General features: G+C 36.1%; 57 protein-coding genes and 1 other annotated feature (1 of these 58 cut by a window edge). Of the genes, 7 read left to right on the forward strand and 50 right to left on the reverse strand.

Translation table 11 applies throughout. The annotated features are described in order from the left end of the window. From ileS2 to panE, 26 genes are all read right to left on the reverse strand, one after another. On the reverse strand, positions 1-1,010 hold the 5' end (the start) of the coding sequence (gene ileS2, locus ABH957_RS00580; protein WP_016096212.1) for an isoleucine--tRNA ligase. The gene continues 1,756 nt to the left of window position 1, outside the view; only the first 1,010 of its 2,766 coding nucleotides appear in the window; its start codon is at positions 1,008-1,010; the stop codon falls past the left edge of the window. Positions 1,011-1,082: 72 nt separating this feature from the next. Then, positions 1,083-1,307 (reverse strand) — a binding site (T-box leader). Between the two features lie 51 nt (positions 1,308-1,358). After that, positions 1,359-1,865 carry a septum site-determining protein DivIVA gene (gene divIVA, locus ABH957_RS00585; RefSeq protein ID WP_001131609.1) on the reverse strand — a complete coding sequence of 169 codons (507 nt, stop codon included), beginning with the start codon at positions 1,863-1,865 and terminating at the stop codon, positions 1,359-1,361. Between the two features lie 89 nt (positions 1,866-1,954). Further along, positions 1,955-2,722, reverse strand: coding sequence for a YlmH family RNA-binding protein (locus ABH957_RS00590; protein WP_002033759.1), 768 nt, complete (start codon positions 2,720-2,722; stop codon positions 1,955-1,957). Positions 2,723-2,737: 15 nt separating this feature from the next. Beyond that, positions 2,738-3,001 carry a YggT family protein gene (locus ABH957_RS00595; RefSeq protein ID WP_002014720.1) on the reverse strand — a complete coding sequence of 88 codons (264 nt, stop codon included), beginning with the start codon at positions 2,999-3,001 and terminating at the stop codon, positions 2,738-2,740. A 6-nt stretch (positions 3,002-3,007) separates the two neighbouring features. Next, positions 3,008-3,478, reverse strand: coding sequence for a cell division protein SepF (locus ABH957_RS00600; RefSeq protein WP_002014721.1), 471 nt, complete (start codon positions 3,476-3,478; stop codon positions 3,008-3,010). A 19-nt stretch (positions 3,479-3,497) separates the two neighbouring features. Continuing rightward, on the reverse strand, positions 3,498-4,172 hold the full coding sequence (locus ABH957_RS00605) for a YggS family pyridoxal phosphate-dependent enzyme (protein WP_002033757.1): 675 nt from the start codon (positions 4,170-4,172) through the stop codon (positions 3,498-3,500). 5 nt (positions 4,173-4,177) lie between these two features. Beyond that, positions 4,178-4,987, reverse strand: coding sequence for a peptidoglycan editing factor PgeF (gene pgeF / locus ABH957_RS00610; protein ID WP_033707129.1), 810 nt, complete (start codon positions 4,985-4,987; stop codon positions 4,178-4,180). A gap of 117 nt (positions 4,988-5,104) precedes the next feature. Continuing rightward, positions 5,105-5,383: a YlmC/YmxH family sporulation protein gene (locus ABH957_RS00615; RefSeq protein ID WP_002066875.1), complete on the reverse strand. Its 279-nt coding sequence runs from the start codon at positions 5,381-5,383 to the stop codon at positions 5,105-5,107. Between the two features lie 286 nt (positions 5,384-5,669). Next, the gene (gene sigG / locus ABH957_RS00620; protein ID WP_002014725.1) at positions 5,670-6,449 is read right to left on the reverse strand and encodes an RNA polymerase sporulation sigma factor SigG; all 780 of its coding nucleotides are present in this window, start codon (positions 6,447-6,449) and stop codon (positions 5,670-5,672) included. Positions 6,450-6,605: 156 nt separating this feature from the next. Further along, a complete protein-coding gene (gene sigE, locus ABH957_RS00625; protein ID WP_002128857.1) occupies positions 6,606-7,325 on the reverse strand; it encodes an RNA polymerase sporulation sigma factor SigE in 720 nt (239 codons plus the stop codon). A gap of 19 nt (positions 7,326-7,344) precedes the next feature. Further along, positions 7,345-8,259 (reverse strand): sigma-E processing peptidase SpoIIGA, encoded by a 915-nt coding sequence (gene spoIIGA, locus ABH957_RS00630; RefSeq protein WP_033707128.1) that lies wholly within the window; start codon positions 8,257-8,259, stop codon positions 7,345-7,347. 457 nt (positions 8,260-8,716) lie between these two features. After that, positions 8,717-9,871, reverse strand: coding sequence for a cell division protein FtsZ (gene ftsZ, locus ABH957_RS00635; RefSeq protein WP_002066873.1), 1,155 nt, complete (start codon positions 9,869-9,871; stop codon positions 8,717-8,719). A gap of 39 nt (positions 9,872-9,910) precedes the next feature. Then, positions 9,911-11,212, reverse strand: a complete 1,302-nt coding sequence (gene ftsA / locus ABH957_RS00640) for a cell division protein FtsA (RefSeq protein WP_002014731.1) — start codon at positions 11,210-11,212, stop codon at positions 9,911-9,913. A 401-nt stretch (positions 11,213-11,613) separates the two neighbouring features. Beyond that, positions 11,614-12,384 (reverse strand): cell division protein DivIB, encoded by a 771-nt coding sequence (gene divIB / locus ABH957_RS00645; protein WP_404491037.1) that lies wholly within the window; start codon positions 12,382-12,384, stop codon positions 11,614-11,616. Positions 12,385-12,482: 98 nt separating this feature from the next. Next, on the reverse strand, positions 12,483-13,388 hold the full coding sequence (gene murB, locus ABH957_RS00650; protein WP_404444982.1) for a UDP-N-acetylmuramate dehydrogenase: 906 nt from the start codon (positions 13,386-13,388) through the stop codon (positions 12,483-12,485). A 61-nt stretch (positions 13,389-13,449) separates the two neighbouring features. Beyond that, entirely contained in the window at positions 13,450-14,544 is a 1,095-nt protein-coding gene (murG, locus tag ABH957_RS00655) for an undecaprenyldiphospho-muramoylpentapeptide beta-N-acetylglucosaminyltransferase (protein ID WP_404491038.1), read from the reverse strand. 102 nt (positions 14,545-14,646) lie between these two features. Further along, positions 14,647-15,738: a stage V sporulation protein E gene (spoVE, locus tag ABH957_RS00660; RefSeq protein ID WP_002066872.1), complete on the reverse strand. Its 1,092-nt coding sequence runs from the start codon at positions 15,736-15,738 to the stop codon at positions 14,647-14,649. 89 nt (positions 15,739-15,827) lie between these two features. Next, positions 15,828-17,180, reverse strand: coding sequence for a UDP-N-acetylmuramoyl-L-alanine--D-glutamate ligase (murD, locus tag ABH957_RS00665; RefSeq protein ID WP_404510593.1), 1,353 nt, complete (start codon positions 17,178-17,180; stop codon positions 15,828-15,830). After that, positions 17,181-18,155 carry a phospho-N-acetylmuramoyl-pentapeptide-transferase gene (gene mraY / locus ABH957_RS00670; protein WP_002014738.1) on the reverse strand — a complete coding sequence of 325 codons (975 nt, stop codon included), beginning with the start codon at positions 18,153-18,155 and terminating at the stop codon, positions 17,181-17,183. It lies immediately after the preceding gene. 22 nt (positions 18,156-18,177) lie between these two features. Next, entirely contained in the window at positions 18,178-19,653 is a 1,476-nt protein-coding gene (locus ABH957_RS00675; RefSeq protein ID WP_404444975.1) for a UDP-N-acetylmuramoyl-L-alanyl-D-glutamate--2,6-diaminopimelate ligase, read from the reverse strand. Between the two features lie 210 nt (positions 19,654-19,863). Further along, the gene (locus ABH957_RS00680) at positions 19,864-21,780 is read right to left on the reverse strand and encodes a stage V sporulation protein D (protein WP_002014741.1); all 1,917 of its coding nucleotides are present in this window, start codon (positions 21,778-21,780) and stop codon (positions 19,864-19,866) included. A gap of 81 nt (positions 21,781-21,861) precedes the next feature. After that, positions 21,862-24,012: a penicillin-binding protein gene (locus ABH957_RS00685; RefSeq protein WP_483862308.1), complete on the reverse strand. Its 2,151-nt coding sequence runs from the start codon at positions 24,010-24,012 to the stop codon at positions 21,862-21,864. Positions 24,013-24,034: 22 nt separating this feature from the next. Continuing rightward, a complete protein-coding gene (gene ftsL, locus ABH957_RS00690) occupies positions 24,035-24,397 on the reverse strand; it encodes a cell division protein FtsL (RefSeq protein ID WP_002014745.1) in 363 nt (120 codons plus the stop codon). Between the two features lie 15 nt (positions 24,398-24,412). After that, a complete protein-coding gene (rsmH, locus tag ABH957_RS00695; protein WP_002014746.1) occupies positions 24,413-25,345 on the reverse strand; it encodes a 16S rRNA (cytosine(1402)-N(4))-methyltransferase RsmH in 933 nt (310 codons plus the stop codon). 366 nt (positions 25,346-25,711) lie between these two features. Continuing rightward, a complete protein-coding gene (gene bshC, locus ABH957_RS00700; RefSeq protein ID WP_002128861.1) occupies positions 25,712-27,328 on the reverse strand; it encodes a bacillithiol biosynthesis cysteine-adding enzyme BshC in 1,617 nt (538 codons plus the stop codon). Positions 27,329-27,407: 79 nt separating this feature from the next. Next, the gene (gene panE, locus ABH957_RS00705; RefSeq protein ID WP_002128863.1) at positions 27,408-28,295 is read right to left on the reverse strand and encodes a 2-dehydropantoate 2-reductase; all 888 of its coding nucleotides are present in this window, start codon (positions 28,293-28,295) and stop codon (positions 27,408-27,410) included. A 295-nt stretch (positions 28,296-28,590) separates the two neighbouring features. Between panE and ABH957_RS00710 the strand changes: the two genes are divergently transcribed. After that, positions 28,591-29,064 carry an N-acetyltransferase gene (locus tag ABH957_RS00710; RefSeq protein ID WP_002014751.1) on the forward strand — a complete coding sequence of 158 codons (474 nt, stop codon included), beginning with the start codon at positions 28,591-28,593 and terminating at the stop codon, positions 29,062-29,064. A gap of 33 nt (positions 29,065-29,097) precedes the next feature. Here ABH957_RS00710 and ABH957_RS00715 read toward each other — a convergent pair whose 3' ends face one another. From ABH957_RS00715 to ABH957_RS00725, 3 genes are all read right to left on the reverse strand, one after another. Next, complete coding sequence (locus ABH957_RS00715) at positions 29,098-29,604, reverse strand: RsfA family transcriptional regulator (RefSeq protein ID WP_002066865.1); 507 nt, start codon at positions 29,602-29,604, stop codon at positions 29,098-29,100. A 131-nt stretch (positions 29,605-29,735) separates the two neighbouring features. After that, a complete protein-coding gene (gene rpmF / locus ABH957_RS00720) occupies positions 29,736-29,909 on the reverse strand; it encodes a 50S ribosomal protein L32 (protein WP_001984764.1) in 174 nt (57 codons plus the stop codon). 61 nt (positions 29,910-29,970) lie between these two features. Beyond that, positions 29,971-30,471, reverse strand: a complete 501-nt coding sequence (locus ABH957_RS00725) for a YceD family protein (RefSeq protein WP_002014753.1) — start codon at positions 30,469-30,471, stop codon at positions 29,971-29,973. Between the two features lie 153 nt (positions 30,472-30,624). Between ABH957_RS00725 and ABH957_RS00730 the strand changes: the two genes are divergently transcribed. Then, positions 30,625-31,866, forward strand: a complete 1,242-nt coding sequence (locus tag ABH957_RS00730) for a nucleotidyltransferase (protein ID WP_204354038.1) — start codon at positions 30,625-30,627, stop codon at positions 31,864-31,866. 26 nt (positions 31,867-31,892) lie between these two features. Here ABH957_RS00730 and ABH957_RS00735 read toward each other — a convergent pair whose 3' ends face one another. Together ABH957_RS00735 and ABH957_RS00740 are read right to left on the reverse strand one after the other, a co-directional pair. Next, positions 31,893-32,918 (reverse strand): SepM family pheromone-processing serine protease, encoded by a 1,026-nt coding sequence (locus tag ABH957_RS00735; RefSeq protein ID WP_113937191.1) that lies wholly within the window; start codon positions 32,916-32,918, stop codon positions 31,893-31,895. Continuing rightward, positions 32,911-33,702 carry a patatin-like phospholipase family protein gene (locus tag ABH957_RS00740; protein ID WP_193662334.1) on the reverse strand — a complete coding sequence of 264 codons (792 nt, stop codon included), beginning with the start codon at positions 33,700-33,702 and terminating at the stop codon, positions 32,911-32,913. Before ABH957_RS00740 ends, ABH957_RS00735 begins: the two co-directional genes overlap by 8 nt. A 112-nt stretch (positions 33,703-33,814) precedes the next feature. Here ABH957_RS00740 and ylbJ point away from each other — a divergent pair, with 112 nt between their 5' ends. Continuing rightward, entirely contained in the window at positions 33,815-35,044 is a 1,230-nt protein-coding gene (ylbJ, locus tag ABH957_RS00745; RefSeq protein WP_002033736.1) for a sporulation integral membrane protein YlbJ, read from the forward strand. Here the strand turns inward: ylbJ and coaD are convergent. Together coaD and rsmD are read right to left on the reverse strand one after the other, a co-directional pair. Continuing rightward, positions 35,036-35,527, reverse strand: a complete 492-nt coding sequence (coaD, locus tag ABH957_RS00750; protein WP_002128865.1) for a pantetheine-phosphate adenylyltransferase — start codon at positions 35,525-35,527, stop codon at positions 35,036-35,038. The two genes, ylbJ and coaD, sit on opposite strands and share 9 nt — an antisense overlap. Beyond that, complete coding sequence (gene rsmD / locus ABH957_RS00755; protein ID WP_001266992.1) at positions 35,524-36,090, reverse strand: 16S rRNA (guanine(966)-N(2))-methyltransferase RsmD; 567 nt, start codon at positions 36,088-36,090, stop codon at positions 35,524-35,526. The genes coaD and rsmD overlap by 4 nt, the downstream gene beginning before the upstream one ends. A 529-nt stretch (positions 36,091-36,619) precedes the next feature. Here rsmD and ABH957_RS00760 point away from each other — a divergent pair. After that, positions 36,620-37,009: a DUF7147 family protein gene (locus ABH957_RS00760; RefSeq protein ID WP_002014762.1), complete on the forward strand. Its 390-nt coding sequence runs from the start codon at positions 36,620-36,622 to the stop codon at positions 37,007-37,009. A gap of 55 nt (positions 37,010-37,064) precedes the next feature. On the opposite strand, the gene ABH957_RS00765 is transcribed toward ABH957_RS00760, so the two are convergent. The 6 genes from ABH957_RS00765 to ABH957_RS00790 form a co-directional block, all read right to left on the reverse strand. Further along, positions 37,065-37,331 (reverse strand): YlbG family protein, encoded by a 267-nt coding sequence (locus ABH957_RS00765; protein ID WP_002088292.1) that lies wholly within the window; start codon positions 37,329-37,331, stop codon positions 37,065-37,067. Positions 37,332-37,458: 127 nt separating this feature from the next. Beyond that, positions 37,459-37,911 carry a YlbF/YmcA family competence regulator gene (locus ABH957_RS00770; RefSeq protein WP_002066910.1) on the reverse strand — a complete coding sequence of 151 codons (453 nt, stop codon included), beginning with the start codon at positions 37,909-37,911 and terminating at the stop codon, positions 37,459-37,461. 116 nt (positions 37,912-38,027) lie between these two features. Continuing rightward, the gene (locus ABH957_RS00775; RefSeq protein WP_002066909.1) at positions 38,028-38,600 is read right to left on the reverse strand and encodes a histidine phosphatase family protein; all 573 of its coding nucleotides are present in this window, start codon (positions 38,598-38,600) and stop codon (positions 38,028-38,030) included. 78 nt (positions 38,601-38,678) lie between these two features. After that, positions 38,679-38,924, reverse strand: coding sequence for a YlbE-like family protein (locus ABH957_RS00780; protein ID WP_002014770.1), 246 nt, complete (start codon positions 38,922-38,924; stop codon positions 38,679-38,681). An 11-nt stretch (positions 38,925-38,935) separates the two neighbouring features. After that, on the reverse strand, positions 38,936-39,373 hold the full coding sequence (gene ylbD, locus ABH957_RS00785; protein WP_002138106.1) for a YlbD family protein: 438 nt from the start codon (positions 39,371-39,373) through the stop codon (positions 38,936-38,938). A 234-nt stretch (positions 39,374-39,607) separates the two neighbouring features. Then, on the reverse strand, positions 39,608-40,642 hold the full coding sequence (locus tag ABH957_RS00790; RefSeq protein ID WP_033707146.1) for a CAP domain-containing protein: 1,035 nt from the start codon (positions 40,640-40,642) through the stop codon (positions 39,608-39,610). Between the two features lie 207 nt (positions 40,643-40,849). Between ABH957_RS00790 and ABH957_RS00795 the strand changes: the two genes are divergently transcribed. Further along, the gene (locus ABH957_RS00795) at positions 40,850-41,215 is read left to right on the forward strand and encodes a YugN family protein (RefSeq protein ID WP_002066906.1); all 366 of its coding nucleotides are present in this window, start codon (positions 40,850-40,852) and stop codon (positions 41,213-41,215) included. A 46-nt stretch (positions 41,216-41,261) separates the two neighbouring features. Here the strand turns inward: ABH957_RS00795 and ABH957_RS00800 are convergent, their stop codons facing one another. The 7 genes from ABH957_RS00800 to cyoE all read right to left on the reverse strand — a co-directional run bounded on the left by ABH957_RS00800 (position 41,262) and on the right by cyoE (position 48,555). Next, positions 41,262-42,260, reverse strand: coding sequence for a formamidase (locus ABH957_RS00800; protein ID WP_000535796.1), 999 nt, complete (start codon positions 42,258-42,260; stop codon positions 41,262-41,264). A gap of 386 nt (positions 42,261-42,646) precedes the next feature. Further along, positions 42,647-43,552: a cytochrome c oxidase assembly factor CtaG gene (ctaG, locus tag ABH957_RS00805; protein ID WP_002146015.1), complete on the reverse strand. Its 906-nt coding sequence runs from the start codon at positions 43,550-43,552 to the stop codon at positions 42,647-42,649. A gap of 81 nt (positions 43,553-43,633) precedes the next feature. Next, on the reverse strand, positions 43,634-43,966 hold the full coding sequence (ctaF, locus tag ABH957_RS00810) for a cytochrome c oxidase subunit IVB (RefSeq protein ID WP_002014776.1): 333 nt from the start codon (positions 43,964-43,966) through the stop codon (positions 43,634-43,636). Between the two features lie 3 nt (positions 43,967-43,969). After that, positions 43,970-44,593, reverse strand: a complete 624-nt coding sequence (gene ctaE, locus ABH957_RS00815) for a cytochrome c oxidase subunit III (protein WP_002121963.1) — start codon at positions 44,591-44,593, stop codon at positions 43,970-43,972. Further along, the gene (ctaD, locus tag ABH957_RS00820) at positions 44,593-46,428 is read right to left on the reverse strand and encodes a cytochrome c oxidase subunit I (RefSeq protein ID WP_181777920.1); all 1,836 of its coding nucleotides are present in this window, start codon (positions 46,426-46,428) and stop codon (positions 44,593-44,595) included. Before ctaD ends, ctaE begins: the two co-directional genes overlap by 1 nt. A 60-nt stretch (positions 46,429-46,488) precedes the next feature. Continuing rightward, positions 46,489-47,538: a cytochrome c oxidase subunit II gene (gene coxB / locus ABH957_RS00825; protein WP_002088304.1), complete on the reverse strand. Its 1,050-nt coding sequence runs from the start codon at positions 47,536-47,538 to the stop codon at positions 46,489-46,491. A 93-nt stretch (positions 47,539-47,631) separates the two neighbouring features. After that, entirely contained in the window at positions 47,632-48,555 is a 924-nt protein-coding gene (cyoE, locus tag ABH957_RS00830) for a heme o synthase (RefSeq protein ID WP_002066903.1), read from the reverse strand. A 497-nt stretch (positions 48,556-49,052) separates the two neighbouring features. On the opposite strand from cyoE, the gene ctaA reads away from it, so the two are divergent. After that, complete coding sequence (ctaA, locus tag ABH957_RS00835; protein WP_002014781.1) at positions 49,053-49,988, forward strand: heme A synthase; 936 nt, start codon at positions 49,053-49,055, stop codon at positions 49,986-49,988. Positions 49,989-50,074: 86 nt separating this feature from the next. Here ctaA and pyc read toward each other — a convergent pair whose 3' ends face one another. The 3 genes from pyc to ABH957_RS00850 all read right to left on the reverse strand — a co-directional run bounded on the left by pyc (position 50,075) and on the right by ABH957_RS00850 (position 55,446). After that, the gene (gene pyc, locus ABH957_RS00840) at positions 50,075-53,521 is read right to left on the reverse strand and encodes a pyruvate carboxylase (RefSeq protein ID WP_113937188.1); all 3,447 of its coding nucleotides are present in this window, start codon (positions 53,519-53,521) and stop codon (positions 50,075-50,077) included. 333 nt (positions 53,522-53,854) lie between these two features. Further along, on the reverse strand, positions 53,855-55,033 hold the full coding sequence (locus tag ABH957_RS00845; protein ID WP_113937187.1) for an FtsW/RodA/SpoVE family cell cycle protein: 1,179 nt from the start codon (positions 55,031-55,033) through the stop codon (positions 53,855-53,857). Between the two features lie 125 nt (positions 55,034-55,158). Beyond that, complete coding sequence (locus ABH957_RS00850) at positions 55,159-55,446, reverse strand: Fpa/YlaN family protein (protein WP_002088314.1); 288 nt, start codon at positions 55,444-55,446, stop codon at positions 55,159-55,161. A 150-nt stretch (positions 55,447-55,596) separates the two neighbouring features. On the opposite strand from ABH957_RS00850, the gene ABH957_RS00855 reads away from it, so the two are divergent. After that, the gene (locus ABH957_RS00855; protein WP_002088315.1) at positions 55,597-56,094 is read left to right on the forward strand and encodes a molybdopterin-binding protein; all 498 of its coding nucleotides are present in this window, start codon (positions 55,597-55,599) and stop codon (positions 56,092-56,094) included. Positions 56,095-56,143: 49 nt separating this feature from the next. Here the strand turns inward: ABH957_RS00855 and ABH957_RS00860 are convergent, their stop codons facing one another. Continuing rightward, on the reverse strand, positions 56,144-57,472 hold the full coding sequence (locus ABH957_RS00860; RefSeq protein ID WP_002088317.1) for a PhoH family protein: 1,329 nt from the start codon (positions 57,470-57,472) through the stop codon (positions 56,144-56,146). Between the last annotated feature and the right edge of the window lie 199 nt (positions 57,473-57,671).

Raw genomic sequence — 57,671 nt, forward strand, 5'->3', positions numbered from 1 at the left:
TTACCAACAACGAAGTCATCTTCCCCGTGCCCTGGTGCTGTATGAACACAACCTGTACCTGCATCTGTTGTTACGTGCTCTCCTAGCATAACTAATGAGTCACGATCGTAGAATGGATGTTTTGCAACTGTATACTCAAGTTCGCTACCTTTTACCGTTTTCACAACTTCAGCATTTTCCCACTCTAACGTTTTTGCAACTGTCTCAAATAGTTCAGAAGCGATGATATATTTCTCATCATTTACTTTCACAATAGCATATTCAAGTTCTGGGTGAACAGAAATACCTAAGTTTGCAGGTAACGTCCAAGGCGTTGTTGTCCAAATAATGTATTTCTCATCACCTTCTAATACGTTCTTTCCATCTTTTACAGGGAATGCTACGTAAATAGATGCTGATTTTTTATCTTGGTATTCAATTTCAGCTTCTGCTAAAGCTGATTCACTCGTTGGAGACCAGTAAACTGGTTTCTGTCCTTTATAGATATAACCTTTTTTCGCCATGTCACCAAACACTTTAATTTGTTGTGCTTCATAAGCTGGCTCTAAAGTAATATATGGATTATCCCAATCTGCACGTACACCTAAACGCTTAAATTGTTCACGTTGACGTTCTACTTGCTCATATGCATACTCTGCGCATAACTTACGGAACTCAGCAACTGTCATTTCTTTACGTTTTACACCTTTATTCGTTAAAGCTTGTTCAATCGGTAAACCGTGTGTATCCCAACCTGGTACATATGGTGCACAGTATCCAGTCATTGATTTATAACGAACAATAAAGTCTTTTAACACTTTATTTAATGCATGTCCCATATGAATGTCACCATTCGCATATGGAGGTCCATCATGCAGTACAAATAAAGGACGACCTTTCGTATGTTCTTGTACCTTTTCATAAATATTCATTTCAGCCCACTGTTCTTGCATTGCAGGCTCACGTTTTGGTAAATTCCCACGCATTGGGAACTCTGTTTTTGGCATTAGTAATGTATTTTTGTACTCCATGCTCAATTCCTCCTTAAATATATAAACGACAGACCTTAAAAAAGGGAATAAAAAAGAGACCTCTCATCCCCAAAAAGGGACGAGAAAGTCTCCCGCGGTACCACCCTAGTAGACCATATACAAATGCATAAGGTCCTCTTTATATTCTTAACGCGAATATACGCCTACGCTTACTAAATTTGTTCAGCGCGGAACTCCAGGGTGATATTCCCATCATCTCCTTATCCTGAGCTTACACCATCCTCAGTTCGCTATATAAGGTATGAAAAAGGTACTTATCCCTATCTTCGTTTTTCTTAATAAATATGTTGTTTAAAATTATATGTAATAATGAGAAAAACGTCAAGCTTACACTGTTTCTTCTTTTTTCAACAGTTCGTCCACTTCGTCTTCTAATTCAATTAGTTTATCCCAATCATCGTTGTTTAACATTTCAAGTTGTGTTTCTAATAACATACGGAAACGAGTTCGGAATACTTTCGCTTGTTTCTTCAACTCTTCAATATCAAAAGCAACTTTTCTTGATTTCACTAACGCTTCATTAATGATACGATCTGCATTTTTTTCTGCTTCACGTACAATTAATTTTGCTTCTTTTTGTGCATTACGCTTCACTTCTTCAGCAGCTTCTTGTGCGACAATGATAGATTTGTTCAGCGTATCTTCAATATTAGAAAAATGATCTAACTTTCCTTCTAATTGTGCAACCTTTTCTTCTAAAGCTTTTTTCTCACGAATGACTAATTCATAATCTTTGATGATTTGATCAAGAAACTCATTTACTTGATCTTCATCGTAGCCACGAAACCCGCGACCAAATTCTTTGTTATGAATATCTAATGGTGTTAACGGCACAACGCCACCTCCAAGTAGTTATCTAAATTTCCTCTTTCAATTATATCTTTTCTTCGACAAAATAAGAGAATTTCCTTCTAAAAAACCAATCATTTTAGTATACCATACAAAACTCTCCATTTGTCGCGCTTCGTTTTACCTTCTACAGAAAATAATTTACTTCGTCCATACCCTCTAACCGAGAAAACATCCCCAGGAAAACATTCATACGAAGTTTGCTCTACTGTTTTCCAATTGACTTTTACTAAGCCACCTTTTATAAGAGGCTGTACCTTCTGCCTAGATATATGTAGCATTTCAGCTAATAAAACATCTAGACGAAGTGACGAAACAGTCCCAGATTTTTCTCCCCATTTTTCACCTACACGCAAAATTTTCTCTACTTGTATAGGAGAGAGTGTGACTTTCATTTTCCCTATTGATTGTAAGTTCATTTCAATATACGATACAACTTCTTTGGCAACTGCAATTTGGGCACGGTCTTCTTGAAGCAAAATATCACCACATTTTTCCCTTGTTAAACCAAGCGACATGAATGCACCTAATATTTGCCTATGTTCTAGCGTAAAAAACTTGGAAGGATAGTCAATTTCTAATACTTCTACTTGAAATTCCTCTTCATTTAATTCTAGATAATCTGGATAAATTAGTGCTCTTTTCCGTTCGGCTTCAGGCATCGCACCATCAAACCGTACAGCTACATCTCCTTGCCCTATTACCATAGAAACAATTTGTTGCTGTCTTGGATCAAGAAAATCTGTTAACTTGACTTGATGGTACTCAGCAGCCTGTTTCCACTCTAATACTTTATCCACAAAGACCTCTTCATCAGGTCTAAAATGCTCATAGATGCTCATGTATTTAACCTCACACTATAAAAAATAGTTGAATAAACTCACTAAACCACCTCTAGCAAGTTTCAAGGCAACAATAGCAACAAGTGGAGAAATATCAATCATACCAAATGGTGGAATAAACCTCCTAAACGGCTCTAAATACGGTTCGCAAATACGCGCAAGAAAATCTCCAAAAGCTGATTCCTTTGCGCCAGGAAACCATGATAGGAGAATGTAAATAATTAGTGCCCACGAGTAAATCTCGATAGCAGTAAGTAACACTGTTAAAACTGTTGTCATGGCGTATTACCACCTCTTTATATTTGTCTCTTCTTCTTCACCGAATAACTCTGAAATCGCACCAACGATATCAACATTTTCAGGTGTACACATAAATGTTTTCGGGCCTATTTTTTGAATATCCCCGCCTATAGCGTATACAGTACCACTTAAAAAGTCAACGATACGTACAGCTTGATCTGTAGACATTCTTTGCAAATTAATTACAACAGCTCGTCTACCTTTTAAGTGATCCGAAATGCCTTGCGCTTCCGAATATGTACGTGGTTCTAGTAAAACAACTTTTGAAGATTGCTTCGCTGTTTCAATACTCACTACATTTTGCTTCGGTTGCACTTTCGCAAACGGAACATCTTGTTGTTCTGGGGGATCTTGTTGCTTTTTCATGTCTGTTTGCTCCTTTTCATAACTATATTGAGCTGCTTCTTTTTCTTCCGGTGTGTCAAAAAAGAAGTATTTTACTTTTGACCAACTCATAATAACTTTCTCCTTCCTCCTACGCTTTTCCTACTAAAACCGTTCCCAAACGAATATATGTAGCGCCTTCCTCAATTGCAATCGTGTAATCATTTGACATTCCCATTGATAATTCTTTACATGGTGCATGTAATAATTCTAGCTCCTGCACCTCTGTCTGTAGCATGCGCAATTCCTTAAAGCAGCGACGAATCTCTTCCTCTTCTCCTGTAAACGGAGCCATTGTCATTAATCCTACCACTTCAATCTTATCCAATTCTTGCAAACTTTGAATAAAAGAAATTGTTTCTTCTATCGCCAATCCTTGCTTTGATTCTTCAGATGATGTTTTCACTTGAATAAAGCATTTAACTTTCTTATCAGCACGTTTTTGAATTTCTTTTGCAAGCGAAAGACGATCTAATGAATGTAAATAATCAATCTCATTAATGATTTCTTTTACTTTTCTCGTTTGCAATGATCCAATAAAATGCCAATTCACTTTTGAACCGAAATGCTCGTATTTTTGTAAGAAACCTTCATTTCTATTTTCACCTAAATCAATAATTCCTGTTTCAATTACTTCGCTTGTTTTTTCAATCCCTACAGTTTTTGTAACTGCAACGAGCTTAATATCTTTCATCGAACGTCCAGCTCGTACACAAGATTCTTTAATTACTTCGTTTACATCTGCTAAATTTCCTTGCACTGTCACTTACTTCACTCCTCCTTAAAACCTATGAAACTCAACATTCTCCCCGTCTTACCTTGATCACGACGATGAGAGAAAAATAATTGTTCTTCACAGCTTGTACAAAGAGATGACATTACAATATGTTCTTCTTTTATGCCTGCTTGTACACATAATATACGATTAACTTCTTTTAAATTAATTGCATACTGACCATCAGAAATTAATTTATAGGGAACAGATCCGTTTACTACTTGCTTTGCTGCTGTTAATACACGATCATCAACAACATAACAACATGATCCGATTGCAGGACCAATTGCGACATGAATTTCATCACTTGAAACACCTTCTGCATTCCACTTTTGAATCATTTCTTTCGCAATCTCTGTTACAGTCCCTTTCCACCCAGCATGCGCAAGTCCTATCATATCATGTGATGGTGCATAAAAATAGAGCGGAACACAATCAGCGTAACAAGATGTTAAGAGAACATCTTTGTTAGTCGTATAAATGCCATCCGTTTTCGGAATACCGTCTTCATATGAATAAACGCCTTTCCCTTTTTCTTGCAGTCCTACTTTCTCAACATGATGGTCATGAACTTGTTCAGAGCAAATCCATTTTTCTAATGGTTTTTGTAACTTATTCGCTAAAATGCGTCTGTTTTCATGAACATTCTCCACGATATCATTCACATGTAATCCTAAATTCATCGCATGAAAGGAGCCTGTACTTACTCCACCATCTTTTGTCGTAAATCCAACAGTAATGTTTCCAAGTTCTTTCCACGCTTGTAAATACAGTATACCGTCCGCATATTTAAATGGTTCTCTCATAAAGCGACTCCTTTTAATTAAAATAACAGAAAAAAGCATGGTACTTCCTGTCTATTTTACCATACTTTTATTTTTTCATAATGACAACTGAAAAAAAAGAGGAATTTGTAATATTCTTTATGAAATTGTCGGTGTTTGTATTGATTCTGTTACAGAATTAATATTATCTACTCTGACAAGTATGACATCTTCCCCAATTTTCATAATTCGCTCCCAAGGAATCACAAATTCTACTTCCTTTCCAAAGAGTCCAAGCATACGTGTCTGCTTGGAAATAATAACTGCCCTAATCTTTCCTGTGTCTATATCAAAATCAATATCTCCAATATTTCCAAGTCTTTTTCCATCTGAAATATTTACAACATCCTTCATTTGAAAATCCGAAATTCGTATCATGTTCCATCCTCTCCCTTATATCATAAATCGTAAGTACGCTCTCAAATAAAGTGAAACCTTAATCAGTGGGATTTTCCCCATCCCTACTGATTATTAGTCCATGCTAATCGGATTTTTACGGGTAGCTCCGGCTCTTCTTACTTCAGCCGAATTTTGAAGTGGATAAACAGTATATAACCGCTACTAATAGAACATCCATTTTATTTTCATTATATGAACCTCCCCACTCTACTATGAGCGCAAAATATTATCTATAAAAAAGGCCTCACCATAGCTGGTGAGGACCTTATCCTTGAATCGTCTTATTCATTTGCTTAATAGCAGACTTCTCCAAACGTGATACTTGTGCTTGAGAAATCCCAATTTCTTCGGCAACTTCCATCTGTGTCTTTCCTTGGAAGAACCGTTTTCGAATAATCATTTTCTCACGATCATTTAAACGCTTCATCCCTTCTTTCAACGCTAGTTCTTCAACCCACTGCTCGTCCTTTTGTTTTTCATCCTTTAATTGATCCATAACAAAGATAGGATCTCCTCCATCATTATAAATCGGTTCAAATAATGAAACTGGGTCTTGAATAGCATCTAACGCAAAAACAATTTCTTCATGTGTCACTTCAAGAACTTTCGCAATATCCATTGCTGTTGGTTCTTTTGAATTTTCAGCAATCAATTTTTCTCTTACTTGCAACGCTTTATACGCAATATCTCGTAATGAGCGAGATACACGAATTGGATTGTTATCACGCAAATATCTGCGTATTTCTCCAATAATCATCGGCACAGCATACGTTGAAAACTTTACATTTTGGCCTAAATCAAAGTTATCAATGGATTTCATAAGTCCAATGCAACCAACTTGAAATAAATCATCAACATATTCTCCTCTGTTATTAAATCTTTGGATGACGCTCAGTACAAGACGTAAGTTTCCATTCACTAATTTCTCTCTGGCGCTTATCTCTCCACTTTGCATTTCACGAAATAATTTACGCATCTCTTCATTTTTTAGTACTGGAAGTTTAGCTGTATCAACACCGCAAATTTCTACTTTGTTTCTCGTCAAAGTGTTCCCTCCTATCGGGAGTTGCTGTACAGTGTAAAGTATTTCCTTTGAAGGAGATTTTATGCATATGGTTTTTCCATCATTTTTCACAAATATCATATTTCCTAATGCACAAAAAAGAATAAGACCAGTCTAGATACCGACTGGTCTTATTCTTCACACCATTTTATTAAATTCTTTTCGTAATCTTTTTATAATTCTTTTTTCCAAACGAGAAATATAAGACTGTGAAATCCCAAGCATATCAGCCACATCTTTTTGTGTCTTCTCTTCGCCACCAGCGAGTCCAAACCGAAGCTCCATAATTTGTTTTTCACGATCATTTAATTGATGCAATGCTTTCATTAAAAGATGACGATCTACAGTAGCTTCTAAATCTTTTGTAATAATGTCATCATCTGTACCTAAAACATCTGATAATAACAGTTCATTTCCGTCCCAATCAATGTTAAGCGGTTCATCAAAAGAAACTTCCGAACGATTTTTATTATTTCGACGCAAATGCATTAAAATTTCATTTTCTATACAACGAGATGCATATGTTGCTAATTTAATTTTCTTTTCTGGATTAAATGTATTCACTGCCTTAATAAGACCAATTGTTCCTATACTAATCAAATCCTCAATATTGATCCCTGTATTTTCAAATTTTCTTGCTATATATACAACAAGCCTTAGGTTACGTTCAATAAGCATCGACCTCGCAGCTTGATCTCCATTTGGTAATTTATTCAAAAGAACTGCCTCTTCTTCTTTCGTTAACGGCGGTGGCAACGCTTCACTTCCACCAATATAATAAATTTCATCGGTCTTAATTCCTAATTTCAGCAATACTTTATACCAAAGGTATACCAAATAAAATTTAAATTTCACCATATTATCCCGCCTCTCATAATTAAGCAATTACCATCTTTTGCGAAATCAACATTTTCGGATGTACAATGCATTGATACTCTCCATTGGTAGATAATTGTTGTGTATTTAATCCAATCAGTACTTTGTTTACAACAACCAAACCTTCATGATGAACTTGCACACAATCTGGCTTAATTGCCCATAAAAATTGATTCTCTACTCCTACTGCTCGGAAAGGAATTAAACGTAGTTTCGTCGCCCACCCAGAATCATTTTCTGGTATTTGAGGAATTTCTGTTTTGGAATAAATTTGTTCTGTTAACCAAGCTGGCAAACAATGTTCTAATGATGAAATATGCATAATCATAACGGGTGTTTTCGTTAACGGGTCATAAAGTTGGTTCCCACTATCAATTAGACCTGCTAGTTCTAGTTCCTCTCCAGCTAATTGAATTTTCACTTTCACGATTTGATCATAGTGTATCTTTGTGACCTCTACGCTTTCTATACGCTTTTTAGAAAAATAATAAATTACTGGAAAACCAAAAATAACAAACAACCAACTAATTGGATCACCGTAAGAAACTGATTTAGATTGAACTAACCCATTTACCATTTCGTTCGTTTGCAAAAAGTAATGCGTTCCAATTAATCCTCCACCAACCATAAAGGTTACAAAATAGAAAGTAAAAACAGTTTGTGTATAATTTCTAAATGTCGAAAACCCAAATGCTGTATACACAATAAGTAACGAGTACAATAGTTTCATAATTGGATGTGTCATCATAGAAGCAAAAGGCGTAAAGGCGAAAATAACAATAGTTGAACCTATAAATGCCCCTAACACAAGCCTCCATCTTTTGATTCTCTTTTTTAACACGGTGGCTGTTAATAAAAGTAAAAGAAAATCAATGCAGGCGTTTAACAACCAAACAATGTCGGCGTAAACAACCAAACAATTCACCTCTTTTTTTGAGTTGAGACTAGTATAATGCATATCCAATAGGAAAGTGTGTCAATTGGTGGAGGGGTTTTTTTGTTATTTTGTGATTTCTAGACATAATCTGTCGGTAAAAAATAAAAATGTATTTTTCATAGAATAATATAAATTTCTTACTTGTATACATAATAATTGAATTATATATATACAAAGTTTATCTTGCTATTTGCGGGCAGTAAGACCCTGCCTCAAAATTCAACTATAAAAAAGTACAGAAGTTAAGTGAGAGTCGGGCTAACAATCATTTTCGGATGAACACCCCCGATTAATTAAAGTTTCAATTTATTTATCACAGCTTATGGCTTAAAAATAGGACTGGGCTCTCCATATGCAAAATAATAAAAAAAGATCTGCTTAGCAGATCTTTTCCATTTAGACAACAAAAAAAAGGAGCATGAAAGCTCCTTTTCTTTTATCGTCTACGACGGTTACGTAAGAATGCTGGAATATCGATGTCATCTGAATCTGTATGACGATCATGCATAACCGGCTCTTCACGTTTCATTTCACGCTTAACTTCACGTTGTTTTGAAGGTTGAGCTACTGGTTGTTGTTGCTGTTGCGTGTGATTCGCAGTCGGACGGATAATTGGTTTTGGTGGTTGTGTCGAAGCACTATCATCAAAACCAGTTGCAATTACAGTGACAACGATATCATCTTTTAATCCTTCATTAATAACAGAACCGAAGATCATATTTACTTCTGGATCCGAAGCTGAAGCTACAATGTCTGCTGCTTCTTGTACTTCATATAAACTTAAGTTTGCGCCGCCCGTAATGTTCATAATAACACCTTGAGCTCCATCAATAGATGTTTCTAGTAATGGACTAGAAATCGCTTTTTTCGCAGCTTCAGCAGCACGATTTTCACCATTACCAGAACCGATACCCATTAAAGCAGAACCTCTATTAGACATAATTGTTTTTACGTCTGCAAAGTCTAAGTTAATTAGACCTGGTGTAGCAATTAAATCAGAAATACCTTGAACACCTTGACGTAATACGTTATCTGCTTCACGGAACGCTTCTAACATTGGCGTATTTTTATCAACAATCTCTAATAAGCGATCATTTGGAATTACGATAAGTGTATCTACATTTTCTTTAAATGACGCAATACCAGATGCAGCTTGAGTTGCACGTTTACGCCCTTCAAATGTAAATGGACGTGTTACAACACCAACTGTTAACGCGCCTAGTTCTTTTGCAACTTGAGCAACAACTGGAGCTGCACCAGTTCCAGTTCCGCCGCCCATACCAGCAGTTACGAAGACCATATCCGCGCCACGAAGCGCTTCTTGAATCTGTTCTTTACTTTCTTCTGCAGCTTTTTTCCCTACTTCAGGGTTTGCGCCTGCACCAAGTCCACGCGTTAATTTTCCACCAATTTGCATTTTCGTTTCAGCTTTTGATAGATTTAATGCTTGTGCATCAGTATTCACAGCGATAAAGTCTACACCTTGTACACCGTGTTCAATCATACGGTTTACAGCATTGTTTCCGCCACCGCCGACACCGATAACTTTTATATTCGCTAATTGATCTTGAGTAGTATCAAACTCTAACATGTCGAAATCCCCCTAGAACCTCATTTTTCGTGTCCAATTTTAATCCCATAAATAACGGAATGCACGTTTTACTTTTGACATCATGCGGTCATCATTTTGATTAGTATTGTTTTGATTACGAGTTTTTTGTTTCGCAGGTTGCTGTTGTACCGGCATTGGTGCTGGTACTGGTTCAAAATGTTCTTGCTTTTCCTGCACATTTTTCCCACGTAATTTAGCTTTTTGATAAGAATGTTTAATTAATCCAACTCCACTTGTATATTGAGGCTCACGAACACCAATATAATCAGGAGTTGCTATACGAACATTTTCATGTAAAATATCGTATGCAAGATCAAGAACACCTGGCATAGAAGCTATCCCACCAGTTAGTACATATCCAGAAGCAGCTTGCTTTACTCCTAACTTATGCACTTCATCTTGAACAAACATTAAAATTTCCTCTACACGAGCCTCTATTATATCCGATAATTCCAACTGAGAATATTGTTCTGTTTGATCGCTTCCCATAATAGGAACCGTAAACATCTCTTCTTCAGATGCTGTATCATAAAAAGCATGTCCATATTTCAGCTTAATTTGATCTGCATTTTCTGTTGAAGTTTTCAGCCCAATCGCTATATCCTTCGTTATATGATCTCCACCTAATGGCAATACGCTCGTTGCTTGCAACTCTCCATCTTTAAAAATAGATAAGGTTGTAGATCCTCCACCCATATCAACAAGTGCTACCCCTCTATTTCTTTCATCCGAAGATAACGCAACTGTCGCTGCCGCTAAAGGTTGCAGACAAATATCAACAATTTCAAGACCTGCTTTTTCTACACAACGAAGTAGGTTATGTAGTAAAGTTCTCGAGCCTGTAATAAGTGTACCTTCCATTTCTAATCTTACACCGATCATCCCGCGTGGATCGTTAATCTCGTCAAGACCGTCTACAATGAACTGTCGAGGTACCACATCAATAAATTCACGTTCAGGAGCAATTGACACAACTTGCGCTGCATCTAGAACGCGTAAGACATCTTCATTCCCGATTTCACGATCTTCATTTGAAACAGCGACTACTCCGTGACACGGGAGCAACTGTACCTGGTTTGCATTGACACCTACTACAACTTGCTCAATGTGGATACCCACCATGCGCTCAGCTTGTTCAATTGCTTTTTTAATTGATCGAACAGTTTCATCTATATCAACTATCGATCCCTTTTTCAAACCATTTGATTTTACGTTTCCAACACCAATAATGTTTAAGCTATCATTAACCATTTCACCAATGATGACTTTAACATTGGATGTACCGATGTCAAGACTAACATATATTTCATTGCTGTTCATTCTTTGGCACCTCCTTCTTTATTTATACCATACAACTCAATATATGGAACAACAATCGCAACTTTACTATTTATAAGAAAAATATTCAACGTCTTTATACGTTTCCCTTTTTTAACCCTATATTTTTCTTATTTTTATTTAACATTCATTTAAGAATATCGCAGTAACCTGTAAATAACTGCTCTATCTTGAAATAATTATATTTCAAGTGTAAAGATTACCGCCAAGTATAAGTCTACACTAAGATGTACTTGTAGAAAAGTGAAACTTGTACCAATCCTAGTATGAATCTAAGAAAATTTACATTTTTTTCATCAAATTAAGCATTCTTGCAAATTAGCATCCATATAAAAGAACGTTTGTTTCATTTCATACGTAATAACGCAGTAAAAACTATCATTCTATTCTTTCTTTTCTTCAGCACCTAGTTCCTTCGTATATGCACCCACTTCTAAGTCAATTAAAACCTTCTTACCAGGTTCAATTGTTTTTAAAATAAGTGGATAAGCTTCCATTCGCTTTGCGAAATTTTGAATAGTGGTGCTCACTTCATATCCTTCATTCATATATAAAGTAAGATGATCTTCATTTGCGTTCGTTGGTGTATAACGAATTTCAGAAATAGACCTTAAAATAGTTGGCGTTAATTTTTCTAGTTCTGCAATTAATTCCTTCATTTTTTCCTCTTTAAATGGTTCAAAAATTGGTGCTGCAACTGGAAGCTTTCCGTTCGGAAGTACATCGAGTGTTTTCCCATTTTCTAATAACGGTTGTAATTTTCCATCTTTGTTTATATAGCCAATTGTTAAATATTCTTCGATATGAACAGCAATTTTGTTTGGGAAACGTTTTTTTACATTTACCTCTTTAATTTCTTTTCGTTTCGTTAAGTTTTCTTCTGCTTTATGTGCTGTTACTCGGAAATAACTCGTATCATATGTCACACCTGATTCCTTCATAACTTGTTCATCTGTCATATAATGATTTCCAAAGACACTTATCTTTTTTATATTACTAAGCGGAGACCGAAAATAAATTAAAAAGAGTACTAATAAAAATAAAATCGATATGTATAAAATTAACCGATGATTAACAGGTTTCTTATTTTTTTTATTTTGATTCTTTAATTTTGGTACACGATCTTGTAGTTTAATCACTTTACTATTTTTCATGTACGATCCCCCTATGTAACATAAAGAACGGCATGTTCCTCATGCCGTTCTTATCTTCTTATTATAACATAAATGATAATGAGCGGAACGAACAACCGTTATCTTCCAATTATTTCTACTTCTGTATGCATATCAACACCAAATTTATCTTTAATTGTACGCTTTACCAATTCGATTAAGTCTAATACATCTTGCGCTGATGCCACACCAGTATTAACAATAAAATTCCCATGCATTTCAGAAATTTGAGCTCCACCTATTGTATAACCACGAAGCCCTGATTTTTCTATTAAATCTCCTGCAAAATAGGGGACTGGATTTCGAAATATACTTCCTGCACAAGGGTGATTCCAAGGCTGCGTTTCACGGCGATACTCTTTATTCTTTTGCATGCTTCTTACAATTCCCTCGCGTTCGCCTACCTCCAATTGGAATTCAGCTTCCAAAACAATACCAGGGCGTTTCATTTGCAATACAGATGTGCGATAAGAAAAGCCCATTTCGGTATTCGTCAACCAATTAATTGTTCCATTGTCAAACAAAATACGAGCTTTCGTTAATACACTCGATATGTCGGACTTATGAGCGCCTGCATTCATATACACTGCACCGCCAACACTTCCTGGAATACCACTTGCAAATTCCAGGCCCGCTAATCCCTGTCGACTAAGTAAAGTTGACAATTTAATAAGGGGATATCCAGCACCGACTCTTACTCTATGTTTTTCGACTTCTAAATGGTCTAATCCTTCTCCTAAACGAATAACCACACCTTCTATACCTTGATCAGATACGAGAAGATTTGAACCACGACCAATTGCAGTCCACCCTGTCTTGTACTTCTTTACTAACTCTAGAGTCTTCTCAATACCAGCAACATGCTTTGGTACAATTAAAATATCAGCTGGTCCGCCTATTTTCATAGTCGTGTAACGCGCTAACGGTTCATTAACTAACACGCGACCAACATTTGCTTCTAAAAGCTCTTTTACTAATTGTTCCATAGACAATCTCCCCCATATCAAGTCTCCTTATTACAGTAATATGCAGGGCGTTCACCTAATGTTATTTTTTAATAAGCTTGTTCATTACTTCATATAGCTTATTTGCTGCATCTGGAATACCAAGTTGCTTAGTAGCCAGTTTCATATTTTGTAATGTTTGTGTATCCAATAAAATCTCATCAATGTCACGAATAAGCGTTTCAGATGTTAAATCTTGTTCAAGTAGCATTTTAGCTGCTCCTTTATCAACAACTGATCGTGCATTTTTTTCTTGATGGTTATTTGTTACGTACGGACTTGGAATTAATACACTCGGTTTTCCTAACGCTGTTAATTCTGCAAGCGTTGTAGCCCCTGCCCTTGAAACAACAAGATCTACACCCGTCAGTACCTCTGGCATATTATGAATAAAAGGTTTAATAATAACATTATTCGGATTCCCTTTTTGTTTCACGGCTTCCATAACTTTATCATAATGTACTTCGCCTGTTACATATAATACTTCATAACTTTTATTCCCAAATTGTTCAATCGCTTCTACAAAAGCATCGTTAATCGGTCTAGCCCCGCGGCTCCCACCAAAAATAAGCACGGATTTTTTAGAAAGGGATAGTCCTACCGAACGTTTTCCTTTCATTCCATTTTGGTCCATTACTTCTGATGCACGTGGATTACCTGTCATAACCACTTTTGACTGTGGAAAATGTTCTGCAGCTGCTTCAAAACAAACTGCAACTTTATCGACATAACGACTTAAAAATTTATTCGTTACACCAGGTACACTATTTTGTTCATGGACAATAGTCGGAATACCTAATTTAGCCGCAGCATATACAACTGGCCCACATACGTATCCACCCGTACCAATCACAATATCAGGGTTAAAACGACGAATATATCGTTTACTATCTTGAACACCTTTTAGGAAACGCATCACTGTTTTTACATTATCAAGAGATATTTTTCGTTTAAATCCACTTATAACAATAGATTGGAACGGAATACCCGCTTTCGGTACGATGGTACTCTCTAATCCATTCTCTGTACCAATGTATAAAAATCTTGCTTCAGGATTTAGTTTTTTTATTTCTCTAATTAAAGCAAGAGCTGGATAAATATGTCCTCCAGTACCCCCACCACTTACTAATACTCGCACTACTGATTCCTCCACTTCCCTGTTCTTATTCAATCGTATTTATTTCTATATACATATTGCATTTTCACACACACACGAAAAACCCTGTCTTTTAAACAGGGTTTAATAGCGAGAATGGCGACTTATATTCAATAATACACCTACTGCCATTAACATTAAGGTCAAACTTGATCCACCATAACTTAAAAATGGCAAAGTAATACCCGTAACAGGCATCAGTCCTGTTACAACACCAACATTAATCATTACTTGAATCGCAATCATCGCCACAATACCTACTGCTAAAAACGTACCATATAAATCTGGCGCTCCTAATGCTATACGAATCCCGCGCCATAATAATAGACTAAATAATAATAACACAAATGAACCACCAATAAAACCTAATTCCTCGGATAAGATCGCAAATATAAAGTCTGTTTGTGGTTCAGGTAAATAAAGAAATTTTTGTCTACTTTGTCCAAGCCCAAGCCCAAATAAACCACCAGGTCCAATTGCGAGTAACGATTGGATAATTTGAAATCCACTTCCGAGCGGATCCGACCACGGATCTAAATATGATGTAATGCGTTTCATTCGATATGGTGCTGATGCGATTAACCCTACAAATCCCGCTGCACCAAGCAAACCAAACATTGCAAAGTGAAAGACCCTTGCTCCCGAAATGAATATCATAATAATACATGTCCCAACCATTACCGTTCCCGTACCAAGATCTGGCTGTAACATAATTATCCCAAAAGCAAGAAATACAAAACTAAGAGCCGGTAGTAAACCTCGTTTAAAAGATGTAATTAATTTTTGTCGTTCCGCTAAAAATTTTGCTAAGAAAATAATCATCGCGAATTTCATAAACTCTGACGGTTGGATAGAAAATGCCCCGATTCCAATCCAACTTCGCGCCCCTCCACGAACGAGACCTACTCCAGGAATAAGAACGAGAATAAGAAGAACGAAACAAACTAGTAAAATTACTTTTGAATACGTACGCCACACCCAATAATCAATTTTCATGAGAGAAAACATAGCTACTACCCCAAGACTTGCAAATAACAATTGTCTTTTTGCAAAAAAGAATGAATCCCCCATTTTATAAGAGGCCCAAACCGCACTCGCACTATAAACCATAATCATTCCAATTGTTAACAATGCAAGTGTAACGATGATGAGAATAAAATCAGGCGTTTTCTTCATTACCCATGAACACCACCTCTTTGGGCAGAACCTTTGCCCTATGTAACAAAACATCAGTAGGTGTTAGCCTACTGATGTTTTGATTTACTTTATATAAGTTTATGCACAGCTTGTATAAAAATGTCTCCTCTTTCTTCAAATGTTTTAAATTGATCCCAGCTTGCACATGCTGGTGAAAGAAGAATAACATCACCATCGGTAGAATGAGCATACGCCTTCACTACTGCATCATCTAAAGTATCGACACTTTCAATTACATCTAATCCTGCTTTTTCTGCCGCTCTTACTAATTTTGGTGCAGTTTGTCCAAATGTCACAATCGCTTTGACATGTTTAAAGTATGGAATTAAATCATCAAATTCATTACCACGATCAAGTCCACCAGCCAATAATACAATCGGTTGTGTAAATGCAGATAATGCTTTTTCTGTCGCTAGCATATTCGTCGCTTTTGAATCATTATAAAATTTACGATTATTAATCGTTGCTACATATTCTAAGCGATGTTTTACACCTGTAAAACTTTTTAACACAGCAGTAATTGCTTCATTAGAAACACCTAATAATTTAGCAATACTCATTGCTGCTAAAATATTTTCTAAATTGTGCTTACCAGGTAAAACAATATCACTTACTTTAACTACTTTTTCGCCTTTAAAATAAAGAGCGTTATCTTTTATATACGCACCATCTTCAATTTCTTTCGTCGTCGAAAATAATACTTTCTTTCCTTTACTATATGCCGATAACGCCATGACATCTGCATCATCTGCGTTAATTATACTATAATCTGTTTCAGTTTGGTTTTTGAAAATATTCGCTTTCGCCAAACCATACTCTTTCTTCGTCCCGTGATAATCTAAATGCGCTTCAAATAAATTTAAAAAGGCTGCAATTTTTGGTTGGAACGATTCCACTCCCATCAATTGAAACGATGAAAGTTCCGTAACGACAACTTCATTTTCCTTCGCCAATTGTGCAACTTCACAAGCTACAGTACCTATATTCCCCGCAATAACTGGGTACTTTTGTCCTTCTTTTAACATTTCAAACGTTAACATTGTCGTTGTTGTTTTACCGTTAGATCCCGTAATCCCAACAAACGGTGCTGCTGAAATGGAATATGCTAATTCAACCTCAGTTACAATTGGAATTTGTTTTTCTTTCGCCGCCACTAAGAGTGGATTAGAATATGGAATTCCTGGATTTTTTACGACAAGTGAAATGTTTCTCTCCAGCAATTCTAATGGATGCCCACCACATACAACATCCATTCCTTCCGCTTGTAACTCAGCTGCAAGCACATTACCCGCTAATGGTTTCCCGTCATTTACAATGACGTTTGCCCCTAATTTTTTTAATAAAGTAGCTGCTGCATAACCACTTTTAGCAATACCTAATACAAGAACATTTTTATTTTGATATTCAGTTACAGTTTTCAATTACATCCACACCCCGATATAAATTCCTAGCACAGCTAATAAAAATCCTACAGACCAAAACGTTACAACAACGCGCCACTCTGACCAACCACATAATTCATAATGATGATGTAATGGACTCATTTTAAAGACACGCTTTCCTGTTGTTTTGAACGAAATAACTTGGATAATAACAGATAAAGTTTCCGCTACGAATACACCGCCAATAATAACGAGTAACAATTCTTGTTTTAACAAAATCGCTACAGCTGCGATAGCACCACCTAAAGCTAGAGAACCTGTATCCCCCATAAATACTTTCGCTGGATTCGCATTGAATACTAAAAATCCAAGTACAGCTCCTACAACTGCCATACAGAAAATCGCTACCCCAAATTGTTCTTGAGCTACAGCAATAATACTAAATGCTCCGAATGCAATAGCAGCTGTTCCTGATAATAAACCATCTAAACCATCTGTTAAATTAACCGCATTTGATCCACCAATAAGCATAAATAATACGAGAACAAAATACGCCCAGCCTAATTCAAATTTAACATCAGTTCCCGGAATCATGATATAAGTGTGAAATGCTTGCCCTTTTCCAATTAAAAAGAACGCAATAGCAATTACAAGCTGACCAATCAATTTTTGTTTTGATGTTAAACCAAGATTTCTTTTCTTTACTACTTTTATGTAGTCATCTAAAAATCCGATTAATCCGTACCCAAATGTAACTAATAATAACAATGATACTTCTGCACCTAAATTGTTAAATTTAATCGCCATAATAAGCGTAGTCACCATCATAGATACATATATGACAATACCACCCATCGTTGGTGTCCCTGATTTCTTTTGGTGTGACTTCGGTCCTTCGTCACGAATACTCTGTCCGAACTTTAATTTTCTTAAAAATGGAATAAATAATGGCGAAAGGGCAACAGAAATTAAGAATGCTACCCCAGCCGTTACTAATAAACCTTGTTCAAGCACATGTAGTCCTCCTCTCATGCTGTTACACTTCGTTGTTTAAACGCTCCGTGATTGCTTCTTTAGCAACTTCACGATCGTCAAAATGATGAACTTCTTTACCAATAATTTGATACGTTTCATGCCCTTTACCAGCAATAATAATAATATCTTCTGCTTTTACTTTCGAGATAGCGGAACGTATCGCTTCTTTTCGATCGACAATTACTTCATAATTATTCCTATTTACATCATTTACCATATCATCTAAAATAGCCTTCGGATCTTCACTTCTTGGATTATCTGATGTATAAATTGCGTGAGTTGCATATTCGGTTGCGACACTTGCCATTATTGGTCTTTTCGTTCTATCTCTATCACCACCGCAACCAACGATACAATATACATCGCCTTTTGCAAATTGTTTTGCTGTTTTTAGTACGTTCTCTAAGCTATCAGGTGTATGCGCATAGTCAACAATAACTGTGTAATTTTGTCCACCATCAACAACTTCAAAACGTCCAGGAACGCCAGCAAGCTCTTTAATTACATCAATAATTGTTTGTAAGCTCACTCCTGAAACAAGACCTGCTGCTGTAGCAGCTAACACGTTGTATACATTAAACTTACCAATTAATTTCATCGTAACATTTACAGTTTCATACGGTGTTACAAGTGTAAATGTTGTACCGCCACTCGTCATTACGATATCTCGTGCCATAATGTCGCTTGCAACATCTATACCGTATGTTACAACAGTAGCTGCTGTACTTCTCATATACTCTTCTGCTACTGGATCATCACTGTTTAATATAGCGTATTTTTCACGATTATGATGATAACTATTGCCAAGCTGTGCGAAAAGCAACCCTTTCGCATGTTTATATTCTTCCATCGTTTTATGATAGTCTAAATGATCTTGTGTTAAATTCGTAAATACTGCAACATCATAATCGCACCCGTGTACACGGCCAAGATCTAAAGCATGAGACGAAACTTCCATTACTGTGCTATCCACACCTTGTTCAACCATTTTTGAAAATGTCTGTTGAAGTGTTAGTGCATCTGGTGTTGTATTTTTCACCTCAAATGTTTCATCACCGATTTTCATATTAATCGTTCCAATTAGCCCTGTTTTATGACCATGTGCGCGCATAATTTCATCCATAATATGCGATGTTGTTGTCTTTCCATTTGTACCTGTAATACCGATTAAATGTAACTTGTGTGTTGGTTGGCCATAAAAATAATCAGCTAAAACCGCTAGCGAACGAAAAGTATTTTTCACAAGTACAACTGGAACGTCAACATCAATTGGTCTTTCCGCAACAATAGCAGCCGCTCCTTGTGCGGCTGCTTGCTTAGCAAAGTCATGGCTATCAACCGTATATCCTTTCATACATATAAATAAGCTTCCCTCTTTCACTTTACGTGAATCCGCTTCAATAGATGTTATTTCTGGATTTTCTGTTGGAACAACTGGAAAATCATGCAAACATGATACAAGTGTATGCAACTTCATTTCACTAAACCCTCTCTACATTGTTTATTTATCTCTTATTTTAGCAAGTAACACGTTACCTCCTAGTTATATAAAAATAGGAGGTAAGTGCTACTATAGTCTAATCAATAGATTTATTTATTAATGAGACACTTATCGTCTCAAATAAAGCAATTTTTCTATAAAGAACTCACTTCCACCAATTGTACCATAAAACACAATCAGTTACCTTTAATTCCCGAAGTAAATTCTAACTTTTGAACCCTCTTTTACTTTAGCTCCTGCTTCTGGTGATTGTTTAATTACTTTCCCACCATCACCACTTATATCAAGCTTCAAGTCTACAAGTTGCGTTTGTAAATCTTTCTTTTTCATACCAATTAAATTCGGAACTTCCACAGTTGGTGTATCGCCCCATTTATATTCTTTCTCAACTTGCTCTTTTCTCGGTTCCACTCCCATTACAGGAAGTGCGTCACGAAGAATATTCCCAACAATAGGTGCTGCTACAACTCCACCAAATTGAGTGACTCCTTTTGGATTATCCACTGCTACATAAACAACAATTTGCGGATCGTCAGCTGGAGCAAAACCGATAAATGATACAATATAGTTATTATCTAAATATTTTCCATCTTTCACCTTTTGAGCAGTTCCAGTTTTTCCACCTACACGATATCCATCAATATAAGCCCCTTTACCCGAACCTTTCGCTACAACATTCTCTAATGCGTAACGAACTTTCTCAGAAGTTTCCTTGGAAATAACTTCCCTTTTCGCAACAGGTGTCTTTTTGCTGACAACTTGATTATTCTTCGGATCAATAAATTCCTTCGCTATATATGGCTGATACAAAGTTCCACCATTTACAGCGGCCGCTACAGCTGCTACTTGTTGAATCGGTGTAACAGAAACACCTTGCCCAAATGAAGTCGTCGCTTGCTCGACTGGACCAACTTTATCTAAATTAAATAAAATCCCGCTACCTTCACCTTGTAAATCAATTCCGGTCTTCTGTCCAAACCCGAAATTGCGAATATATTTAAACAATCGATCTTTACCAAGACGATCACCGAGTTCAATAAATCCTGGGTTACAAGAGTTTTGAACTACTTCTAAAAACGTTTGGCTACCATGGCCTCCAGCTTTCCAACACCGCAATCTAGCTCCACCAACTTCAGCTGCCCCATCATCATAAAATGTATCTTTCTCTAAGTCTACTAAATTTTCATTCAAGGCTGCAGCTAATGTAATAATCTTAAATGTTGACCCCGGCTCATACGTACTCCATACAGGTAAGTTTCTGTTATATACTTCCGGAGAAACACTTTGGAAATCTGCTGGATCAAAACTTGGTCGACTTGACATACCTAAAATTTCACCATTTTTCGGATTCATTGCAATTGCTATCATACCGTCAGGATTATACGTTGATTCCGCAATATTCATTTCTCTTTCCATAATCCTCGTAATGCGTGAATCAATTGTTAATCCTAAATTCAAACCGGCTTCTGGTTTTTTGAAATCATCTCCAACGTTAGGCATTCTCTGTCCTTTCGCGTCTGCAAAAAATCGCACATGACCTTTATCACCATTTAGCTCTTTATCATAATATTTCTCTAGTCCCATAAGCCCTTGATTATCACTGCCCGCAAATCCTAATACGTGTGATAAAAAATTACCGAATGGATAGTACCGGATAGAATCCTCTGCAATGTACACACCCTTTAAACTTAATCCGCGTACTTCTTTCGCTTTGTCATGCGATATTTTCCTTCCGCCTTTATCAAGCCTTACAATCGATTCTTTTTTTGTAATCCGCTTATAAACATCATCTTTTTCCACACCTAATACTGCAGCTAACTTCTCTGCAGTCTCTGCTGGTTTTTCAATTTGCCTCGGCACAACAAAGACGGTCGGTGCACTTTTATTCGTAGCAAGCTCCACACCATTTCGATCTAAAATTTTCCCTCGCTCTGGTTCAAAAGTAATATTACGACTCCATGAATCCTTCGCACGATCCGTTAACATATTTCCAAGAAAAAATTGCACATATCCAAGACGAATATCGATAATGGTGAAAATGAGTATACCCGATATAAGTATAAAAATAAGTCGTTTTCTAACTGTTACATTTGATACACGCATATTGGAACAAGCCTCCCTTACGCCTAGCTTGTTCCAATATATGCTTGTACTTATTTAATTAGAACTTCTTCCCTATTACCATTATGGCTTTTCTGCTTCTTGTTGCGGTTCAAGTGGTGGTACGAGTGTTACACCTAATTCTGTACCAGGTTGCAACAATGTCCCTTCCGCCACACTTTGTTCCGTTACATATCCTGTACCAGAAGGTTTTAAGTTAAGCTTTAATGTTTTTGCTAAATTCATAACATCACGCAGTGCCCATCCCTGTATATTTGGCATTATAGGCTTATCTCCTACTAAGAAGACTCGATCACCCTTTAATGTTTGTTCAGTTGCTTTTGGCACTTGCTGCTGCACTTTACCTTCACCTAATACGATTGGACGAAGTTTTGCTTTATCAATTGTTTTTTTCGCTTCTTCCATCGTTTTTCCGGTTACATCTGGAACGACAGTTTGTTGTTCTTTCACATATTTTTTCGGGTCTTTTACTTCATTCGGCTTAATCTTTAAGTACTCTAAGCTATTTTTCGTTACATATTTAAAGATATCAGCTAAAGGTTTAGCCCCGTTTTCATCATCTTTTAATTTTGGTTGTTTAACGGCCACATACACAACAAGTTGCGGATCGTCCATCGGTGCCATACCTAAGAATGAGAATATATAATTCTCTCTTCCCGTCATATAGCCACCTTTCCCGTCAGGAATTTGTGCTGTACCTGTTTTCCCCCCGACTGAATACCCATCAACTTTATATGCAGTTCCTGTTCCTTTCGGTGATGTAACAACACGTTCTAGTAATTGCCTTACTTGTGCGGCTGTCTCTTTGGTAACAGGTTTTCCTACTTCTTCTGGTTTATGCTCTAGCTGTACTTTACCTGTTATTGGATCCACAATTTTATCAATTGTATAAGGTTTCATCATTTTACCATCATTTGCAATTGCTGTTGCAGCTTGTACAAGTTGAATTGGTGTAACTGTAGAACCTTGTCCAAATGCCGTTGTTACTTGTTGTATTTGTTGATCAAATAAAATTGTATTTGACCCTTCACCAGATAAATCAATGTTTGTTTTTTCATCTAATCCAAAACCGTGAATATATTTTCGAAAACGCTCTGGACCAAGTTTTTGATCCCCTAAAATTGCGAACGCTACGTTTGAAGATCGCTCTACCCCTTCATCAAAAGTAATAGAACCCCATCCGGCGCCGCCGTTATGATCTTTTATTTTGCGATTACCAACTTGATATGTACCAGACTGATAAAAGTCTTGCCCATTGTATACACCTTCATTAATGGCCGCCGCTAATGTGAAAATCTTCATTGTTGATCCCGGTTCAAACGCATTTGCAATGGCGTCGTTGAAGAAATATTTAATTTGACGATCATTAGGGTCATAACTAGGTTTACTAGACATCGCTAATATTTTCCCTGTCTTCGGATCCGCAACAATCCCTATTAAATTTTCTGGTTCATAATGTTTACTCGCTTCTTTCATTGCGTCTTCTAAATAACTTTGAATACGTTGGTCAAGCGTTAAATACACATTATCTCCATTTTTAGGTGCCTTTACATTCACTTTCCCACCGTCAAGAGATACTCCTTTACGGTCACCTGTATAAGCTACCTCACCATTAGAAGCACCTAAATATTTATCCAAACTCTTTTCTAAGCCAAATTGACCGACTGAGATTCCATTTTCATCAGGTTTCGCATGACCTATGACATAAGATGCAAAATCACCGTTTGGATAAACTCTCGCATTTTCGGTAATAAAAGATATTCCCGGCAATTTCAATGCTTCTATTTGTTCTTTCTTTTCTTTCGTCAAGTCTTTACCCAATGTTCCAAATTCCACTTGACTTTTGCCTTCTTTATTTAAAGTAGCTAAAATTTTATCTTCATCTTTTCCGAGTACTCCTGCGATTTTCTTTGCAGTATCCTCTTTATCCTTAACGGCGTTAGCTCCTTTTAACTCGGCTACAAGTTTATAAGAATTTGCGTCTTGCGCTAGTACATGACCATTTTGATCATAAATTGTTCCTCGATTCGCTTCGAGAACTCCTTTTTTACTATGTTTCTGCTCAGCAAGTTTTTTCAAATCATGATTGTCCACTGTTCCTGTTACTTGTATGTAAAAAAATCGGGCTAATAACAGCAAAAAGAGCAGGAGGAAAAATATCATAAAATAACCTGCTCCCTTATTGGTATGAAATTTGGTCATATTTCTCTTCATCTTTTCTTCACACCTATTTGCCTTACTTTAGGCCTTTCACGTTATTCGCATTAATTTCTAGCCCGTGTTTTTTTGCAACTTCAGCGATACGTTCATAACGACTTAACTTCTCTACTTCAGCCTGCAATTCTTGATTTTCCTTTTGTTTTTTTACAATTTGTTCTTCTATCGTCGCTGCTTCTACATTAACTTGATATAGGCCCGCTTTATTCCCAATAAAAGCTACACAGGCATATAATAAAAATCCAATAAACGTTACGTACAATAGCTTTTCAATTCTTGTAATTTTCGTTTTAACTTTTGGCTTAACCATCTGCTGTGGCGGCGCTTGAATTTGTACCTCTTCTTGCGCCTGTTGTTTATACTTTACAGCTAAATTAGTCATACCTCTCTCTCCTTTTTATCGTTTTTCAGCGATTCTCAACTTCGCAGAACGCGCTCGATTATTTTCTTCTAATTCAATGTCAGAAGGTAAAATCGGTTTCCTTGTAATAAGCTTTAATTTCGGCTTAAATTCATCCGGAATAATCGGTAGTCCCTGTGGTAATTGCGGCGTTGTGCTATTTCGCTTAAACGTCGTTTTACAAATACGATCTTCTAAAGAATGGAATGTTATAACACTAACTCTTCCACCAGGCTTGACCATATCAATTGCAGATTCCAACGCTTCTTCAAATACTTTTAATTCATCATTTACAGCAATACGAATCGCTTGAAATACTCGCTTCGCAGGATGTCCACCTGTTCTACGTGCCGGAGCTGGAATACCTTCTTTAATTAATTCCACTAATTCTCCTGTCGTTTCAATAGCCTTATTCTCGCGATAAGCTTCAATTTTCCTTGTTATTTGCTTTGAAAATTTTTCTTCTCCGTATTGGAAGAAAATTCTTACGAGTTGTTCATATGACCAGCTGTTCACAACATCATATGCTGTTAATGGGGCATCTTGATCCATCCGCATATCTAACGGTGCATCATGATGATAACTAAAGCCACGCTCTGGTGTATCTAATTGTGGGGATGAAACACCTAAATCGAATAAAATCCCGTCTACTTCTGTAATACCTAATTCATGTAGTTTTTCAGATAAATAACGGAAGTTGCTCTTCACTGTTACAAATTGTTCACCATAAGAAGAAAATTTTTCCTTCGCATTTTGAATCGCTATTTCATCTTGATCAAATGCTATTAACTTTCCACCATCTGTTAGCTGAGATAGTAAATAAGAACTATGTCCTCCTCCACCCAGTGTACAATCTACATATGTACCACTCGGTTTTATATCTAAGCCATCTACTGTTTCTTTCAAAAGTACTGTTACGTGTTTGAACATTGCTGCACCTACTCTTTTTCCAATTAATTATGTTAAATACATTTCTCACTCTACAAACACAATTTACTACTAGAGGATGAAATGCTACTAAAGAACGACTCATTTAACTTCCAACAAGGTAGTACGCTATACAAATCGCTATTTTATTTTATTATATACTAAATTTTATCATTTTTTGCGGGAATTTAAACAAAAACCTGTCGAAAAAGATAATAATCCGTTTACATTTTGTGCTATTTTGTCATATATATATACCTGATACATAGCGATTCATTACATTAACATAAGATGGATAATTCAGAAATATTTCACTTCACAGTTAATTCAACAGAATAAAAATAAAATCCTGCTCAAAAGAGCAAGATTCTATAGTTTTATTACATGATGTTTTCCATCCCACGAAAAAGATTGTTCCATTACCCGGTCAACAAAATCAAGGCCGAACTGATTTAAATAATAACAAACATTCCACACACGTTCTTGCGGTGCTCCTAATGGACGAAGCGCAAATTGTAAACGGCGGAATTTATTCAGTTGAACCTCATGTTTCTTCTCAACATTTCTTTTCAACATTTTTTCTAACAGTTCAATTTGCTCATTAATTTTCAGTTCATTTTTCCCAGCAAACTCATTTAACCCTGGATCTATTTTTTTCACGAATTGTTGTAATGATGTATGAATATCCATTATTTCTTTTTTCGCTTCTATAAATCGCTCGTCTATCGGTTCCTCTATTTGATTAGAAAGCCAATTGTCACGCAGATTATCTATATTATTTAGAAATGGATCAATTTCTTGCAAATCTAAATCATATAAATCTGTCGCTATATCTCGCTCCATATAAGTAATTGTAAGGCGCGGAACAACAGGTGGCATTTGGAAACCTGCCGTATGAAACACTTGTTGCAATTCACTCCAATAAGCTAACTCCCCTGGACCGCCAATAAACGCTAACGTAGGAAACACATATTCTTGCATAAGAGGGCGCGTTACAACATTATTACTAAAACGTTCTGGACTTCTTTCCATCTCTTCCATCAATTCTTCATACGAAAATGAATGCACTCCATCTTTTCCAATAAACTTCCCTTGATTCTCTTCAAGCAATACTCGCTCATTATCAATTTCCATAAATATATGCACTGCATTTGTCTTCGTTTCAATAATCGGTTTAAATCCTAATTCCTTAAGTACTTCCTGTTGATTACGAAGCCCTACTTGAATTTCTTTATATTTACTTATAATTTGTTGTAAAAACGGCACTTCTAATTTTCTTAATGCAGGATGATGTGAATCTACAAGAATTAAACCAGAATTTGCGAACATTTTCGTAATAAGGTGCGCAAAGAAATCTACATATGTATGCGATTTACCTAAAGCATCATCAACAAATTGTAATACATCCTTTGTAAAATTCGTTTCCGGATATGTTTTAAAAATCTCTTCGACCCATTTTCTACAGTCTTCAATAGAAAACTCAGACTCAGAAGCACTCGCCTTTTTCGGATAACGATCATGAAAAATGGTCTTTTTTATTTTTTTATTTTTCGTTACAAATGTATGATTAATTTCATCCATATCATGGTCTTCACCAGCAATCCAAAAGACAGGAACAACCCGAACCCCTAAGCTCTCTTCTTTTTCTTTTGCAAGCTGTAAAATTGAAATGATCTTATGAACTGTATAAAGCGGACCAGTTAATAACCCAGCTTGTTGTCCAGCTATAACTACATATGTATTTTCATCTTCAAGCGCTTTTATATTTTGAATTGTAAATTCTCCCGCTTGCAATTGTGTATTATATTCTAATAAATGCGTTACTAAATCTTGACGGAAAAACTCTCTCTCACGTAAATCATGTAAACGCTGTTTAAAAGCATCCTCTGTTAACAGATAATCAAAACATGACTGTATCTCTTTTTTACCGTTCATATAGTCCGCTACAACACCTTGTAGTGGAACAGAGATTTCTTTTATCTCCATATAATTCTTCCTTTCGTATCCTGTTCTCTCACCAACCCACATTGTATTCAATGTTTCACGTAAAAGCAAAGAAAAACACTTATAATTCCATTCCTTTTATTGCATTGAACAAAAATCGAAGTGTCGGAACAGATTGTTGTTGTTCCTTAGCTTCTTCTAATACATATCCAACAATCGCGTTAACTTCCGTTTGTCTATTCGCTCTTACGTCCGCTAACATAGATGAAGTATTATGGGATGTTTTTTCACATACTTGGCATACCATTTTCCATAGCATTTCCTTATCTTCTTCTTTAACAAGAAATGCAACTTCCTGAAATACTTGCTCCATCATTTGATAAAAAAGCGGGTTTGAAATTAACTCCCCGTTCTCAACCCGCAATAATGCCGTCAACGGATTAATACATACATTGACTACTAATTTATTACGCATAATCCCCTTCCAATCATCTTCTATCTGAATCGGAAAATAATCAAAAGGAAAACAATTAAATACCTTTTTAAAACAACTAGATTGACCACGCACTACACCAAACTTTGTAACACCTATTCCAGTATGACGAACTGTATGTCCATCCTCTTTTTTTGCACCATGCTCCACAATCCCGACTGCTATACGTTCATTTCCTATTTTTTGCATAACGTGAAGATGTGACATTCCATTTTGCAAAAAGATTAATGAAGATTCTCCCTGCACAAAAGGTAATATATCAGTTACATGATATTGCTTTACAGCAATAAATGTATAATCTAACTGTTTATCCAGCATACTTTCTATCGGTAAAATAGATGGAAATACCGTTTCACGTTCTCCATTCCTAATACAAGTTACACCCGTTAAGTTTAATTCTTCTGCTTGCTTATCGTTTCTTGTAAACAACGTAACATCTTGATTACTTTTTTGTAAATAAAATGTATATAGGAGACCAATAGCTCCCGGTCCAACAATTCCAATTTTCATCTTCACACAAAGAACTCATATTAACAAGTGATATAAGTTCCCTTGCCTTTCCCCCTTTATATCTTATTAAATTACAATTACATAGTTGAGGATTCAATTATCTTTTAACAAATGCAACCTCTTCTTTCACTACGTATATACTACCTATATACATAGTTCTATTCTTAGTTTAGCAAATCCTCAAAAAAATAATGAAAGAAATATTCTATCTTCTTCATAAAAATTTAAAAATGAGTTATAATATTATTATAAATATTTTAACTTTTCTGCATTCAACAAGATAAGAAAAGGACGTGATGTAATGGGATTCCCAAAAGTTGAACGCTTGCTCATCAATTATAAAACATTAGATGAATTTAAAAAATTTAAAGGGTGCGGAGCTCAAGAACTATCCATGTTGGAAGAATTACAAGCAAACATTATTGAAAATGATAGTGAGTCTCCATTTTACGGTATCTATTATGGAGGATCGCTAATCGCACGTATGAGTCTATATATGAAAAGGAACGGCGGGGAACCATTTGAAATTACAGGTACTTACCTAGAACTTTATAAACTTGAAGTATTGCCGACTTTTCAAAAACAAGGATTCGGACAAATGCTTGTTAATTATGCGAAACAACTACAATTCCCAATTAAAACGATAGCACGTATCCAATCATCTGGTTTTTGGGATAAATTAAGTTTCCAGCCAGTATCAGTAACTGATGGTGATTTTTATATTTGGCATCCAGAAACAAATTCGAATGCGATTACAAACGAAGAATCTGCATAAGAAACAAAAAAAACAGCTGTTACGCAGCTGTTTTTATTTCTTTAATTTTTCTAATTCTCCATTCGAGCGAGCGCCATTTCTTTCCGCTACCATTACACTTCTTTTTTGATCGATATAATCAAGTAATGTTCTATATTCTTCCTCATATACTGATAATCGCTCCAGAAGACGTTCTTTCTCTGTTTGTAACGATTCAATTTGTTGTTGCAACACCATTAAAGAGCTTTCATCTTTATAATTTCGCAAGAATTCAATAACATCATTCAATGTAATTGATGTAGGCTCTAATACCTTTGTCTCTTTCACTTCATAATTTTCTACTTTACGAAGTTGCTTTGCTTCTTCAATACGTTCTTTGTATTGCTTTCTAACATAAGAATTCCACCTAAATCCACATGCTGCTGGTGTGCGAGACAAATGTCTCCCCACTTCTTTAAAGGCAGAAAGTTGCGTTCCACCTTCTTGAATATGCCGGAGTACTACTTCTGCCAGAAGCAAATCTTCATCATCAGTCCAAGCATCTTGTCTTGTTGTCGCCATCTCTCTAGTCCTCCCTATGCATTTTTTATTAAGCATATGCAGTTACTAGAAAAGATAGAATACAACAAATAAAGAATAAGACAAAAAAAAAATAAACGTAGAAGATATCTTCTACGTTTATTTTCCCGCAATTACTTGCTGATTACTTCTTTACCTTTGTAAGTACCGCATGCTTTACATACACGGTGAGCTAATTTCGCTTCACCACAGCTTGGGCACTCTACCATACCAGGTACTGATAATTTGAAATGCGTACGACGCTTTCTTTTTACTGTTTTAGAAGTTCTTCTAAAAGGTACAGCCATTCTTCCCACCTCCTTAAAAGAAATAGTTATTTTCATATGAAGGCCTAAACCAGTCTTCCGATTATTTGTCAAAAAACTTTGCAAGTCCTGCTAATCGTGGATCAACAGTCTTTTCTTTGTTTTCTTCCGAAATCACTTGCCAGTCTTGACCTTGCATCGGTGCTCCACCAGAAACATCATCACTGAAAATTTGCATTGGAATCTCCAAAAGTATATTTTCCTTGATTACGGGCAGTAAGTCAAGTACTTCTCCTTCTAAACAATGAATTTCAGCTTCTGTTTCAAATTCTTCTTCCGAAGTTTGGAACACCTCAGTTGTTTTAATGTCAAATGGTAATGTCACATCTACTAAAGAGCGAGAACATGGTAAAACCATGCTTCCAGTTATATGTAGATGAAACGTAAACTTACCGGAGCCAAAATCAACTCTTCCTGTTACATGAGCAGGATTAATTTCACGAATATCTTTCTCGACCTCTTTTAGCTCACTTACATCTACCATTTCATTTAATGTCAATCCTTTATTTCTCAATTTATTCAATTGATGGATGGACCATTTCATATCATATCACCTCAAGGCAACAAACAAAATTATAGCTAGCCATTTTATATTTGTCAATGTTTTTTCTTTACACTATAATGAAGTCATCATAGGAAATAATATATAGACTATCACGTTTTCCAAAAAGATGCTACATCGAAAGGAGAGATTACCATAAAATCCAGTGGTATTGTTGTTGAATATAACCCTTTTCATAACGGTCATGCTTATCATGTGCAACAAACAAAAAAGTTAACACAGTCTGATATTATTATCGCCGTTATGAGTGGTCCTTTTTTGCAGCGTGGTGAGCCCGCACTCATCTCCAAATGGTATCGTACTAAAATGGCCTTAACAAACGGCGTAGACCTTGTTGTAGAGCTTCCATATGCATTCGCAACACAAAAGGCCGAAACTTTCGCAAATGGCGCAATTTCGATTTTAAACGCCCTTGGTGTTTCTGAAATTTGTTTCGGTAGTGAAGATGGACAAGCTGAAAATTTCTACAATACCATCGCTATACAAAAAAATGAAGAAGAGACTTTTAATCGTCTTGTGAAGCAATTTATGAATGCAGGTAATAGTTATGCAAAAGCTACATCTGAAGCCTTTCTACACATCTTACCATCCGAAAAAAACGTAGATATGTCACAACCAAATAACATTTTAGGCTTACAGTACATTAAAGCAATTCTCTTACAAAACAGTTCGATGCAAGCACAAACTATAAAAAGATTCGCCTCTCATTATCATGATGAAACATTTCACGATCAACATATTGCAAGTGCAACAAGTATTCGCAAACAGCTATTTAATGAAAACAGTTCCTCTACAACTATTGAGCCTTTTATCCCGAAAATGACTGCTTCTCTTTTAGAAAACTACAAGCAAAACTACGGGACGTTACATAACTGGGAAAAATACTTTTCATTTTTTAAATACAAACTTATGACGATGTCTTCAGAGGACTTACAGCATATATATGAAATGGAAGAAGGTTTAGAGCATCGTATTTTATCAAAAATACAAAACAGTTCATCTTTCTATTCATTCATGGAAGCATTAAAAACAAAACGTTATACATGGACTAGATTGCAAAGAGCTTGTACACATATTTTAACAAATACAACGAAGGAAGAAATACACAAAGCAAATATAGAGCAACATGCGCCGTATATCCGTCTTCTCGGAATGTCACAAAAAGGACAAACTTATCTTTCTAGAAATAAGAAAAAAATAGAACTCCCAATCCTTACTCATACAAAAACATTCGAACATCCAACTTTAGACATAGAACGAAAATCAAATGCTGTATATTTCTCCATAATGCAAGAACCTTTGCGGACACAACTGCTAAAACAAGACGCAACGCATCACCCAATTCGTTATGATGAAATAATGAAAAAATTCCTATAAGAAAAACCTCTCTTCTTCAGAGAGGTTTACTTTGTTTTACCCATTTTTTCTAAATACGTTAATGCATCATCCAGTGTGTCCACCGGTACAATTTTCATCTTTGTTTTAATATCTTTCGCAGCTTCAAGAGCATCTTTATAATTCGATTTCTCTACACCTTTTTCATTTGGCGCAAAAAACACTTCAGCTCCCGCATCACTAGCAGCTACTACTTTTTGCTGAATACCACCAATTGGACCAATTTCTCCTTTATCATTGATTGTACCTGTTCCAGCTATTTCATGTCCGTTTGTTAAATCTTCTTCAACGAGCTGATTATAAATTTCTAGTGTAAACATTAACCCTGCTGACGGGCCTCCTATTTCATGGGAATCAATTTTCACTTTCGGATCTACTACTAACTCTCTTTCCGTAACGATAGAGACCCCTATACCGACGCGTCCATTCCCATTAGGGATCGTCTTTACATTTAAATTTTCTTTAAACTGTTTTCCGCCCCGCTTGTATTCAATATTTACTGTGTCCCCTTCTTTTTTCCCTGTCATATACTCAATAAATTGTTCCGTCTTGTCGAATGTTTTTCCATCGACAGCTATAATAACATCTCCAAGCTTAAGCTTTCCTTCTGACGGCATACCCTTTGCTACACCAGCAACTAGTACACCTTTATTTTCAAAAGAAACAGAGCGATTTGCACGTTTATAAGCATTATAGATCGCTGCATTTTGCGAATCTTTCATTGCATAATTTTGGCGAAATTGATATTCTTCATCACTCTCGCCTTTTTGCAATATTTCTTCCGCCTTTGAAACGTGTGTATATTTATTAAATTGCGCGGCTATTAAGTTCACCACATTGGCAGGTCCCATTGAGACAGTGACAAGCATGAAATCACCAGACTCTTTCGTTCCACCATCTACTTGAACGTATGGCGCTAATTTCGCCGCCATACCTGGTTTTGTCACATAATACGGCAAACGCACATAAACAAGTAGCATCGCCAATATAACCCCTATTAAAATTGCATATATAAACCGAAAACGCTTAAACATTATGTTTCTCCTTCCACTGCTCAATTAGTAAATAAATGTTTGAAATGTGTTTTTCTGCTTCCACTTCTCCGACCCGAATGATATCTTCAATATGTGTAAAAGCACGCGAACTAAATTGTTCTACTGCTGGCCGCATCATTAAATCTGATGCTATTTGCCGATTCATCACGAGTTCATGTTGCATAATTTCAATACTTTGCATAATCACATCATAAATCGATGTAACCTCTCCATTCACCTTAATTGGAGATACATCAACAGCAATAACAATATCAGCCCCTAAATCTTTTACAACCGATACGGGAATACGGTCAATTACCCCTCCATCCACTAATAAGCGCCCATCTATTTTCTCTGGAACAAACACCCCCGGCACAGATATACTAGCTCGAACCGCCTCCGCAATCGGACCGCTTGTAAAAACAACTTTTTCCCCCTTCAAAATGTCAGTAGCCACAACAGCCGTCGGGATATCTAACTCTTCTAAATTTTTATTATATGTAAACATTTTAATCATATCTTTGATACGTTTTCCAGCAATAAATCCCATTTTAGGAACTGTAAAATCCAAATAATATTTCCTTTTAAAAACAGCGGCCAATCTATACAGTCTTTCAACGTTACAACTCGCTGCATAAAATGTACCAATTAATGCCCCTATACTACTACCTGCTATCATGTGAATAGGGATGCCAGCTTCCCTCAACACTTTTATTACCCCTATGTGAGCAAAACCTTTTGCACCTCCGGATCCAAGCGCTAAACCGATTTTTGGTTCCTTCATTTTTCTCACCCTTTAATTTTTTTCATTCCTTTTTCATACTTATGGTCTAAATTCACCACATATCCACGTATACTGAAATGAACGTTTTTGGGACAAAGGGGGATTTTCTTACATGTACGAAAAATGGAAAACTGCTTTTCTTACCATATCAATGTTGTTTTTAACCTTTTCTCTTGTACTTCACCCCCAAGATGCTTTGCAAGCTTCAATTCGCGGGTTAAATATATGGTGGGAAGTTGTATTCCCTTCACTACTACCGTTTTTCATCATTGCGGAACTTCTAATCAGTATTGGTATTGTAAAATTTATCGGTGTTATATTAGAACCACTAATGCGTCCACTGTTTCGTGTTCCAGGGGTAGGCGGATTTGTTTGGGCAATGGGAATGGCTTCAGGATTCCCCGCTGGCGCCAAATTAAGCGCTAGACTACGCAAGAGCAATCAACTAACACAAATTGAAGCGGAACGACTCGTATCTTTCACAAATTCTTCTAATCCACTTTTTATTTTCGGAGCGGTTTCTATTGGTTTTTTCAATAATCCGAAATTAGGACTCGTATTAGCAGCAGCACATTATATAAGTAACTTTATCGTCGGATTACTTATGCGCTTTTATGGTAATAACGATACTTACATAAAAGACAAACATACGAATCAAAAGCGTGCCTTTCAAAACCCTTTTTCCATCCTCCACCAAACACGTATGCAAGAAAAAAGACCAATCGGAAAACTACTCGGTGACGCTATCGTTTCTTCTATTCAAACATTGCTCATGATTGGTGGGTTTATTATTTTATTCTCTGTTTTAAATAAAATGATTACTGTTTTCAAAATTACAGAAGCGCTTTCTTTTATTATGCAACATATTTTATCATTCTTCCAACTTACATCCCAATTTAGTATTCCGATATTATCCGGTATTTTTGAAATGACGCTTGGAAGCCAAATGATTAGTCAAATTAATGAATCAACACTTCTTCAACAAGCGATGGTAACAAGCTTCATTTTAGCATTTAGCGGTCTTTCTATTCAGGCACAAGTAGCAAGCATATTAGCGGAGACAGATATCCGCTTTAAACCATATTTTTTAGCTCGAATTATCCAAAGTATTCTCGCTCCTATTTTCACTTTTATATTTTGGGGACCATTTTATGAAAAAGTTCATTCTTTCTCGCCTACGCAAGAAGATCTTCCCGTATTTTTATTGAATCATTCTTATACACTAACTGATATTTGGACATCATTTATACACTACGGACCAATCTTCACCTTATTTTGTTTATATTTGTATGTCATCTTATTGTTTTTACGCATTCATAAAGAAAAACCCCGTTCACTTTAACGGGGTTTTAAACTTTTCTTTTAAAGCACGCTCTACAATCGGAGGAACAAGGTCTACTACACTCCCACCATATCTCGCAACTTCTTTCACAATACTTGAACTTAAAAATGAATATTGATTATTTGTCATAATGAAGAAAGTTTCGATATTTTCGTCTAATTTTCGATTCATTGAAGTAATTTGCATCTCATATTCAAAATCAGAAACTGCTCGCAAACCACGTAATATTGCATTTGCATTACGCATTTTTGCATATTCCACCAATAATCCACTATGTGAATCAACTTTTACATTCGGAATATCCTTTGTCGCCTCTCGAATTAACTCTAGGCGTTCTTCTACCGAAAAGAATGGTTTTTTTGATGAATTGTTTAAAACAACTACATATACTTCATCAAATACTTTTGCTCCCCTTTTAATAATATCCAAATGTCCAAGGGTAATTGGATCAAAACTCCCTGAAGAAATAGCTATACTTGTCATTCTGTCCCCTCACCTTCATACTTATAAATCGAAATTGCTGTAATCCCGTAGTTTTCTGCCCGTACTTTTACAAGCTCTCCTATAGAATCAGGTAAAACCACGTCATCCCCATGCTCTGCCATAATGATGCCATCTTTATTTAACAATCCATGTTGATCCATTACACTAACTAAAGACACAATTTTTTGAGCTTTATATGGAGGGTCTATTAGTATAAGATCGAATGATATTTCACGCTTTATAAGCGCCTTTACCGCACGCTCTGCATCATTTCGGTACACTTCAGCTTGTTCTTGTAGTCTACAGCTTTCTAAATTTTGATGAATGACTTTTATCGCTTTACTATCTCGGTCAACAAAAATCGCTTTATCAATCCCTCTACTTATGGCCTCAATTCCAAGACCACCGCTACCACCAAATAAATCAAGAGCGATACCACCATCATAATAAGGACCTATCATATTAAAAATAGATTCTTTCACTTTATCTGTCGTTGGACGCGTTGTATTACCAGGTACCGCTTTAAGTGGGTGCCCTTTACATTTTCCTGAAACTACTCTCATCTGTTGTCACTACCTTTATTTCAATCTATAGAGCGATTACAGCAAATTCATTTCAATTCGGTAACCGCTACCGATTCATACTATTTCATACATTTTTTCATTAATCTGTTATTTAACTAATTGAAAACCTCAGTTAAAATAATCGCTCGCTATTTCTTTCATATCCATTTCACTATTTGCAAGCAACAACCCTCTATGTACATCAGTTCCACTTTACCTTTTTTATCCTATCATAAAATAAAAAAAAGAAAAATAAAAAGCCTAACATAAATTTTAATTTCATTATGTATATCTTCATTTTAGATTGGACATAAATAAATATAACAACATCATTTTCGATGTTGTTGCCAACCGCGGAGAAGACTTACGTTTCCCCATAAGTTCTTCCTCCGGTTTCTCCTCTCCCTTTGCCTTCTTACTAGTAGTACATACTAGTATTAGAAGGGCCCTGCTTTGCAGGGTTTTTTTATTTGTCTACTTTTCATTTAAAAAGTCAGGTGGTACAGTAAAAGAAAGAGGAGGAAAAAATATGATTCAACGCTTTATAGAACTCGGAGAAGGCTACTCTGACTTATATGAATTACTTGAAATTGCCAAAACAAACCAAGAACGTGTAACACATATGTTACAATTCGAAACTGTAAAAAACGAAAAAAAAGTGTGTTCACTTGTTGTAATACTAAAACCGACAACTACTGGTGATTTCCAACCATTATACATATGTCGTGAAGGCATTCCTGTACTTGAAAATAAAAAAAGTAAACGTGTCGTTTTATTTGAAGAAATGGCGGAACAAATAGGGAAAAAAGTTACTCCCTTTACTGTAAAACCATCAACAACTTTCCCTGAAAAAGAACTATTTTTTAATCATCTAATTGGTATTTTACGAATGAACAATTTCATTCCTCCAATGAAATAACACGTTATTTCAAGTAAAAAAATCCCCTGCTAAATTTAGCAGGGGATTTTTTTACTTAGCTATAATCGTATTCTTTTGCCCGATCAGGACGCGAATTTTCGAATTCCGTTTTTAAAAATGGGCGATACGACTGTTCTACTTTTTTTACAAAAGGAAGTTTATTCAATTTTTGCATCATATGCTCAATTTGTTCCATATCACAATATACAACGGCATATTTCAAACGTTTTGATATGTAATGAATGTTACCATATTTCCTTAAAATCTTGGCATGTTTCAATGAATGTAAATAAACAATCATACTTTGTCGTTGCCCGAACATAATCTTCTCCATCTTCTCCTTTTAAAAACTTATATTCTTATATTTTATGAAAACCAATCAAAAATTTATGACATTAAAGGACAAACTCTGTATACGTTTTCTTCTATATTCTAAAAAACAGGGTAAATTACCCTGTTTTTTTACAACCACAACCGCCTCCGGTACCACACCCACCGCCACAGCCACCCGCATCAAAAAACGGATTTCCTGTTGGAACTTTAACGGAAGAAGACACCTCAGAACCAATTGCTACACTAACTTCATCTAATAACTTTTGTAAAGCAGTTTCTGCTCTTTTAAAGGTTGCAACCTTATCATGCATATCTACAGAACGCTTTAATTCCCTCATTTTCGTCGAAACGAAAGTATAATCAGGATGATATTTACCAAAACGTTGCACTTCTTCGTATCGCTCTTTCATCGTTGTAAATTGCTGAATTAGCGTCTGGACTTCTATATCTTCTTGTAAATCCTTATAATACTTACGGTAATCTTCTGCTATATCTGAACAGATGATCGCTTTTGCAAGCTGCTCTGCCTTATCTAAAATCAATACGCTTTCCAGCGTCGCTACAATCATGAGAGACACCTCCGAGTATTCATCATAACACATTTGGAACAGAACTACTAATTGAAGTGTCTCACCTAAAAGAAAGATATAATTCTAACTACTTTTCATACAATCCCCTTGCACTCTTATACAATAATATGCTCCGCAATATTATATTTAAGAACATCCCATTTCCCGCTATTCTCTTTCACGTAGCTAATACATGCGTTTTTTAACGGCGTTTTAAATGTAATTTCATCTGGTGCAATTGCGTGTAAAATAGCTTTTATTGCATGTGAATGCGCAACAATGATAATACGTTTATCTCCATGTGCTGCTGCAACCTCTTGTAAAGCCGTAAAACAGCGCTCTACAATTTCTTCATCCTGCTCCATTCCTTCTATATTACCTTCTGCAATTAACTCTCTAACGGCCGCAACTGGTTTCCCAGAAGCTTCCCCAAAATTACGTTCCATAAATCGCTCATCTAATAAAATAGATGGTAATCCAATAGCCCCAGCAATTTCCTTAGCTGTTTCTTGCGCTCTAATTAACGGACTACTTATAATTATATCCCACGATTCCGCTTGCAGGGTAGCTGCACTTTGACTCGCTTGCTTCTTCCCAACTTCGTTAAGTGGAATATCTTCGCGCCCTTGAATAATCTCTTGAAAGTTCCAATCAGTTTGTCCATGTCGTACTAAACAAATTTCCGTCATGCTGCAACTCCTTTTTTAAATAATCCGATTCTATTGTAACAAAAGTTTTGCATAACGGACATAGTTTTTCCCTTCCAATTACGTCGTATTTTGCTGCTTCATATACTGGAACATATCAATCATAATTGAAGCAACGGCCAATTGATTTTGAAATTTTTCCACTTTATCTGGTATCGTTTTTTTGAAATGCTGCATGGCAGCTAACTCAAAAGCTTCTTTTTCTTCTGGGTTACGCGTCAATTTCCGATACCAGTATGGCTGTTCACGAATATAGCGAGCTAAATCCTCATCAGCTTTTATAAACTCCATAAGCTCTGCTCTCATCCTCTTTCCCCCTAATCCTTTTGAAAGAAAAAAGGATTATTTTCAGAAGTACTTTGTTCTTGCTGCGCACGGTTTCCTTGAAATTGTTGGATAACTTGTTGCACGCTACCAATCGCACTCGTTACATTTGCTAAATGATGTTGCATTTGTTCTACGTCTAGCTTTTTAAAGAAAGAAAGCATTTGCCCCATCACATCAGCAGTTTTTTCCTCTTCTGTTCGATTTTCTTTTTCTTCTTTATTTTCTTTTACCGAAGAAAAAGCAGGTGCTCCATCAGGTCTATACGCTATCCATATTTGATCTTCTTCACCAAGTAAGTACCATTCTTCATAAAATTGCTGCCAAGTTTTTTGACCACTTCTAACCTCATGAACCATTTTAGGGTGATGGTTTACAAACTCTTTAAACTGTTGAACCGATGGATGTAACGGCCCTTTTGTTGTTGGCATAATCCTCACCTCTTCATGTATATCTACTATATTGTAAGAAAAAAAAGGCACATGGTTCGCCTATTTTTAGACGATTCATGCACCTTTTTATCTTCCTATTTGTGGACAGTAAGACTCCCACCTTAAACTTCTACGAATACGCAGAAGTTAGGCGGGAGTCTTACTGCCCGTTAAAGCCCGATTGGTGAAGACTAATAATCAGTGAAGGATGCCCCCACTGATTAGAGTTTCATTTTATTTTCGGATAAAGTTTTGAGTATAAAATTTATCATATACCCCAACACCTAATCCAGTAAATTGTTCATTTAATAAATTCTTTCTATGACCCTCACTATTTAACCACCCCTGTACCGCCGCAATTCCATCACTATGTTGCGCCGCTATATTCTCACCAGCAAGTTGAAAAGCCACTTGCCCACTTTGCAAGCGATCTCCTAACGTACCAAAAGTAGGTGAATCGTGTGAAAAATAATTATTATCCTTCATATCTTTACTATGGCCTAATGCAACATCTGCAGTTTGTTGGTCAAATGTTAACAACGGTAATTGATGACGACTTCGAATAATATTTGTTAAATCGAGAATTTGTTGCATATTTCCATTTTCTACTTGCTTCATTTTTTCTGGTGTCAGCGGCTGTTCCGCTATTAATTCACCTGAATAAACAAGTTGATATGGTCTTTGTCGTAATAACGTTTCATCATCCATATAACGAAGACCAACAAGCTCATGTGTAAAGTGATCAAAGTATAATTGTGCCCATCCATCTTCTACAGGTACTAGCGGTTGTTCCATTACTTCCGTATCAGATAACTCAAATTGATAACTATTCTTTCCTCTTTTTAATGAAATCTCATGTGAAAGTGGATTCTTTTTATATACCTCTTCATACTTTTCATTTATATGATAGGGAGCCACCTTAACTTGCTCACCAGCAACATACGCCGTTACAACTTTACGTTCAGCAACTCCAAATTGAACATACTGAGCTAAATCTTGATTATACACCCACCATTCATATCCATAAGCAGAAGGCTCTATTCGAGATGGTTCGCCCCACTTCGCTAATAAATTCTCAGAGTCCCCACCAATCATATTTAAAACAGTGTCTGTGGATTCTTCATTTACTTGCTTCTTCTTTTTCACAATTTTATTTTCTTGCTTAGAGTGAGATGGAGTTAATATATATTGTGACACGAGTAACTTCCCGTATAAATCAACAGCTAAAATTAAAAATGTAATCATTACGATACGCAATAATTTCTTCAAACGATATACCTCCTGAACAAATCATAAAATCGAGATATACACAAATCCTTTTTTTTCCTTTTTTGTGTGTACCGTACTCTTTTCACTATATCATATTTTCACGAAAAAAGTCTGGATTATCCCTTTTCTCGCAATACGAATTGCACTTTCTTATTATTCGTACTATTATAAAAATAGTGTACTAACATTAAAATAAGGAGGTATTCTATGCAATTTACAAATACAAACTTTAATGATGCAGTCGTTGATCTAACTCTTTTAACTGAGATTATGGAAAACAATCATTTTGTACTTGCTGGACAATGGGATTACGAACGCGTTACATATGATTATAAATTTGAAATATTAAAGGATATTTATTATTTACGTGTACAAGGATTTGCTGTTGAAGGTGACATCGGCGGCAGACACGCTCAAGTAAAACTATTGCCACCCTTATTAGGAAAACATTATTATCCTCATGGCGTTGAATATGGAGATGATGAGATTTTCCCAACGAATGTACTTCAAAAAAGCGAACAACTCCTACAAAATATTGAAAAAGAGTTGAAAGAATTTCAAATTATTGAGTAAATAGAACAAGCGCATCATATCGATGCGCTTGTTCTATTTCTCTTACCTAAGAATGAATCGTCTTTTTGACTGGATACCCATAAATGGATCCATCTTTTACTTTAATCTCATCTTCCCAAGGAACCTTATATTTACCTTCAGCTAAATCTTTTACAAACGTATACGGGTTTTCTTTCACCCCACCAGGAGTCGCTACATATCCCCTTGAACCTAAATTATATATATTATTTTCGAGACCCCATCCTAATCTAGCCTGATCTGCTAGCTCTGGATATACTTCGGCAGTAACAATCTCCCAAGGGTTTCGGTGTCCCTGCACTAAAGTAGTCCCATCAAAATTACATACTTGTCCTTCACCAAAGTAATAAAATACACCATCATAACCCGCTAAGTTCACTGACAATGTATACATTAAATTTTGCCATGCATTTGAACGATTAGTTAACATCCATTGTTCACTAACTTGTGTGCTATATCCGGAAATACGAATCAAGACATTTGCACCTTTATAGGCCGCTTCACGGGCTACTTCAGGGAACATGCCATCATGACAAATACAAACAGCTAATTTACTTCCTCCAGGTCCATCACAAACAGGTAAGCCTAAATCTCCAGCTTTCCAAGGCTCGACTGGCACCCAAGGATTTAACTTACGATACTTCAAAATCATTTCACCCTGTGGATCAATAATAATTGCTGTATTATACGGTTCTCCACCATCAGGATTTCTTTCCATTATAGAAAAAACACCATATACTTCAGATTCTTTACATGCCTCAGCAAATAAGTCTGTTTCTGGTCCAGGAACTGTACATAAAAACTCTTCTGTAGTCCATTTTTTTGTATTGAGCCCCTGTGTACTATATTCGGGAAATACTATCAATTCTAATCCAGGATAACCTGATTTCGTTGAATGAATTGTTTTTATGATCTGTTTAATTTGTTTATCAATGTCTGCACGCGACTCTACTACCGGTACTGGATATTGAATTAACGCTGTTAAAAAACCACTAATCGGCTTTACCATGCTTCCACTACTACCCATCTAAATTCCCCCTTAAAATAGTTCATGTTTATTAAAGATAACAATATAAAGTGAAACTTTAATCAGTGGGGGTTTTGTCCATCCCCCACTGATTATTAGCCTACACCAATCGGGCTTTTACGGGCAGTTGATCTCCCGCCTAACTCCCTCGCAGTCGCCAAATTTCGAGGTGGGAGTCTTACTGCCCCTTAATGCGGGATAAATTTGTAATTCTCTAAAAAATTTGCACTACATATGGAATTATTACGCATTAAAGCTAGTAGTAAGTTTTATATCCACTTTAGTACATGCCTACACTAACTTAACATAAAAAGTTTGAAAATTCAATCTTTTACAATTAGCTAAAACCAAAGAAGAAAAAAGTGTATGGAATCCCATACACTTTTTTACTTAGTCTGTAAATACGGCGGCAATTGTTGCAACTGCTCTTTATCCTTTTCACGCTCTCTACGTGCCCATTTAAAGAACACATAACCGATAATCGTACCGTACACTATTTCCTGGACAATTTTCATAATGATACCGCCTGTTTGTTGGTCTTCTACTACCGGCATCCAATGTAAAAATTCTGGTCCAGTTATATTTAAATCTGATAAAGTCCCCGCCGGTACACAGAGCTCCATTGCCTTCATCCAAGCGGCCGGATCTGTATATGTTGCAAATAATGGTGCAGTCGCAAAAATTATTAACGCACAAGCTGGCGTTAATAAAATACCATTAGCAAACATATAACCAAGCTTCTTAATATCACTTAAAGTTTGATATTCTGGTAGCGGATTTAACATCGGCCACCACATCATCATTGCTGCAAAAAACAATATAGCAAGGCAAATAGGATGCGCTATTTGACTTTGTTTTACTGTATCAAAAACAACTGGCAAATGATAAAAGGAAAACAGACCGTTAAATACCAACAACGCAATAAGCGGCTTTCCAAAAACCTTTAGCACAATTTGAACGAACTTAAAAGAAGTAATATATTGATATAACCATACGGGTATACCAAGCAGTAATAACGGAGGCACCGCAATATACATTACTGCCATCTCAAGCATATGTGCACTAAATATAATATGACCAATTAAATCAATAGGTCCTCCCTTTACAAAATACAAAAGAACAATCCCGGTCGTAAAATAAAAAATTTGCTTCTTACTTACCTTCGTCGCATTTTCAAATCGCGTTCTATATGGTCCAATAACTAAAAAATAACTAATAAGAATCGAGATCATAAATAATAAAAAAATCGGACTCCATAAAGCTTGAAAACCAAATACCCATAAGTTTTCCATTTCCACACCTACCTTTTCAAAATCCTTATATTTCATATACAAAGAGGGCTATGATAAATCAGAGCCCCCTACTATCACTGTTTAAATCCACACAATTGTCATAAAGGCTAATATTGTTAATAAACCAATTAACAATCCAGAGTATAAGAAGAAACTCGCCGCTTCATGCCCTTTATGACTCATATGCATGAAATAATATAACTGAAATATAACTTGAATGACTGCTAACAATAATATAAATGGAACCGAAAAAATCGGGCTAAATGTTTTCGGATATGCCACCGCTGCAAATGCAACTAATGTTAAAAAAATCATTAGTGAAAATGTAACAACTTGGTGCTTCATTTCCTCTGCACTTTTTCTCTTCCGATAAACAAGATCCACCTTAGGATTATTCGTTTGCTTAACCGCCATTGTTTATCCCACCATTCCCATCAAATATACTACAGTGAAAATAAACACCCAAACTACGTCAATAAAGTGCCAATAAATTGATGCAACATAAAACTTTGGTGCGTTGTATAAATTCAAGCCTCTCTTCGCGTTTCTAAAGATTAATGTTAAAATCCAACATAATCCAAACAACACGTGGAGCCCGTGTGTACCAACAAGAGCATAAAATGCAGAACCAAACGCACTACTTCTCATAGTATGCTTAAATTCATGCGTATAATGATAAAACTCATATATTTCAAACCCCAAAAATCCTAAGCCAAGCAACACTGTTATAAGTAACCAAAGTTGCATTTTCTTAAAGTTAAAATTTTTCATATGATACATTGCGTATACACTCGTTAAACTACTTGTTAACAAAAGCATCGTCATAATGAAAACGAGTGGCATTTGAAACATCTCTTGAGATGTTGGTCCACCATTTGTAGAGTTCTTTAACGCTAAATATGTGCCAAATAAGGAAGCGAACAACACTGTTTCGCCTCCAAGAAATAACCAAAAACCAACAAACTTATTTTTCCCCTCAAGGGTTGCTTTTTCAGGCTCTGCTGGAAATGTTTCATTCGTTAATTTCTCATCTACATGCATTACGCCTTGCCCCCCTTATCATCTAAATCTTCCTTATGAATATGATATCCATGATCATCAATTACTGAACGAAGGAACATTGTACCAAACGTAATGATTAAACCGATAATCGCTACTAATAACCAAAATTTATCTTTGCCACCCTGCATATACATCGCACCAAAAGCAGCTATAAATAGACCTAGAGAAATAATAAACGGTGAAAATGAAGAATTTGGCATATGAATATCACCGACCGGTTCCGCTGCTGTCATCTCTTTATTACCCTCACGCTTTTCAATCCAAAACGGATCTAATCCACGAACAAATGGTAACTGTTTGAAATTATATTCCGGTGTAGGTGCTGGCATTGTCCACTCTAATGTACGTCCATCCCACGGATCACGACCAGCCTTCTCTTTTGATACCGTTGTTTTTATTACATTGAATAAAAGAACAATCGTTCCAAGAGCCATAAACACTGCTCCAATAGAACTAATCATATTCCCCATTTCCAATCCTTGCCCCTCTAGATATGTGTAGTAACGACGCGGCATACCGATTAGACCTAGGAAATGCTGAATAAAGAACGTTAAATGGAAACCGATAAAGAATAACCAAAATGTTATCTTTCCTAACGTTTCATTTAATACTTTATTAAACATAAGTGGCCAATAATAATGCGCACCTGCAAGTAAACCAAATACAACACCACCAACAATTACATAATGAAAATGTGCTACTACGAAATAATTATCATGAAACTGATAATCAGCTGGTGCAGAAGCAAGCATAACACCTGTAACTCCACCCATAACGAAGGATGGAATAAAAGCTACCGCCCACATCATTGGTGTTGTAAACCTAATACTTCCACCCCACATTGTAAAGAGCCAGTTAAATATTTTAATACCCGTTGGAACTGCAATCGCCATTGTTGCAACCGAGAAGATAGCATTTGCAACAGGCCCAAGACCAACAGTAAACATATGATGCGCCCATACCATAAATCCTAAAAACCCTATCAATACTGTCGCGAACACCATAGAGGAATAACCGAATAATCGTTTTTTCGAAAATGTGGCGAAGATTTCTGAGAATATTCCGAAAGCTGGGAGTATAAGAATGTATACTTCCGGATGACCGAAGATCCAGAATAAATGCTCCCATATAATCGTGTTCCCTCCTAGTGCTGGATTAAAGAAACTTGTGCCAAATAAACGATCTAACATTAAAAGTCCTAATCCTACAGTTAATGGTGGAAATGCAAATAAAATAAGTGAAGATGTTACAAATGTTGTCCATGTAAACATCGGCATGCGCATGTACGTCATCCCTGGCGCGCGCATATTAATAATTGTAACAAGGAAGTTAATACCTCCAATTAATGTACCAATACCTGATATTTGCAAGCCGAGTACATAAAAATCAACACCATGTCCTTTAGAGGCTAAAGCTAAAGATGCATACGATGTCCACCCTGCATCAGGCGCTCCTCCTAAAAACCAACTTAAATTTAAAAATAATCCACCAAAGAAAAATAACCAAAATCCGAGCGAATTCAAAAACGGGAACGCCACATCACGTGCTCCAATTTGAAGTGGTACAGCGGCGTTCATAAATGCAAACACGAGTGGCATAGCTGCGAGGAAAATCATTGTTGTACCGTGCATCGTTAATACTTGATTATAAGCATCCCCAACAAGAAAAGCATTGTTAGGAATCGCTAACTGCAGGCGAATAAATAGTGCTTCTATTCCACCTATTACAAAAAACAATCCACCTGCAATTAAATAGAGAATGGCAATCTTTTTATGGTCTACTGTCGTTAAATAATCCCATATGACAGCACCCATCCCCTGTTTTTTTGCTACAGAACTCACGTTTTCAACCTCCCCTTCGCAAATGATCCCTCTTTATTTTTCAATCTTTAACGTTTGTAAATATGCATTTAATGCATTAATTTGATCATCCGTTAAGTTGCCATATTTACCAGTCATTTTATTACCTGGTTTCATATTTTCAGGATCTTTGAGCCATTTTTTTAAGTTCTCTTCATTATTTTCGGCAATACCAGCAACCATATCGCGATCTGCGAAGTTTGCTAAGTTCGGTGCGATACGAGCAGAAGGTGGTCTACTATCATTTGATCCAACTGCATGACAACCAATACAGCTTTTATTAAATATTTCTTGACCCTCTTGCGCCTTTGTAGAAGCTACTTCTTTTTTTCCATCAATCTTCTTCATGTCAGCAAGCCACTTTTTGTACTCGCTTTCATCCAGAGCTTTCACTTTGAACTGCATTAAAGAATGTGATGGGCCACAAAATTCTGTACAAAAACCATTATAAGTGCCCGATTTATCTGCCTTTAACCACATTTTGTTTACATTATCTGTATTTGTATCCATTTTCCCAGCTAAAGATGGAACCCAAAACGAATGTTTAATATCGGCACCCTTCAAATTCAAATACACTTTCTTACCTGTGGGGATAACTAAATCTTGAGAAGTTACTATTTTTTCTGATTTATAAGAAAATTCCCACCAATAAAGATTCGCTGTTACATCAACAACGATAGTATCTTTATCAATATTCTTTTTCTCCATCGCACTTACATCAGCAAGCTTGAATGTATATGTAACAGTCGGAACAGCCAAGATTAACAAAAGAATAATCGGAATGACTGTCCATATAATTTCTAGTTTGTGATTTCCTTCAACTTGCTCTGGAATATAATCTTCCTCACCCTTTTTTTGTCGGAAACGCACAATTACATATAAGAAAATAATAGTAACTACAAGTACTACTCCTACCATGATTGCACTCGCTAGTAAGAGCAAATCATATTGCATTTTTGCTACTTCCCCTTGCGGAATTAAAGTAGACTGAAAAGCTTTACCGCATCCCCCTAACAGTAAAGCCAGCAGTGAAACGAACGAAAGCAGTCGCCACTGTTTCTTCATACAAACAACCCCCACTTTCTTTGTGAATTAGATTGTACTTTATAGTTAAGTAAAGTAAATCTCAACGTAAAGAAATCCAATCATGTCGTTGTCTTAGAAGAATGTAACTACAATCATTGACACAAATAAGATTGTTAAGTAATTCAAGGAATAAACAAACATTTTTACGGACCATTTGATGTCATCTTGCTTACGGAAGCCATAAAGCCCTAATGCGATCCATCCGATGTTAAGCAATGTTGCAATTACCATGAATGTTATTCCAAGCCCACTCATATAAAATGGTAGTGGTAATAAACATACTGTCCAAATCATAATCTGACGTTTCGTAATATCAAATCCCTGTACAACAGGAAGCATTGGGATTCCTGCATTTCGATATTCATCAACACGCTTCATCGCTAATGCGAGGAAATGTGGGATTTGCCAAATAAACATAATTAAAAATAACATCCAAGCAATTGGATGATTTAAAGACGGATCAATTGCCGCCCATCCAATTAAAGGTGGAACTGCTCCTGATATACTACCTACAACAGTATTTAACGTATATTTTCTCTTCGTCCATAACGTATATAAAACAACATATGTGAAGGCACCAATAAATGAGATTAACACTGCCATCGGTGTAGTAAGTAATAAAAATGCAAAGCCAAGAAGTAAAATTACAAGTCCAAATGCAAGTGCAAAGCCAGGTTTATATTTACCTGTTACCGTTGGACGGTTTTTTGTTCTTTCCATTAATGGATCGATATCTCGGTCAATGTAGTTATTTAAACAACATACCCCTGCCATAATTAATGCAGAACCAACGATTGTGAAAAATAACTTATCTAGATTGTCCATAACACTCAATCCATTAAAATGTAAAGCCAACCAAAATCCTGTAAATACAGTAAGTGTATTTGAGTTTACAATCCCCATTTTAACGAGCGCTGATAAATCTTGTAACCGAGTTGTTTCCGGTACAATTGAAACAGCTGACTCATCATGCAGCTCACTTGTTGCATGGTTCATCACTTTAACCCCCTCTTAAACCTATCATCTTTCTAAGCATATATTTCATGTGAAATATTCCGCTTCTATATAGCAATATTATTACAGTAGAAATATTGTTAACCCATTCTACTACTAATCTACGCCCATACTCCAATATATTAAATCACATTTCCCGAACATTTTGTGAAGAAAACATGAACTTTTTGTGTCGAACATTAAAAAACTTTATTCTAATTTATCCTTATCATAACATGATGTTATCTTCTATAATAAACTATTTTGTCATATTTAGCATGTATTCTCCCCATTTCTTTTCAAAATAGCCCGAATCCCTCCTAAAATATGTATTTTAAATCCCATTTTTTCCTTTATAATACGTACGTTGTCCTCGCCCTCCATTTCTTTGCTATTTTATTATTTTTTATATATCATAGGACTGTAGCACGTTTTATTCTATACATAATGGAATGAAAATATTTCGCAATAACTTCATAGCAGAAAGATGGTGAAAGAGATTGCAACGCTTTATTAAATGGTTAGCAGTCATTACAAGTCTCGATTTATTAGTAGTTTTACTAGGAGGCGCTTTAGTTACAAAAACGGGTTCAGGCCAAGGATGCGGCAAATCATGGCCTCTTTGTAACGGTGAATTTGTTCCATCTAATTTATCAATGGAGACTATTATTGAGCTAAGTCACCGCTTAACATCTGGATCAGCAGGAATCCTTGTTACTCTTCTTTGTATCTTGTCCTGGAAATATTATAAACATGTGCGCGAAACAAAGACGTTAGCAATTTTATCCTTCGTATTTTTAGTTGCACAAGCATTAATGGGGGCGGCGGCGGTTGTTTGGGGTCAAATGCCTGCTGTATTAGCTATTCATTTCGGTATTTCCTTAATTTCATTTGCTTCTGTCATCTTGTTAACGTGTCTTATTTTTGAAATTGATCAGAAATTTGATGCACGTTCACTTATTATGGACAAAAAAATGAAATTTCATATTTATGGTGTAACAATTTACAGTTATATCGTTGTCTACACAGGAGCTTTAGTACGTCACGAACGAGCTACCTTAGCCTGTCCAGACTTCCCTTTATGTAGCAAAAATAGACCTATGCCAACTCAACTACATGAGTGGGTTCAAATGGGGCATAGAGTTGCAGCGATGTTAATTTTCGCTTGGATACTATATGCGATGATTATCGCTATTCGCCATTACAAGCAGCAGCGTGTAGTATACTGGGGATGGATTATTTCATTTATCCTTGTTACACTTCAAGCTATAGTAGGGATTTTAGTCGTATTTACAAATGCTAGTTTAGCAATGGCATTATTACATTCGCTCTTCATTTCTTGCCTGTTTGCTGTACTATGCTATTTAGTTATGATAGGTACAAGAAGTACAGTCAATGCAAAAGAAACTGAATCAACTTCTAAGCAAACAAAATAAAGTAAAACTTTAATACCTTGCCAATTCGGCAAGGTATTATTTACACACAAAAAAGAGCTGCTTTCGCACAGCTCTTTTTCTTTATTTTAATGATCTAATTCAATGAGTAAATCTCCCGTTTGAATTGCATCCCCATCATTTACATATACTTTTTTCACTTTACCACTAAATGGCGCTTGAACCGTCGTTTCCATTTTCATAGCTTCTGTAATTGCCATGGAATCACCTTTTTTCACTTCATCGCCTTCTTTTACAACTACTTTAATAACAGTTCCCGGCATCGTTGCGCTAATATGATTTGGATTTTCACGATTCCCCTTCACACGCTGTGCAACAGTTGATTTCACGCTTTCATCTTTCACTACGATTTCACGCGGTTGTCCATTAAACTCCAGGTAAAGCACACGATTTCCATCTGGCTGTGGCTCCCCAATGGAAACTAGTTTAACCATCAATGTTTTACCTTGCTCGATTTCCACATCAATTTCTTCACCAAGTCTCATACCATAGAAGAATGTCGGTGTATCAAGCACAGATACATTTCCATAAATCCCAGCAACTTTTTCGTAGTCCATAAATACTTTTGGATACAATGCATATGCGACTACATCAAAAATTGTTACTTCGCGTCCAAGTTTGTGGAATAACTCTTCTTTTAAAGCATCGAAATCTACTGGTTCTAATAATTCACCCGGTCTTACTGTTAATGGCTCTTTCCCTTTTAAAATAATTTTTTGTAATTCTTTCGGGAAACCACCATATGGTTGTCCTAAATCTCCAGAGAACATTTCAACAACAGATCCTGGGAAGTCCATAGCATGTCCACGTTCTAAAATATCTTGTTCTGTTAGGTGATTTTGAACCATAAATAATGCCATATCACCGACAACTTTAGATGATGGTGTTACTTTTACAATATCGCCAAACATATCATTAACACGGCGATACATCACTTTAACTTCATCAAAGCGATCTCCTAAGCCAACTGCTTTTGCTTGTTGTTGAAGATTACTATACTGTCCACCCGGCATTTCATGCATATATACCTCTGTGTGAGGAGCATTCATACCACTTTCAAATGGAGCATAGTATTTACGTACATCTTCCCAATAATGAGATAGTTTTTCTAATGAGTCTATATTAACATCTGGCTGTCTTTCGTTTCCACCCAACGCATAGTATAGTGTATTCGCACTTGGTTGTGACGTTTGACCAGCCATTGAACTCACCGCTACATCGACAATATCAACACCTGCTTCAATTGCCTTTGTATACGTTAAAATACCATTTCCGCTCGTATCGTGTGTGTGCAGGTGAATTGGAATCGACACCGTCTCTTTTAATGCTGAAACTAAATCATATGCTGCGTTTGGCTTTAGTAAGCCCGCCATATCTTTAATTCCTAAAATGTGAGCTCCTGATGCTTCCAACTCTTTTGCTAAGTTTTTATAATAATTTAAATCGTATTTACTACGTAACGGGTCATGAATATCTCCTGTGTAACACATTGTCGCTTCTGCAATTTTACCAGTATCTCGTACAGCATCAATTGCAACTCTCATGCCTTCTACCCAGTTTAAGCTATCAAAAATACGGAACACATCAATTCCAGCTTGAGCAGAACATTCCACAAATTTTTGAATTAAATTATCTGGATAGTTTTTGTAACCTACTGCGTTTGAAGAGCGAAGTAACATTTGGAATAAAACGTTTGGCATTTTTTCACGAAGATCTAGTAATCGTTCCCATGGATCTTCTTTCAAGAAACGATATGCAACATCAAACGTTGCACCGCCCCACATTTCCGCTGAGAATAAGTTTGGTAACATTCTCGCTGTCGGCTCTGCAATGTGATGTAAATCTTTTGTACGAACACGAGTTGCAAGTAATGACTGATGTGCATCACGGAATGTTGTATCAGTTAAAAGTACACGCTTTTGATCTTGTACCCACTTTACTAATCCATCCGCTCCACGCTCATCCAAAATTTGTTTCGTTCCATTTTGCATTGGCTCTGAGTGTATCACATTTGGTATACGAGCATCTGGGAAAATTGGTTTCTCTTTTTTCCCTACTCCTGGGAAGCCATTTACTGTTACTGTACCAATATAATTTAACATTTTTGTTCCGCGGTCTTTACGTTTCGGGAACAAGAATAGTTCAGGTGACGCGTCAATAAATGAAGTATCATACTCTCCCGATAAGAAGTTTCTATGTTTTACTACATTCTCTAAGAATGGAATATTTGTTTTAATACCACGAATACGGAATTCTTTTAAGTTACGTTCCATTTTTGCAGCGGCTTGTTCAAAAGTAAGTGCCCAAGTAGTAACTTTTACAAGTAAAGAATCGTAGTACGGTGTAATAACTGCACCTTGGAAACTATTACCTGTATCAAGACGAACACCAAAACCACCGCCTGATCGGTACGCCATAATTTTCCCTGTATCCGGCATGAAATTATTTAGTGGGTCTTCAGTCGTTACACGAGATTGGATTGCAAATCCATGCACAACCACTTCCTCTTGCTTAGGAACACCTACCATTTTGCTATGTAATGCATGTCCATCAGCTATTAAAATTTGCGATTGAACGATATCCACTCCTGTAATCATCTCTGTAATCGTATGTTCAACTTGAACACGTGGGTTTACTTCAATGAAGTAAAACTCATCACCTTTTACAAGGAATTCTACCGTTCCAGCATTTAAATAATTTACATTTTTCGTTAACTTTACTGCAGCATCACAAATACGCTGACGCAAATCATCTGAAAGCGACACGCTCGGTGCAATTTCAACTACTTTTTGATGGCGTCGTTGTACAGAGCAATCACGCTCATACAAATGAACAACATTACCTTCTTCATCTGCTAAAATTTGTACTTCTATATGTTTAGGTTTTTCAACGAATTTTTCAACGTACACTTCATCATTACCAAAGGCTGCTTTTGCTTCTGATTTCGCGCGATTATACGATTCTCTTAATTCTTCACTAGCACGTACAATACGCATACCGCGACCGCCGCCACCAAGGGATGCTTTAATAATAATCGGGTAATCATACTTTTCAGCAAACTCTTCAACCTCTTCTATTGAATTTACTGGACCATCACTACCAGGAATAATTGGAATTTGTGCTAGCTGCGCTTGTGTTCTTGCTTTAACTTTATCTCCAAACATGTCTAAATGCTTACTTTTTGGACCGATAAAGATAATCTCTTCTTCTTCACAACGTTTTGCAAATTGAATATTTTCTGACAAGAAACCATATCCAGGGTGGATTGCATCTACATGATTACTTTTCGCAATCTCAATAATGCCTTCAATATCTAGATAAGCATCAATTGGCTTTTTCCCTTCCCCAACTAAATAGGACTCATCGGCTTTATAGCGATGATAAGAACCGCTATCCTCTTTAGAATAGATCGCAACTGTGTTTAGTCCAAGTTCTGAACATGCTCGGAACACACGAATTGCTATCTCTCCACGGTTAGCTACCAATACTTTTTGAATACGTTGCAGCTTTGTCATGATTTTCCCCCTCTATTTTCCTACCACTCTAGAGATAAAATACATACACACTCTACAGAGCGTGAAGTTCTTCACTTTCTACATTATATTATACTTAGAAAGCTTCACTTTATTTTTATCCATCATACCTTATTTTTCAACAAATGATAAGTTTTCTGTTCAATTTGTTTCACAAAAATAGTATAGCATACCTCTTCCTTTTCTAACAACAATATTGTATATCACATTCACTTAAATGTAATATACTTTTTGTTTCAAGAGAATTAATGTTGTATCACATTTAAAACCTAAAAAAATAAAAAACACATTGAACTCTAGAGCTCAATGCGTTTTTTATTTTACAACAACAAGATGCGGTCCACCTTGTTCTATTTCATTAGTCAATTCGTTTTGTTGTTTCTCTTGTCGTTTTACATAACTAGCAATATTTAACAGTATACCCATTGCAAGTAAATTAGCCAATAAAGAACTACCACCATAACTTACAAACGGTAATGGTACCCCTGTAAGCGGTATTAACCCAGACATACCACCAACATTTATAAAAGTTTGAACTCCAAACAAACTTGCAATTCCAATTGCTATTAAACTTCCAAACGGATCTTTGCACTTTTGTGCAATCCTAAATGCTCGAACAATAATAAGTAACAAACAGATTAAAATGACAGCTACACCTATAAAACCAAGCTCCTCAGATATAATTGCCATAATAAAATCTGTTTGCGGTTCTGGTAAGTATCCATATTTTTGCACACTGTTCCCTAACCCTCGACCATTTAGCCCTCCTGAAGCAATTCCAATAAAAGAATTTATTAATTGGAACCCATCATTTTGAGGATCGTTAAATGGATCAAGAAAAACTGAAAACCGTGCCTTTTGATATGGATTTAATGCATAATTACCGAGAATATATAGTGCCGGAACCCATACTATAGAAGTTAAAACAATTCGTTTAATCCATAAATTAATCCGCACTCCCGAACAAAGAAACATAATTCCTACTGTTCCTGCAATTAACAAATCGGTACCTAAATCATTTTGCTTTAAAATTAAAACCATGATTAAACCAACACCAAAAAGTACCGGTCCCGATCCTTTCAAAACAGGCGTATTCGTTTCTTGCCTTTTCGCAAAAAAATGAGCCAATACGAGGATAACAGTTATCTTCACAAATTCTGCAGGCTGTATTCCAAATATCCATCCATTTGCGCCGTTTACTGTCTTAGTGAAAAATGCAGCTGCCGCTAATAATGCAATGCTAATACCATAACTCCCCAATAAAAAAATTCGTTTCCTCCACACTTTATATGGGATAGTAGCGATAATTATTAATATGATTGTCCCAGCAGCCAAAGTCATTAATTGTCTTTTAAAAAAGAAATTTGCTGGTTTATCAAACCTCGAAATCGCAACAATGGAACTAGAACTATATACCATTATAACTCCCAGCACACATAAGATAACAAGAGGAAGTAATAAGGAATAATCCATCGATTTCCATACTTTTTTCATTTCATTTCCTCTTTCTGTTTCAATTTAATTATTGTTGTATTCCATATGTATATAGGTTCTTCCTTCTTTATTATACAAATAAAAAGCCCAAACTATTTCAGTTTGAGCCCCCTTATTTGAACCCGTTATTGTTGTTTGTTTGTAAATGCTTCATGAAGTGCAGACAACTCACGTTCGAGCTCTCCTAACATTGCTTTCCCTTGTTCTTCTCCAATAAGACCAAGGCGAACCGCAAAATCGACCTCGCGGGATAGTCCAAACATTTGTGTGTCTAAAACTTCTTCATATAATGGACATTGCGGCATTGTAAGATTGTCCATTTGTACCTTAATAAGTCTTAAAATCTTCTCTGCATCCGCTTGTAGAAGGGCTAGTGCCTTTTCCTGATGATTTGATACTGTCTCAGACGCCAAATTGATTCCCTCCGTTTCCGTCCTACTCTCTCATATCTATTAATATTAGCGATAGTTTTAATAAATTGCAATAGAAACATTTTTTGTGACAACAGTGCCTAATACTATTATACTGAAAAGTGGGAGTATAACACAAATGGGGGAACAACAATGAGCGAAATTTTATTTATTAATGGAAAAGTTCGTTTTCCAATCACTATCGATCCAACTGTATGGATTTTCGATGATCGAAAAATAGATTTGACAACTTACTTTGATGAAACTAGAGAAGACTCATCCGAATTAGAAACATACTTAAAACATACTTCAGAGCATTGGGATCGCGAAATCCGTGATGGTGCTGCCTTCCCGCCAATACAACAAAGTGTAAAGAAATATAAAAAAGAACAGCTTATTAACGGGACATTTGGCATACCACTTCATCCATTTCTAAAAAATGCTGAAATTTTAGAAGATGCTACTCATGTCGAAATTGAAACCACAGACAATACAATTACACTTCCGTTAGAAACAGCCCATAAAGCTATTCTCGGTTTTTCAAAAGAAGGTAAACCATTACGAGAAGACGGGCCTGTTCATCTATATTTCCATGATGGATCTAATAGACAAAATCCGATTCGTAACATCCGTAAATTTACAATCATTTAAATTGTATAATTAAAAGGCAAAAAAGGAGTGAGCTTAAGCTCACTCCTTTTTATAATAAATCCGCTGCTAGTTGTGCTAAATTAGAACGCTCTCCTTTAACAAACTTTACATGACCACTAATACGTTGTTCTTTAAACTTCTCTACGACATATGTTAAACCGTTATTATATTCATCTAAATACGGATGATCAATTTGCTGAGGATCCCCCATTAATACAATCTTACTTTTTTCGCCTACCCTTGTTAATATCGTCTTCACTTCATGCTTCGTTAAATTTTGTGCCTCGTCAATTATAATGAACTGGTCTGGAATACTTCTCCCGCGTATATAGGTAAGCGCTTCTACTTCAATCGAACCCATCCCAGCTAAAATAGCATCTAGCTCCCCAGGCTTTTTCGTGTTGAATAAATACTCTAGATTATCAAAAATCGGCTGCATCCACGGTCTTAATTTTTCCTCTTTCTCTCCTGGTAAATAACCTATATCTTTTCCTACCGGTACAATTGGTCTCGCTACAAGTAGTTTTTTATATAAACCTAAATCTTCCGTTTGCATTAGTCCCGAAGCTAATGCAAGTAACGTTTTTCCTGTACCTGCTTTTCCTGTTAACGTTACAAGTGGAATATCTTCCCGAAGTAGCAATTCTAATCCCATAATTTGCTGCACGTTTCGTGGGCGTATCCCCCACACTTGTTCATTGTGAAAAATAAGTTTTTTTACCTTCTTACCTAAATGATCCACAATCCCAAGTGCAGAACTAGAACCCCCTAGTGCATCTTTCATTACAACAAACTGATTTGGATAAAAAGGATGATTTGCGATTTCAGATAAAGGTAGTTCACCTTTTTCATAAAAATAATCTAACTGTTCTTTTGATATATACCCTTCTAAAAATCCTGAATATATATTTTCCACTTCGATTACTCGGTCACTTAAATAATCTTCGGCCTGTAATCCGATTGCATCAGCTTTTACCCTTACGAGTACATCTTTACTTACTAAGATAACTGATTTCCCGTCCTCTTTTTCTTGTTCTTCTAAAGAGAGGTTTTTCGCTACCGCTAAAATTCGATTATCATTTGTTTTTTCTACAAAAATATCTTGCAGTTGAACAAATGAGCGATGATTTAATTCAATACGAAATGTACCGCCGTTTTCTAACGGAATACTTTCATGCAGCTTTCCTATTTCGCGAAATTTGTCGATTAACTTAGATACATAGCGAGCATTTCGTCCTACTTCATCCATATAACGTTTTTTCGAATCAACCTCTTCTAATACAACTGCTGGAATCACTACTTCATTTGTTGCAAATGAAAAAATAGATAAAGGATCCTGCAAAAGTACATTCGTATCTAACACATAAATTTTATCCAACCTGTTACCCCCTGACTCCACTTTTAAATTTGTAGAACAAGGGTTTCATCCATAAAATATGGACGAACCATTGTTATAATTATATGTACCGTAAAAACGAGGTAGAATCGAAATTCATAGAAATTAAACCTTTTCTTTATTTTTTATTCATTTCTATTCAATATATTACTTTTTATTATAATTTTTCACATTAAATCAC

Origin of the sequence: Bacillus sp. RC242, assembly GCF_044908245.1 — a bacterium.
In the GTDB taxonomy this organism is placed as follows: Bacteria; Bacillota; Bacilli; order Bacillales; family Bacillaceae_G; genus Bacillus_A; species Bacillus_A mycoides.

What these genes read in the sequence shown, in the direction of transcription:
- murB (WP_404444982.1), bottom strand. Translation starts at nt 13,388, where the DNA reads ATGGAACAATTAGTAAAAGAGCTTTTAGAAGCAAATGTTGGTCGCGTG.
- ABH957_RS00800 (WP_000535796.1), bottom strand. Translation starts at nt 42,260, where the DNA reads ATGGGTAGTAGTGGAAGCATGGTAAAGCCGATTAGTGGTTTTTTAACA.
- ABH957_RS00590 (WP_002033759.1), bottom strand. Translation starts at nt 2,722, where the DNA reads ATGAGCATCTATGAGCATTTTAGACCTGATGAAGAGGTCTTTGTGGAT.
- ABH957_RS00715 (WP_002066865.1), bottom strand. Translation starts at nt 29,604, where the DNA reads ATGGCGACAACAAGACAAGATGCTTGGACTGATGATGAAGATTTGCTT.
- ABH957_RS00795 (WP_002066906.1), top strand. Translation starts at nt 40,850, where the DNA reads ATGCAATTTACAAATACAAACTTTAATGATGCAGTCGTTGATCTAACT.
- ABH957_RS00845 (WP_113937187.1), bottom strand. Translation starts at nt 55,033, where the DNA reads ATGAAAAAAGTATGGAAATCGATGGATTATTCCTTATTACTTCCTCTT.
- ctaF (WP_002014776.1), bottom strand. Translation starts at nt 43,966, where the DNA reads ATGGCGGTTAAGCAAACGAATAATCCTAAGGTGGATCTTGTTTATCGG.
- spoVE (WP_002066872.1), bottom strand. Translation starts at nt 15,738, where the DNA reads ATGAAGAAAACGCCTGATTTTATTCTCATCATCGTTACACTTGCATTG.
- rsmD (WP_001266992.1), bottom strand. Translation starts at nt 36,090, where the DNA reads ATGAGAGTAGTTTCAGGAAAATGTAAAGGGCACCCACTTAAAGCGGTA.
- ftsA (WP_002014731.1), bottom strand. Translation starts at nt 11,212, where the DNA reads ATGAACAGCAATGAAATATATGTTAGTCTTGACATCGGTACATCCAAT.
- divIB (WP_404491037.1), bottom strand. Translation starts at nt 12,384, where the DNA reads ATGAAAAATAGTAAAGTGATTAAACTACAAGATCGTGTACCAAAATTA.
- ABH957_RS00775 (WP_002066909.1), bottom strand. Translation starts at nt 38,600, where the DNA reads ATGACGGAAATTTGTTTAGTACGACATGGACAAACTGATTGGAACTTT.
- ABH957_RS00765 (WP_002088292.1), bottom strand. Translation starts at nt 37,331, where the DNA reads ATGTTCGGGCAACGACAAAGTATGATTGTTTATTTACATTCATTGAAA.
- ftsZ (WP_002066873.1), bottom strand. Translation starts at nt 9,871, where the DNA reads ATGTTAGAGTTTGATACTACTCAAGATCAATTAGCGAATATAAAAGTT.
- ylbD (WP_002138106.1), bottom strand. Translation starts at nt 39,373, where the DNA reads ATGCCAACAACAAAAGGGCCGTTACATCCATCGGTTCAACAGTTTAAA.
- pgeF (WP_033707129.1), bottom strand. Translation starts at nt 4,987, where the DNA reads ATGAGAGAACCATTTAAATATGCGGACGGTATACTGTATTTACAAGCG.
- pyc (WP_113937188.1), bottom strand. Translation starts at nt 53,521, where the DNA reads ATGACAAAGCTGCAACGTATTCAAAAAGTATTGGTAGCTAACCGTGGA.
- ABH957_RS00600 (WP_002014721.1), bottom strand. Translation starts at nt 3,478, where the DNA reads ATGAGTTGGTCAAAAGTAAAATACTTCTTTTTTGACACACCGGAAGAA.
- ABH957_RS00725 (WP_002014753.1), bottom strand. Translation starts at nt 30,471, where the DNA reads ATGAAATGGTCCATCCATCAATTGAATAAATTGAGAAATAAAGGATTG.
- coxB (WP_002088304.1), bottom strand. Translation starts at nt 47,538, where the DNA reads ATGAAGAAACAGTGGCGACTGCTTTCGTTCGTTTCACTGCTGGCTTTA.
- ABH957_RS00780 (WP_002014770.1), bottom strand. Translation starts at nt 38,924, where the DNA reads ATGAGAGCAGAGCTTATGGAGTTTATAAAAGCTGATGAGGATTTAGCT.
- ABH957_RS00710 (WP_002014751.1), top strand. Translation starts at nt 28,591, where the DNA reads ATGGGATTCCCAAAAGTTGAACGCTTGCTCATCAATTATAAAACATTA.
- ABH957_RS00740 (WP_193662334.1), bottom strand. Translation starts at nt 33,702, where the DNA reads ATGAAGGAACCAAAAATCGGTTTAGCGCTTGGATCCGGAGGTGCAAAA.
- ABH957_RS00855 (WP_002088315.1), top strand. Translation starts at nt 55,597, where the DNA reads ATGAGCGAAATTTTATTTATTAATGGAAAAGTTCGTTTTCCAATCACT.
- ctaE (WP_002121963.1), bottom strand. Translation starts at nt 44,593, where the DNA reads ATGCATGTAGATGAGAAATTAACGAATGAAACATTTCCAGCAGAGCCT.
- ABH957_RS00735 (WP_113937191.1), bottom strand. Translation starts at nt 32,918, where the DNA reads ATGTTTAAGCGTTTTCGGTTTATATATGCAATTTTAATAGGGGTTATA.
- sigE (WP_002128857.1), bottom strand. Translation starts at nt 7,325, where the DNA reads ATGGTGAAATTTAAATTTTATTTGGTATACCTTTGGTATAAAGTATTG.
- ABH957_RS00770 (WP_002066910.1), bottom strand. Translation starts at nt 37,911, where the DNA reads ATGATTGTAGCGACGCTGGAAAGCGTATTGATTTTAGATAAGGCAGAG.
- ABH957_RS00680 (WP_002014741.1), bottom strand. Translation starts at nt 21,780, where the DNA reads ATGCGTGTATCAAATGTAACAGTTAGAAAACGACTTATTTTTATACTT.
- ABH957_RS00615 (WP_002066875.1), bottom strand. Translation starts at nt 5,383, where the DNA reads ATGATACGAATTTCGGATTTTCAAATGAAGGATGTTGTAAATATTTCA.
- rsmH (WP_002014746.1), bottom strand. Translation starts at nt 25,345, where the DNA reads ATGTTCAAACACGTAACAGTACTTTTGAAAGAAACAGTAGATGGCTTA.
- rpmF (WP_001984764.1), bottom strand. Translation starts at nt 29,909, where the DNA reads ATGGCTGTACCTTTTAGAAGAACTTCTAAAACAGTAAAAAGAAAGCGT.
- coaD (WP_002128865.1), bottom strand. Translation starts at nt 35,527, where the DNA reads ATGACAAGTATAGCTATTTCTTCAGGGAGTTTTGATCCAATTACCCTT.
- bshC (WP_002128861.1), bottom strand. Translation starts at nt 27,328, where the DNA reads ATGGAGATAAAAGAAATCTCTGTTCCACTACAAGGTGTTGTAGCGGAC.
- ABH957_RS00595 (WP_002014720.1), bottom strand. Translation starts at nt 3,001, where the DNA reads ATGACAACAGTTTTAACAGTGTTACTTACTGCTATCGAGATTTACTCG.
- ylbJ (WP_002033736.1), top strand. Translation starts at nt 33,815, where the DNA reads ATGTACGAAAAATGGAAAACTGCTTTTCTTACCATATCAATGTTGTTT.
- ctaG (WP_002146015.1), bottom strand. Translation starts at nt 43,552, where the DNA reads ATGGAAAACTTATGGGTATTTGGTTTTCAAGCTTTATGGAGTCCGATT.
- ftsL (WP_002014745.1), bottom strand. Translation starts at nt 24,397, where the DNA reads ATGACTAATTTAGCTGTAAAGTATAAACAACAGGCGCAAGAAGAGGTA.
- cyoE (WP_002066903.1), bottom strand. Translation starts at nt 48,555, where the DNA reads ATGAACCATGCAACAAGTGAGCTGCATGATGAGTCAGCTGTTTCAATT.
- ABH957_RS00760 (WP_002014762.1), top strand. Translation starts at nt 36,620, where the DNA reads ATGATTCAACGCTTTATAGAACTCGGAGAAGGCTACTCTGACTTATAT.
- ABH957_RS00685 (WP_483862308.1), bottom strand. Translation starts at nt 24,012, where the DNA reads ATGAAGAGAAATATGACCAAATTTCATACCAATAAGGGAGCAGGTTAT.
- ctaD (WP_181777920.1), bottom strand. Translation starts at nt 46,428, where the DNA reads ATGGGTGCTGTCATATGGGATTATTTAACGACAGTAGACCATAAAAAG.
- ABH957_RS00675 (WP_404444975.1), bottom strand. Translation starts at nt 19,653, where the DNA reads ATGAAGTTGCATACACTTGTATCATGTTTGCATGATTTTCCAGTTGTT.